The following is a 55705-nucleotide window of genomic DNA, read 5'->3' on the forward strand; positions in this document are numbered from 1 at the left end:
CTCCACGGCGAACTCGACATGCGCACCCCGATCGAGACCGAGACCGAGTACTACGCTGCCCTTGAATCAGCCAACCCGGCCACCGCCGGACAGACAACCGGATAGGAACGAAAACCAGGCCGATTCAGTCGGGATGCTGGGCATCCTCTCCCCGCTGGTCTGGCTGATCGTCATCCCCGTCTCAGTGCTGGTGAACGGGATCGTGTTCATGCTATTCATCACCCGCGTCAAGCATGCGGGCATGGTGACCCTGTTCGGCGTGGTCATCGCGCTGTTCTTCCTCCTGACCGGCAACTCGATCCTCAGCACGATCGGGATCGTCGTGCTCGCGGCGCTCGCCGAGCTCGTCCTCTGGGCCGGTGGCTACCGGTCGCGGTGGGCGGCGATCTGGTCGTACACGATCTTCGCGCTGAGCTTCTTCACCCCCTTCCTGCCCCTCGTGTTCGACCGTGAGAACTACCTCGCCAGTCCGAGCTTCACCGCGATGGGCGAGGAGTACGTCGCCGGCACCGACGCGCTCACGACGCTCCCTGTACTCGGAGTAGTCGCCCTCGCGGTCGCCGTCGCCGGGTTCCTGGGCGGGCTGCTGGGCTCCGCGGTGTTGAGGAAGCACTTTGTCCGCGCCGGCCTTGCCTGACGGGCAGGCTCAGGTCGCAGCCCCCGTCAGCATCGATGTCGCGCGGCGGGGGCTGGACCCGCGCAGCAAGATCCTGCTCGTCCTCATCGTCAGCCTCGCCGTCATGAGCCCTGGCGGGCTCGTGTTCGTCCCGGCCGGGATCGTGCTGGCGACCGGGTTAGCCGTGGCGGACCGGGCCTGGTCCCGGGCCGTGACCATCCCCGTCACCGGGGCCATCATGTACCTGTTCGGCTGGGTATTTCCACTGGTCTGGGCCAACCCGGTGGTCACGGTCGTCGCAATCGGCTGCGGATACCTCATCCGCTTCGTCGCCGCGTTCGGCGTCGGCGCCCACCTCATCGCGACGACCTCGCCGACACAGCTCAGCGCCGCGCTCCGGGCCTGGCACCTCCCGCGCGCGCTCTCGGTCACCCTCGCCGTGATGCTGCGGTTCTTTCCGGTCGTCGCGACCGAGTCTGCCGCGGTGCTCGACGCCATGCGGCTGCGCGGCCTCGCCGGCGCAACCGGCCTGACGCAGCACCCGATCCTCACCATGGAGCGCTTCACCGTCCCGATGATCGCCGCGAGCCTGCGAGCCAGCGAAGACCTGTCCGCCTCGGCGATCCTGCGCGGGCTCGGCTCGCGTCGCACGCCCGTCGCGCTCGACCCGCCCCGCTTCGGGTGGCCCGATCTGCTGCTGGCGCTCGCCCTCATCGTTCTCGCGGCGGCGAGCCTTCTGCTGCCGAGCCCGCTGACGACGGTGATCGCATGATCGAGATCTGCGGAGTGAGCTGGACCTACCCGCATGCCGATAGCCCGGCGCTGCGCGAGCTCGATCTGCGGATCAAGCCCGGCCAGTTCGTCGTGCTCTGCGGTGCGTCCGGCTCCGGCAAGTCGACAGCCCTGCGGCTGCTGAACGGCCTCGTGCCCCACTTCCACGACGACGGCGTCCTCACTGGGACGGTGACCGTCGACGGCCTGGTCACGACCGCGGTCGAGCTCGACGCCCTGGGCCTTGCCACCGGCACAGTGCTGCAGCACCCGCGTCGGCAGTTCTTCACCGACACCGCCCGCGAGGAGACGGCGTTCGCGATGGAGAACTTCGGCTTCCCGCACGAGCGGATCCGCTCGCGCGTCCAGGCGACCATCGCCGACCTCGCCGAGCGGGTGCCGGTCGAGCAGCGGCTGCAGCACCTGTCCGGCGGGCAGCAGCAGCAGGTCGCGATCGCCGCAGCCACCGCGCATGAGCCGCGCATCCTGCTGCTGGACGAGCCCAGCTCCAACCTCTCCGCCGACGCCGTGGACCGGCTCACCGTTACCCTCGCCGAGCTCAAGGCCGCCGGGGTGACGATCGTTGTCGCCGAGCACCGGCTGCGCTACCTGCAGGAGCTGATTGACCGGGTCCTGGTCATGCGCGACGGCGCGATCGACCTCGAATGGACCGCGGAGCAGTTCCGCGCCGTCCCCGACGAGCTGCTCGCCACCGAAGGTCTGCGCGGGGAGATCCGCTCACCCGACGTTCCGGTACTCGCCGCGACCGGAGGCAGCGTCGCCCAGCCGCGCCCGCTCGACACCCCCTTGCCAGGGGCGCTGGAGCTGGAAGACGTCCAGTGCCGACTGGGCGGGCGGACGGTCCTCGACCTCGAGCGCGTCGCCTTCGCCGCGGGCGAGGTCACCGCGATCCGCGGCGTCAACGGCGCCGGCAAGTCCACCCTCGCCCGCATCATCACCGGGCTGCAACGCAGCACCGGAACGGTGCGCCTCGATGGGCGGGTGCTCAGCCGCAGGGCGCGGCAGCGGGCCAGTGCGATCGTGATGCAGGACGTGCAACGGCAGCTGTTCATCGAGAGCGTGCAAGCCGAGATCGACCTTGCCGGCACCGACGCACCGACCGCGCCGGACACCGCGGCCCTGCTCGACACCCTCGATCTCGCGCATCTGGCCGAACGGCACCCACTGTCGCTCTCGGGCGGCCAGCAGCAGCGCCTCGTCGTCGCCGCCGTCCGGGTCGCCGGCCGCCGCATCGTGATCTTCGACGAGCCGAGCTCCGGCGTCGACCGACGGCACCTGCAGTCCATCTCCGACCAGATCCGGCAGGTCGCGGCCGAGGGAGTCGTAGTGCTGCTGATCAGCCACGACGACGACCTCCTCGCCCTCGCCGCCGACCGGCAGCTCACCCTGGCCCCCGTCGACGAGCACTCAGCGGAGGTAGCCACGATGCTCACCCAAGATGAACCACTGAGGGAACCCCGATGAGCCGGCCAGACCCTGTGACGGCTCCCACGGCCGCGTCGCAACCGCAGATTCCGTTGCTGCTCGGCTCGGTGTTCCTCGTCTATCTCGGACAGATGACCTTGAACCCGATCATCGCGCCGCTCTCGCGCGAGGTCGGGCTCGCAGAGTGGCAGATCGGGGTGACCATCAGCACCGCCGCGATCATGTTGGTGCTCACCAGCCAGCTCTGGGGTCGCCGTTCCCAGTCCTGGGGTCGCAAACCGGTCCTGGTCGCCGCCTTCACGCTCGCGACGATCACGATGGCCTTGTTCGCATTGGTGTCACAGCTGGGGATGATGGGAATCTTCACCGGGACAGGACTGTTCGTGCTGCTGCGCGGTGTGGGCTTCGGCTCCGCGATCGCCGCCGTCCCACCCACCGCGCAGGCATACATCGCCGACGCCACCACTGACGAGGCCACCCGCGTCAAAGGCATGGCCGGCATCGGCGCCGTCTCCGGCATCGCGATGATCGCCGGTGCGGTCGTCGGCGGGGTGCTCGCCGCCGGTGGCCTGATCGTGCCCTTGATCGCCGTGCCCGTGCTGCTTGTCGCCGGACTGATCCTGATCGCGCTCCGACTACGCCGCGAACCCCGCCACGAGCTCATCGAGGCTCCCGCCAGGGTCAGTCCGTTCGATTCGCGGGTGTGGCCGTTCCTTCTCGCCGGGTTCGGCATGTTCACCGCGCTGGGCTTCATCCAGGTCATCACCGGATTCATCGTGCAGGACCGCCTCGGTCTGGATGCGCGCATGGCAGGCGTCCTCACCGGTGCCGCGCTCTTCGCCGCGGGAGTCGGCCTCGTGCTCGCCCAGGCCGTCATCGTGCCGCGCAGCGGCTGGTCCGCGCCGACCCTGCTGAAGGTCGGCGCGCCGATTGCCGTCGTGGGCTTCGCCGCCTACACGATCGACGGCGGGCCAGTGCTGCTGTTCGCGGCCCTCCTGGTGATGGGCCTCGGGCTCGGGATCGCCATGCCCGGCTACACCGCCGGCCCCACGCTCCTCGTTCGCAGGGAAGAGCAAGGCGGCCTCGCCGGGGTCACCACCGCCACGACAGGGCTGACCTTCGTCGTCGCACCCACCCTCAGCACCGCGCTCTACGGGGTGTCGGCGCCGCTGCCGATCATCATCGGCGGCGCCATCATGGCGATCGTCGCCACCTTCGTCCTGACCCACCCACGCTTCCGCCGTATGCCCGCGGTTCCCGTGTCGGCAGCAGCATCGACGTCTGATCGCGGCGGTCCCGGCTCGCCCTGACCAGCTGCGCGCGGGATGTGAGCCGGCTCAGGCACTCAGCTCTCAGCTCTGCAGCCCGGCGTGGTCGTGCAGCAGGTCACGGTAGCGGCCGGGAGCCGCAGCCAGCGCGGCGGGAGTACCGCTCTGGACGATGCGGCCTTCCTCGAGGACGAGGATCTGGTCAGCGCGGGCGGCGGTGTCGAGGTCGTGCGCGATGATCAGAACGCTCCCAGTGAGGGCGAGCCGGGTGGCAGCGTCGGCGACCAGGCGGGCATTCTCGGGATCGAGGGCCGAGGTCGCTTCGTCCATGAGGGTCAGCGGCGCGGCCTTCAGCAGAGCACGGGCCACGCACACCCGTTGCCGTTGCCCACCGGACAGCCGACTGCCGCCGGGGCCAACGGGAGTGTCGAGCGCGCCCGGCAGTCCCGCGAGGAAGGCGTCGAGCCCGACCGCGGCCACGGTCTCGGCGACCTGCTTGGCGGTGGAGGTGGGGCGGCCGAGGCGGATGTTGTCGCCGATGGTCCCCTCGAGCAGGTAGTCGTCCTGGAGCACGACGGCGAGTGCGCCGGTGAGCTCGCCAGGGGCGAGCGAGCGGAGGTCTGCACCGTCGAGGATGATTCTGCCTGCGGTGGGATCCCAGAAGCGGGCGAGGAGTCGGGCGAGGGTGGTCTTGCCGGAGCCGGAGGGCCCGACCAGCGCGGTGAGGCCGCGCCGCGGGAGCGTGAAGGAGACGTCATGAAGCACCGGGGTGTCGTCGTAGCCGAACGTGATGTTCTCGACCCGGACGAGCTCCTCGCCCGGCTTCGCCCGTTGCACGGCGGGCAGGTGCGCGAGTGGCGGCGTGTCGAGGGTGGCGGCGAGGCGGTCGAGGATGCCGGCCTGCAGGCGTAACCCGGCGGCGAGCTCGGCGCCGGACTGGGCGACCGCGACGAGCCGAGCCGCGACCACGAGCAAGCCGAGCAGGACCGGGACGGACAGGCTCGCGCCGGCGACCCAGAGGACACCGAGGCCGATCAGGACGGCGAACAGGGCGTTGAGGGTCAGGCTGAACAGGACGAACCCGGGGATCACGGTGCCCGCGGAGCGACGCGCGGCGGCGTGGACGCCGTCGAGCGCGCGATCGAGGGCGTCGCTGTCCTCGGGGCGTTGGTCGGTGCGGATGAGTGGCTGCCGGTTCGCGTACTCGAGGATGCGGCGGGTCGCCTCCGCAGACACCGCATGCCGTCGCGCGTCCACGGTGCGGGCCAGACGGGCACTGAGCCGACTTGCGGTCCATGCGATCGCGGTTATCACCAGTACGGCGACGGTGAAGCGCCAGTCGAGCAGGGCGAGGGTGAGTGCGGCGGCGACGGGGGTGACGATCGCGGTGAGCGCGGGCCGCAGCAGGATCGCGGGGTAGGACATCGCCTGCGGGACGCCGGTGGTGGCGAGGTCGATGATGTGCGCCTGCCGGGTGGAGGTGAACCATCCCAGCGGCAGTTCGGCCAGGTGCTCGCCGAGGCTCAGGTGCAGTGCGCGGGCGGTGCTGCTGCCGACCCGGAATGCGACCATCTGCGCGACCCATTGCACGATCACGAACGCGACGACCGTGCACGCGAGGGCGATCATCCAGAACGCCGGGTCGGCAACTGCGCCGAGGCAGGCGGCGGTCAGGATGCCGGCCACCCCTAGGGCGACGCCGTGCAGGACGGCGGCGGCGGTGAGCCAGACGGTGAGCCCGACGAGGATTCGGGTGTCGGGGGCGGGCAGGAGGCGGTGCAGGGTGCGGAGCATCAGCGGCTTCCTTCCTGTGTAGTCGTGGTCTGCGCCTCCCAGAGGATCCGGTAGGGATCGCAGGCGGTGAGGAGGTTGTGGTGGGTGCCGGAGCCGGCGAGGCGGCCGTGGTCGAGGACGAGGATGCGGTCGGCGTCCCGGACGAGGTGCAGATGGTGGGCGATGAGCAGCACCCCCCGCTCCCGGGCCTGCGCCCGCAGCGTCGCCATGATCCGGGTGCGGATGGTCGGATCCATGGCCGAGAGGGTCTCGTCGAGCACGAGCAGGTCCGGCTCGCGCAACAGTGCCCGGGCGAGAGCGACCCGTTGGCGTTGCCCACCGGACAGTTCCCTGTCCTCTCCGAGGATGGTGTCGTATCCGTGCGGGAGCGCAGTGATGTGGTCGTGGATCGCCGCCTGCCGCGCAGCGTCGACGACTCGCTCCTGCGGGATGCGACGTCCGCCGGTGAGGGCGTCGCGTATGGATGTCTCGCGCAGGGCCGTGTCCTGGAACACAAACGCGATTCGCTCATATAGGTCCGCCTCCCGCAGTGCCGGCAGTTCGACGTTGCCGAGGAGCACCCGGCCCGCGTCGGGGTCGGTAAAGCGCGCCAGCAGCGCGGCGAGCGTGCTCTTGCCGCTGCCGGACGCGCCGACCAGGGCGACGAGCCCGCGGTCGGGCAGCGCGAGCGTGACGTCATCGACCGCGACCTGCTCGCCGAAACGGACGGTGACGTTCTGGAGACGGGCGACGGCTCCGCGCGGCGAGGGGTCCGCGCCGCCCCAGGTCAGGCGGTGCTGGTCGAGGAGATCGCCGATGGAGGAGAGCGCGGATAGACCGGAGCGGATGGCCTGCAGGCGGGGACCGGCGACCGCGACCGGCGCGGAGATGGCGGGGCCGAGCAGGATCCCGGCCACGAGCGCGGCCGGAGTCAGCCAACCGGCGAGGAGACCGGCACCGCCGAGGAGGGCGAGCAGCGCCGCGGTGACGCCTGGCGCGACGACGAGCCAAGAGGCGGTGGTCACGGCCGCGGTCGAGCCGGACCAGGCCCGGAAGAAGTCATGGAACCCGTTCACCGCTGTCGTGTAGCGAGCCTTCGGGCCGTCGGATCCGCCGTAGATCTTTGCGACGGGCAGACCGTGGACGAAGTCGACGACGGCGCCGCCGATGCGTTGCTGTTGGATCGCGTACTCGGTGAAGTTCGCCCCCGATCCGCGCATCGCCCGCACATACCACCTGACCCCCAACAGCAACGGGATGAGGCTCACGACGGCCAGCCGCCAGTCCACGATCGCGAGGACAACGAGCCCGGCGACCGGGGTGATGAGGAGGGTGGTGGCGTCCAGCAGGGTGTGCGCGACGAGGTAGTGCAGTGCGCCGGTGTCGTCCTGGACGACCTTCCGCAGCCGGGCTGCGCCCTGCCCGGTCACAGCCGGCAGAGGGGCATGGCGGATGACGTCGGCGAGGCGGCGCTGCAGCAGCCAGGTCAGCCGGGCATCTGCGCGGTGGGTGATCCAGGTCGCCGCCGCCGCGGCGAGCGTCGCCCCGATCGTGCCGAGCACGGCGGCGATCACGAGCCCGGCTCCGGGGGCGGGCGTCCTGGTGAGCCAGGTGCTGGTGAACGCGATGAGGGTCAGGAGGGGCAGCAGTGCCAGCAGGCCGGCGGCCGCCTGCAGCGCGACGGCGGCGATCAGCGGGGCTCGCACGGGGCGCAGCAGTGTGTTCGGGCTCATCCGAGTCGTCCTTCCTGGAGGGTAAGGATCCGGTCGGCGCGGTCGGCGACGGCGTCCTGGTGGGTGATCAGCAGCACCGGCAGCCCTGTGTCGCGGCGCAGCGTGTCGAGCGTGTCGAGGATCCGCTGGGCGCTCTCCTGGTCGAGCGCGGCCGTGGTCTCGTCGCAGACCAGCACAGCGGGCCCGGCAGCCACAGCGCGTGCGAGCGCGACCCGGTGCCGTTGCCCGCCGGAGAGCTGATCCGCGGTATGATCCAGCAGCTCGGGGCCGAGTCCCACGAGCGCCAGGACGCTCTCCGGTCCTGCTGGCCTCGGGCGCGATCGGCGGCGGGCGGTGTCGAGGGCGCGCTGCAGGGTGCGGGAGATGGTCTCGCGCGGGTTCAGGGCGGCGCGAGCGTCCTGCCCGACGTAAGCGAGGAACGGTGCATCATTTCGGGCACGGCTGGTGGCGGCCCAGGGGATCTCGTTTCCGTGCAGGCGGAGAATGCCGGCGCGGGGTGGGGCGAAGCCGCAGAGAGCACGGGCGAGCGCCGTCTTGCCGACCCCGGAGGGCCCGCGGATAGCAAGGAGCTCCCCGACCCCCAGACACAGCTCGGCATCGTGCAGCAGTTCCCGTCCGCCGCGGCGGATCGTGGCCCCTGTCATCGACAGGGCGGCCCGGCTCGATGCGAGACGGGGCTCGGTGCTGCCTCGTGGCGCCTCCGCCGCACCGACGGGAGCAGCTGGGCACCCTCGCTGCTCCGAGAGGTGCCCGTGTTCGAGCCGGAGGGTGCGGTCGGCGGTGCGGGCGATGAGGTCGCGGTCGTGGCTGATCAACAGCACGGCCGGGTTCCAGGGCAGCCGCGCGAACGCGGCACTGACCCGCAGGGCGGTGTCGGCGTCCAGGCCACTCGTGGGCTCGTCGAGTATGAGCAGCTGCGGCTGGGTGAGGAACGTCCAGGCCAGCAGTGCTCGCTGTGCCTGCCCACCGGATAGCTGTGCCGGCAACCGGGGCAGGAGCATGGCGTCGAGCACAGCAGCTTCGACGGCCGCGTAACGCAGCTCGATCCTTTTCTGCCGTGAGGCCGTTCGGTGGGCGGTGCGTGCGGCGGTGCGCAGCTGGGCGGCGACGGTGCGGGTGGGGTCGAGTGCGCTGGCGGGGTCCTGTGGCAGATACGCCGTGACCCGGCTGCGCAACGCCCGCCGCCCCGCGGGAGTGAGCGGGTCGCGGCCGGCGACGCGCACCGTCCCGGCGGTCAAGTGCAGGCCGGGGGCGAGGTGGCCGAGCAGAACGTGGGCGAGGGTGGTCTTGCCCGACCCTGACTCGCCGATGAGCCCGGTGACCTCCCCGGGGCGTAGCTCCAGGTCGACCTCATGAAGGATCCGTTGCCCCTGCGGGCCGGTGATGTTGAGACCGGTGATCGTGGCGATGCTCATGCCGGCCGCCCGATCCGTTCGAGGCCGCCGACCCGGGTCTCGGCGGCGCGGTCCAGGAGCGCGGTCACACCGACAGCGAGGACGACGAGGAGCACAGCGGGCACGAGCACCGGCAGTGGGTTGGTGGCGAGGCCGGTGCTGTTCTCGCGGACCATGCGACCCCAGTTCGCTGCAGGGGCGCCGGCGCCCAGACCGAGGAACCCGGCGGTGGCGGCGAGCTGGGTCGCGGCGACGAAGCGGATTCCCGCCTCAGTCAGGGCGACTGGGGCTAGGCCCGGCAGGATGTCGAACCGCACCCGTGCCGTCAACGGCTCGCCGCGAGCTTCGGCGTCCCGAGCGTAGTCGGTGGCCGCGAGCGTGCGGGTACGTTCGCGGATGACACGGATCGAGAACGGGATGCTGACCGCGGCGATCGCGACCGCGACGACCAGATCGTCGCCGGGGAGCCCGGCGGCCAGAAGGAGCAGCAGAAACAGCGCGGGCACAGCTGCGATTCCGTCGACGACCCGCAGCACGGCGCGGGCGCTGCGGGCGTGGTGCGTCATGCCCGTCCAGATGCCGACGGACAAGCCGATCACGCTGCCGAGTACCGTCGCCGCGGCGGCTTGCAGGACGAGGGTTCGTCCACCGGCCAGGACGCGGGCGAGCACGTCGCGACCCAGCACGTCCGTCCCCAGTGCGACGCCAGCGTCCGGCGGCTGGAAGGGGCCGCCGACCGGTGCGCTGGCGCTGCCGACGACCAGCCAGGGCCCTGCCAGTGCGAGCAGGAGCACCAGCGCTGCGGGCACTGCGGCGACCCACCGGCGGGCGGTCACGCGTGCTCCTGCCGCCGGGTGCGCTGCTGCAGCACTCGCGCGATGATGTCGCCGACGAGGAGGATCATCAGCACGACCGCGCCGAGCACGAGCGCCAGGCCCTGCACGAGCGGCACGTCCCGGTTCCCGACGGCGCGGGTGAGTTCATAGCCCAGGCCCGGGACGTTGAAGAGGGTCTCCACGACGATCCCGCCGCCGAGGAGCCCGGCGATCATGATCGTGAACGCGTGCACGGCGGGCGGTGCCGCGTTCACGACGACGGTGCGGACGTAGGCGAGGCCGCGGATGCCGTTCAGTCGCGCGAACTCGGCGAACGGGGTCGCGACGGTCTGCGCGACCGAGGCTCGCAGCAGCCGCATCGTCGATCCGAACCCGCCGAGCGCGAGCGCCAGAGAAGGCAGCGCGATCAGCTCGGGGTGCTGCCACAGGCTCTGCCCCGCAGGGACGATCGCGACCGCCGGCAGGATCGGCAGCCACACCGCGAACACGACCAGCAGAGCGGTCGCGATGAGGAAGTCCGGCGTGCCGATCAGCCCGAGCGTGACCCCGGACAAGGCACGATCCACGCGGCCCCCGGCACGCATTCCGGCGATCGTGCCGAACACCCCCGCGAGAATCACGATGCCGGCCGCGGCGGGCACCAGCACAGCCATGCTCGCGCCCAGCCGAGCGACCACGATTCCGACGACCTCGCGACCCGAGACAAGCGACGTGCCCAGGTCACCGTGCGCGAGACCGTCGACCCAGGCGCCGTAGCGTTCCAGCGGCGGCCGGTCCAGACCGAGCGCGAGGCGCACGGCCTCCCGTTCGGCGTCGGTCGCGTCCGGACCGGAGACCACGCCGACGGCGTCGCCGGGCAGCACCTCGGTGGCCCAGAACACGACGAAGGAGAGAATGGTGAGGGTCGCCGCGCAGCTGGCGACCCTCACCGCGATCCAGGAGGCTGTCCGCACCGGGTCAGTCGGTGAGGACGACCTGCGACAGGTCGGGGAACTGCAGCTCCCGCACCCCGGTCACCCCGTCACGCGCCGCGCTGATGTTCGGCACGAACACCGGTGCGAGCTGGTTGCCCTCCTCCCACAGCAGCCGCTGCGCCTCGTGCGAGGCGGTCAGCCGCTCCTCGGCCGTGGCGGCGCTGCGCGCGGTCTGCACGAGCGCGTCTACCTCCGGGAAGGTCCCGGGCGTGTGGTTGGGTTCGAACAGCGCCGGCGGGTTGTAGCCGACCTTGAACGGCAGCGCCAGCCACGCCGGGTAGTCGGCGAACAACTGACCAGCGGGCAGTTCCCGCAGAGTCGCGTCCACTCCGACTGCCTGCAGGTCCTCCACGACCAGCGTCGCCGTCTCCACCATGCCCGGCAGTTCCGGGCCAGCGGTCAGCTCGACGCTCATGCCGGCCGCGCCGGCGTCCTGGAGCAGCTGCCTGGCCTGATCCGGGTCGTACTCGCGCTGCGGGATCGAGGTGTCGTAGCTGGCGAACCCGAGCGCGGGGAGATCGTTGCCGAGCGAGGCGAGCCCGTAGTAGACGTTGTCGATGATCCGCTGCCGGTCGATCGCGAGCTTGAACGCCTCCCGCACCCGCGGGTCATCGAACGGCGCTGTGGCGGTGTTCATCGTGAATGGCATGTACGACACGTAGGGCGGCTCGCTCGACGTCACGCTTAGCCCGTCCACGCCGTTGAGGGCCTGTGCCTGCGCGGGGGTGATGCCGCTGATGTAGTCCACCTGGCCCTGTCGCAGCGCGTTCACCCGCGCCGTGCCGTCCGGGATGGAGACGAGCTCGATCTCATCGAGCGAGGGCGCGGCGCCGTAGTAGTCGGGGTTGCGCTCCAGCAGCGTGGACTGGCCCGGCTCGAACGCGGCGATCGTGAACGGACCCGAAGACGGGGTGTCCGGCGTGAACTCGGTGGTGCCGTCCTGGATCGCCAGCATGCTCTGGCAGATCAGCTCCCGCCCGTCCGCGATCGGCGCGACCGTCGGCAACACGACCGTCGAGGCATTCGGCGTGATTGCAGCGTCCAGGTCGAAGCTGCGGGCCACGAGCATCGTGAACGGCAGCCCTTCGAGCAGCACCGGCGCGCGCAGCGAGTACAGCACGTCCGCCGACGTCAGCGCGGCGCCGTCCGTGAACGAGACGCCGTCGCGCACGTGCAGGGTGTACTCAGATAGATCATCGGACACGTCGACCGATTCGACTACCCCGTAGGAGACCCCCTCAGCCGCACCCGGGTCGAGCTCGCACAGCGGCGCGTGGACCAGTCGGGCACGCACATAGTCCAGTGCCGTGGGGCCCTGGAAGTAGTTCAGCGTCTCGGTCGAACCGCCCGCGAACGCGGCTCGCAGTGTGCCGCCGCTTTCCGGGGAGCTCTCGCCCTGCGGTGCTGCCGTACAGCCCACCACCGTCAGCGCCGCCGCCGCTGCGACGATCGCAGCCAGCCCCCGCGTCCTGCTCGACAACATCAAACACCATCACTTTCCATCGACAGAGAGACACCGACAAACGCCGATGTTTACTATGTATACCACGATGTTGAGAACGATTATCACAAAGAAACGACCGGTAGGATCGCGAGCATGACCGGCCTCTCGCTGAGCCGCGATGGCATCATCGAGGCGGCGCTGGACATCACCCGAACCGATGGACTGCGGGCGGTAACGATGCGCGCCATCGCGTCGCGCTTCGATGTCACGCCGATGGCCCTCTATCGGCATGTCACCGACCGCGAAGAGCTGGTGCGGCTCGTCGCGGACCACATCGGGAGCCTGGTACGCCCAGGGGCTCCGCCAGAGGAGCCCTGGGAGCAGCACGCTCGCGCGTGGGCCGTCGCCCAGCGCAACACACTGCGACAACACCCCGGCCTCGCGGCGTGGCTGATGGACAATGGGCCTGCCGGCGCGGAAGCCTATCGACTGCTCGAACTGCTGGCTTCAGCACTCGTCGCCGGTGGATTCGACGACGCCCGCGTCGCTCGTGGCGCCGCGCAGATCATGAGCTGGACGTTCTCCCGGGTCGCGATCGAGGACAACGCCGACGCCCGCCGACGCACCCAGCGCCGCAATCGCGCACAAGCCTTCGTCACTGGCCTGAGCGACATCGATCCGGCACAATACCCGACTGCGGCGCGCATCGGGCCGGAGTTCTTCACCCTCTCCATGCAGGAGATCTTCGACCTCGGCCTGGACTCGATCATCGCCGGTCTTCGCGCCGGCACGACGTGACGCGACCACGAGCGAGCGCGCGTGTTATCACTCCTGTCACCCCTTGACGTTCCGCCCATTCTTTGCGGCGGAAGCCGGCACGGGCGCAGATCCGCGGGCGTCAGACCGGACAGGCCGCGCAGCGACCGAAGACCTCGAGAATGTGCCGGGTCACGGTGAAGCCGTTGCGGGCGGCCGTGGCCAGGATCCAATCCTCGCTGGGCGGGTCGATCTCCACAGCGGTGCCGCAGTTCTCGCATACCAGGTGGTGATGGTGATCTCCGGGTTCGCAGGCGCGAAATAGCTGGCCGCCGGCCACGGGGACGGTATCGGCGCGGCCGGTCTCGACGAGGGCGTTGAGCTGCCGGTAGACGGTGGCGAGCCCTACCGAAATCCCCTCACTACTTAGGCGCTGGTGCAGCTCAGCGGCGGAAATGAAACCGCACGCCGTCTCCAGCGCGTGCGTCACCGCTTCCTTCTGCGCGGTGTTTCGGCGATCGCGGATCGTGGCGGGCATCACCGCCTCCCTCCCCGGGAATGAGAACCTTTCCCATTAGTATAGTCACATTGCAATCCGTTTATGTGTGTGATGGGATGGATGACATGGACATGGGACCCGGGCTTGCCGCTGCAGCGCAGCTGTTCAAGGTCCTCGGTAGCGAAGCACGGTTGGGGCTGCTGCATGTGATCGGGCAGGAGCCGCGCACCGTCGGCGCCCTGGCCGAGACGACGGGCTTGTCGCAGCCGCTGGTCTCCCAGCACCTGAGGACGCTCCGCCAGGCGGGCCTGGTGACCTCCAGCCGCAACGGCAAGGAGGTCACGTACCAATTGGCCGATCTGCATGTCAGTCATGTGATCGGCGACGCACTCGCCCACGTCCAAGAGCCTGCCGCGGCCCTGTCTGCGGACAAGGACTCATCCGAATCAGAACAGAAGGAGTCATCATGACCATCACCGACGTCCACGCCGAGCACACCACATCGGAACACGAGCACGGCACCGACTGCGGCCACGAGGCCGTCCAGCACGGCGACCACACCGACTATGTGCACGGCACGCACCACCACGCGCTGCACGGCGACCACTACGACGAGCACGAGTCCGTCGCCGAACACACCCCCGACGCTCACGCGCACGGTGCTGACTGCGGCCATGAGCCGGTCCAGCACGACGACCACGTCGACTACCTCCACGACGGGCACAAGCACGCCGTGCACGGGGACCACTACGACGAGCACTGAGTTCGACCGAGACGAGGGGGATGCGCCGCATAGCCGGCGCATCTCCTTCGTCATATTGGGCTCCTAGTTCCTCGCCTCGACCCGCGTGAACAAGCCGTCGGCCGCGCGCAGATTCTCGCCAGACCGGCCTCCACGATGCGAAGGGCTCCCGCCAGCACCGACCCGGCGGCTTGAAAGACACCCGCGCCGCAGTGACTGAACGGCATCGCGATCGCGCCGCGAGCGCCGCATTGAGCAGACCGGCGACGGGTCGGCGCGGCAGGTTCAGGGCGATGCTCGGCGCGAGTACTGCCACAGGCAGGAACAGGGCGAGCGCGAGGGCGGCCGTCGGGGCAAGACGGTTGGAGGTGTCCAGCAGCGCGACGGCGACGGCGAGGGCGTCGCAGCAAGGCTGTCGACGACGCGCGGGCTACGGGCATCGGGGTCACTCGCTGCGGTCGGCCGCCTTCGCCCACGCCGGGAAGGGGCCGGGAAGCATCCCCCACGCTGTGGGCCCGGCTGCGATCTCGGCGTCGGTGAGTGCGGCCTCGTCGAGCGCGGTGACGAGGCCGTCGTGGTCGAGGTCGAGCCCGACGAAGGCGAGGTCTTGTCCGAGCGCCAGTAGTTCCTCCTCGTCCTCGAGCCGGTCGTCGATCGCGAGCGGGTTCAGCGAGATCACCCGGCCGACGTGCTCCCACTGAGCCACGATGCTCGCCCGGGTGGCGAGCCGGCAGAACCCGGCCGAGCGCAGCACGTCCCCGAACTCGCCTGGTTCGATCCGGTCATCCAGGAGCTGCTTGAAGCGGCCGGGGTGCAGCGGACGGACCTGCTCGTAGCGAAACGCGCTGACGCGGGGGTCGGTCATGTGCGGGTCGAAGTCGTCGTTGAGAAAGCACACCCATCCGGGGCGGTCCTGTTCGACCCCGTACGCTTCACCGGGCTCGAGGTGCGCGATGGCGTCGCGGTGCAGTCGCAGCCGCGCGTGCGGGCTCAGGTGGTTCAGCAGCGCCATCACGACCGCAAGATCGGGCGGCGTCAGCGCCTTCCAGTTCACCAGCACGATCGCCGAGGCGTACTCGATCTGCGTGACGGTGAGCTGCGCCCTCGCGGCCAAGGGCGCCGCGACGCCGCTGTCGGCGTCCCGCAACGGCAGGTAGTCGTCCCGGTGTAGATCGTCCAGCATGTGGGCGGCGTCGACCACGCACACCAGTGCGAGCAGCCGGGTGCGGTCATCGAAGTCGCCGAAGGTGCCGATCAGCTCGGTCGCGGGCACCTCGTCGGGCAGCTCCACCACCGCGCCCGCCGCAGGGTTCGTCCATGACGACAGCACAGCAGCCTCCTGAGCCGGGTCCGGTGACCCGGCCAGCCGAGAGGCGGGGAAGAACCCCCGATTCGTCAGCTTCGCCAGCCGCTTCGCGTACCTCAGCCGTTCCGGCCCGCACGCGCCGACGACCGCGATCACGCCTACTGCATCCACCCGTTGTTCCTCGTTCTGCTCGCTACCGCTATCGTTAATGATAACTGTTCTCATCTAGGAGTTGCCATGAAGGTCCGCGCCTCACTCAAGTCGCTGAAGAACCAGCCCGGTGCGCAGGTCGTGCGCCGTCGCGGCAGGGTCTACGTCATCAACAAGCTCAACCCACGATTCAAGGGCCGCCAGAGCTGAACCCCGCTCGCCGCCGCGATCCGAGGAGACCCCCCGATGCCCGACGCCACCCAACTGGCCCGCTTCGAGAGCGGGCAGGGATTCATCGCCGCCTTGGACCAGAGCGGCGGCAGCACACCGAAAGCCCTTGCCCTGTACGGGATCGACGAGTCGCGATACGCGACCGATGCGGAGATGTTCGACCTCATCCACGCTGCCCGCACCCGCGTGATCACCAGCCCGGCGTTCACCAGCGAGCGGATCCTCGGCGCGATCCTGTTCGAGGGCACCCTCGACCGCGAAATCGATGGCCAGGGCGTGGCCGAGTACCTCTGGGGCGTCAAGGGGATCATCCCGTTCCTGAAGATCGACAAGGGCCTGGAGACGGAGCGGGACGGGGTGCAGCCGATGCGCGAGATCCCCGACCTCGACGCCCTTCTGTCCCGCGCGGCCGAGCGCGGGATCTTCGGCACCAAGGAGCGGTCGGTCATCCATGCCGCGCACCCTGCTGGCATCGAGCTGGTCGTCACGCAGCAGTTCCGCATCGCCGAACACGTCCTCGCCGCGGGCCTGGTGCCGGTGCTCGAACCCGAGGTCGACATCCACGCCCCCGACAAGGCCGCGGCCGAGGAATTGCTGAAGGTCGAACTGCTGCGCCAGCTCGACGACCTCCCCGGGTCCGGGAAGGTCGCGGTCAAGGTCACCATCCCCACTGTCGCCGGCTTCTACACCAACCTGATCGCCCACCCTCGTATCGCCCGCGTCGTGGCGCTGTCCGGCGGGTACGACCGGGACGAGGCGAACCAATGGTTGGCGCGCAACCCGGGTCTGATCGCGAGCTTCAGCCGCGCCCTGCTCGACGGGCTTACCGCCCCGCAGAGCGAGGAGGAGTTCGATCGCACCCTGGATACGTCGATCGAGTCCATCTACCGGGCTTCGATCGCCTGAGCGGATGGCCGTGAGCGTCAGCGAGCCGTCCTGGGTCTCCGAGGATCAGTACCGCTCGATCCAGGCCGGGCTGCGCGTGGTGGCCGCCTGGGCGGATGCCGAGCACGAGCCGGAGGCCGCCCTCGACGGAGCGCTGCGGCGGGAGTCCGATCCCGGGGATGTCGTCGTCGGGCTGGCGACGGTATCCCGCCTGCTGGCGATCGAGCTGGCCGCAGCGACCGGGGCGACCGAGGGCGCCATCCTCGCCCGGCTCGGCGCGCGGGTCGATCGCATGCAGCATTCCTGAAGCGCAGACCCCAGCCGCGTCAGGCCGCGCGCGAAGTTCGCGACTACATCCCGAGCTGCCATCGGCGCTCGAACTCGCGCTCACGCTGCCGACACGCCCCGTCTGACCTGCGCCGCCGGTTCTGGGCCTCTCGCTCCTCGGTGCTCAAACCACCTTCGCCAGATGTGGGGAGCGGCCTGCCGGGGCGTCGCCGCCGCAGCGGGAGGACTATGGCTGCCGGCGCGCTGGTGCGGAACCAATAGTGATGGAGTGACACGGTGACTCCTTCGATCAATTTGGGCCACGATTCGCGGCGGTGGGGATTCCCAATCTAGTCTATTGAGAACGCTTCTCAATTAGATTGCTAACTCATGCCGACAAACCCCCAAGATCCTCGATGCCCTCGTCGTCGGTGCCGGCCCCGCCGGTATCGGCACCGCCTTGGCGCTGACAGCCGTGGAGAACCCTCACCTTCGGGGTGCTCGAGCGGGGCCAGATCGGCCAGACGTTCCTGGATTGGCCGACTGAGCAGACGTTTCTCACTCCCTCGTTCACGGGCAACGGGTTCGGCGCGACCGACCTGAACGCAGTGCACCCGGAGACGTCTCCGGCGTTCAGCCTCGGGGTGGACTATCCGACCGGACCGCAGTACGCGAAGTATCTGCGTAGCGTCGTGAAGCACTTCCGGGTCCCGGTGCTGGACGACACGGAGGTAACGGCGGTCAGCCGGCACGAGCTGGGCTTCGAGATCCAGTGCGCCCGCGGACCCGTGGTGACCCGGTCGATGGTGTGGGCCGGCGGCGAGTTTCACCAGCCACTGGATCCGCGCATCTCCGGCAGCGGCCTCACCGATCCCGCCCGCACGCCGGAGGCCTGGGAGCCGCGCGAGGGCCGGGTGCTGGTGATCGGCGGATACGAGTCAGGTATCGACATCGCTGGCCATCACGTCGAACAGGGAGCGCACGTCACGATCGTCGACCGGTCCACGCCCTGGGATGCCCGCACCGGATCCGACCCCTCCTTCCGACTGACACCGCGCTCCAGGACCCGGCTCAAAGCCGCGGAAGCCACCGGCCGGCTGACCCTCGTCGACGCGCATGTCGGCGGCGTCAAGCGCGATGGCGACGAGTGGGTCGCGAGCCTGGACAACGGGACCCGCGTCCGGGTCGACTCGCGACCGATCGCGGCCACAGGATACGGACCCGGCCTCGGCCCCGTCGGACACCTGTTCGAGCGCCGGCCGGACGGGTGGCCCGAACTCGATGAGGACGACCAATCCACGATCGCGCCCGGCTTGTTCCTGTCGGGCCCGGCGATCCGGCACGGCGGGTTGAAGTTCTGCTTCGTCTACAAGTTCCGGCAACGCTTCGCCCATATCGCCCGCGTCATCGGCGAGCGGGCCGGGAAGGACACCGGTGCTCTGGAAGCGTGGCGCGCTGCCGGGATGCTCACCGACGACCTGTCCTGCTGCGGTGTGGAGTGCGCATGCTGACCGCGCCGCTGCGTACCGGCGTCACGACCGTGCTGTTTCTCGCCGCGATCCTCGCCGGCAGCCTGCTCGGCTTTCTCGCCCCGGCGGCGGGGCAGAGCGTCGCGGGGTTCACGGACCCGCTGATCCTGTTGCTGGTGGGGAGCCTGTTCTTCACCCTGCGTCTGGACGGCCTGCCGGCGCTGCGCCGCGCACCACGGACGGTGCTGCTGGCGGTGGGGATGAACTTCCTCGCCATCCCGCTGATCGCGCTCGCGCTCACGATGCTGCTGCCGTCTGACGCCCTGCGCCTGGGTGTCCTCATCTACTGCCTGGCACCCTGCACCGACTGGTTCCTCGGCTTCACCCGCCTGGCTGGCGGGGACACTATCACCGGCGCGGCCCTGATCCCCGTGCAGCTGACTCTCCAGCTGCTCCTGTACCCCGTGTGGCTTGCCCTGTTCGCGCGCGAGCACGTCGACGGGCTCATTACATCCGCAGCCCCGACGCTGCTGATGTGGTTCGTCCTCCCGGCGGTCGCCGGCCTCGGACTGCGACTGCTGCTGCGCCTCGCGCTGCCGGTGGGCGTACGGCGTGGGATCGTCGCCGCGGTTGATGGGGCGGTTCCCGGAGTCATCGCGGCAGTGATCGTCGCCATCTTCGCAGGCAACGTCGGCACGATCCTCGCCGCCCCGGCCTCGTTCACGTGGGTCCTGGTCGTGGTGTTCCTGTTCTTCGCCGTCACCTACGCACTGGGGGAAGGGGTCGCCCGGCTGTTCCGGCTGCGCCATCCCGAGCACGCGCTGCTGACGATGACCACCTCGGCCCGAAACGCCCCGCTGATGCTTGCCGTCACGACCGTCGCACTCCCGGACCGACCCGTCGTGCACGCCGCGATCATTCTTGGCATGCTCATCGAGTTCCCCCATCTCACGGTCATCACAGCCCTGCTGCGCCGCCGACACGGTGACGGTCGGGACAGAACGTCTCCAGCGAGCGTGACGACGAGCGGGGTGAAGCCGCGGCGGCTCCAGAACGGGCAGGACAGTACGTTGTCGTCGACAAAGTGCAGCAGCACATCGTCCAGGCCACGGTCGGCGAACCAGGCGAGAGCAGCGTCGACAAGGCTGGTGCCCACACCGGTGCCGCGGGCCTGCGGTGCGACGCTGGTCAGCCCCACGTAGCCGTTGACGTGCGGGCAAGGAGGCCCGCCCTGGGCTGTCCTCGGGCAGCTCCAGGATCATCGTCCGCAGGCTGCCGACCGGTCGCCCTTCCGGCCCGTCGACCACCAGGGTCTCGCCTCTGCCCTCGGCCTGCTCTCCCCGGGCGCGAGTTCCCGGCGGGTCGGCGCCTCGGCCTGATCCGCGACCGTTCCCCTGCGGGTGTGCCGTGCGTGGTACTCGGGTCTGCACGAGCAGCCGGGTGATGCCGTGCGGCCTCGCGTCTTCGGCGACCGCGCGGACGAGGGCCTACAGATGGGTCGTGACGTGCTGCCAGGTGGTTGCCGTCCACGCCGACAGCGACGTGGACGCGTGGCGAGGATGGATGTAGGTATAGCCGACGTGGTCGTCGACGACCTCCAACGTGGCACCCAATACGGCGACAGCGCGCTCTTGCTCCATTGCCACCCAGCCCGAGGCGAGAGGGTCGCCCTCGAGGTATCGCCGCATCGCCAGCCGAGCCGCCGCAGCCGCATACGGCGGGACGGTCGCACGCCAGGGGTGACGGGCTCTGCCCGGCGATCCCCGCCGCGACCAGCTCGAGAACGGCATCGGGTTGCTCGGTGATGCGACGCACTGTGGCCATGTTCGTGCTGCTTCCTCGTCGGGAGCTTCGTTTGTTCAGCCGCTGAGCCAGCGGTAGCGGTGCAGCCGTCGCAGGCCCGGGACGTCTGGTCGGTCTGCGGGTGCGGCGGCGACCGCCGCCAACGCCTGCTGAGCGATCGCCGGATCCAGGTGCGGGCCGATCGCGACAAGCTCACCCGAGGCCGGTGGCTCCGGCAGAGGAGCGATGTGGATCATCCGCCCCACGACGTTGACCACATACCCGCGCTCCGCCTTCGGGCCGCGGACCCGCGCGCGCCCCTTGACCCGGTAAGCGCCGTCGGGCGGCTCCTCGACCAGATCGATCAACGCAGCCGGCGCCACCGGCGCGCTCAACGGCACCGCGGTCGCCTGGGCGTGCGCGTGTCCCTCATGGCCGAGGTGTTCCTCGCGCATCAGCGCGGCGATGGGCAGCTCGTCCTCGGGCTCGGTCTGGCTCGCCGTGTCGAACACCAGAGCGGGGTCGATCCGCCCGGCCTGGGCTACGACCAACTGCGCGTGCGGGTTACGGGCATGCACCCGCTCACCGATGCGCTTGACCGTGCGTTCGCGTTCGCCTGCGGGCAGCAGATCGCTCTTGCCGATCACGACGACGGTAGCCGCCGCGTAACGCAGCGGCGGGTCCGGCCAGGTGTCCACGGTGCGGAAGTGCTCGATCGAGTCGATCACCTCGACGACTCCACCGGGCCGGACTCGCTCGGCGCCGCTGAAGCGGATCAGCCGGGCCAGAGTCACCGGGTCTGCTGCTCCGCTGGCCTCCACCACGATCGCATCCAGCCGCAGCCGCGGGTGGGAGAGTTTCTCCAGCGCGTCGTCGAGCCCACCGGCATCCGGCAGACAACACAGGCAGCCGCCGGCGATCCCCGCCACTTCGTCGATCTGTCCGGACACCAGTGCGGCGTCCACGTTCAGCGCGCCGAAGTCGTTGACGACCACACCGATCCGAGCACCAGGTGCACGCAGCAGATGGTTGAGCAGGGACGTCTTTCCGGCACCCAGGTACCCGGTGACCGCGACCACCGGCACTCGCTCGGAGACCGCGCGTGGGGGCGCGGCCTGGGCGCTTTGCTGATTCGGCATGAGAATTTTCACCCGCTTCCACCACCGTCGTACCGTGTCACTCAAGAATCTACTGAGAACGATTATCACTTTTGGGAGGGTGTGTGAGCGCCACCGCGACCAGCGTCGTCGACACGCCCTCGCAGCCGCGCGGCCCGCGCCGCTGGGTGTGGGTCGGTGCCGGCCTGCTCGTCCTCGCTGTCGCTGTGGCCGGCGTTCTTGTCGGCCAGGTCACCGTGCCGCTGGACGAGGTCGGTCAGGTCATCGCCGCCCACCTGTTCGGCGCACCACCGTTGGCGGGGCGCATGGCGGAGCAGATCGTGTGGGACGTGCGCCTCCCGCGGGTCCTTGGCGGCATCGTCGTCGGCATCGCCCTGGCCGTGACCGGAGTCGTGATCCAGGCCGTGGTGCGCAACCCCCTCGGCGACGCCTACGTGATCGGCGTGACCCCCGGTGCGAGCCTGGGCGCCGTCGCCGCGATCGTCCTGCTCGGCGTCGGAAGCCTCGGCATCACCGCGGCAGCATTCGCCGGGGCTATCGCCGCATTCCTGGTGATCATCGCCCTCGCCCGCCGCGGCGGCGGCTGGGCGCCGGGCCGGGTGATCCTCTCCGGCGTCGCGATCGGGTACCTGCTGGCCGCGGCCACCTATTTCCTCCAGATCATGGCGACCCCCACCCAGCTGCAGCGCGCCCTGTTCTGGACGCTCGGCTCCGTCGCCGGCGTCGGCTGGGACGACCTGCCCCTGCTCACCGTGATCACCGTCCTCGGGTGCGGGTGGATGCTGCTCCGGGCTCGCTGGCTCGACGCCCTGGCCGCCGGCCCCGAGCTGGCACGCTCGCAGGGCGTTCCGGTGGGACGGTTCCAGCTCGAACTCATGGGGATCGCCGCCCTCATCACCGCCTGCGTCGTGTCCGTCGTGGGAGGGATCGGGTTCGTCGGACTCGTCATCCCGCACGCCGCCCGGTTCCTCGTCGGCGCCGCCCACCGCCGCGTACTGCTCGCGAGCCTGCTGCTCGGTGCCGCGTTCCTTCCCGCCGCCGACATCCTCGCCCGCACCGTACTCGCGCCCACCGAACTGCCGATCGGCATCATCACCGCCGCCGTGGGCGCCCCGCTGTTCATCGCCCAGCTCGCCCGCACCGACTGGGGAGCACCGGCATGAGCGTCGAGGTGGACGCCGTCTCGGTCCGCATCGGCGCCGCGCAGATCCTCGAAACCATCACGGCCACCGTCGTGGACGGCCAGATGGTGGGGCTGCTGGGCCCGAACGGCTCGGGCAAGTCCACCCTGCTGCGGACGATCTGGCACGCCCTCATACCCTCGCGCGGCGCCGTGCTCATCGACGGCACCGACGTCGCCACTCTGCCGACCAGGGAGCTCGCGCGCCGCGTCGGGGTGCTCATGCAGGACGACGGCACCGACGCCCGGTACACGGTCCGCGAGGTCGTGGAGACAGGCCGGTTGCCGCACCGGCGGCTGTTCGGAGCCGACGAGGACCCCCGCGACCGGGTCGGCGAGGCCCTCGCCGCGGCCGGTATCACGAGCCTCGCGGATCGGCGGATCGACACCCTCTCCGGTGGACAGCGGCAGCGGGTGCTCGCCGCCCGCACTCTCGCCCAAGCCACACCAGTCGTCCTGCTGGACGAGCCGACCAACCACCTCGATCTTGCCGCCCAGCACGACATGCTCGGCCTGTTCCGCCGCCTCGGCGTCACCGTCTTCGCCGCACTTCATGACCTGAACCTCGCCGCCGCCTACTGCGACCGGCTACACCTGCTGAACGCAGGTCGGCTCGTCGCCTCCGGCAGTCCCGACGAGGTACTCACCCCCGAGCTCATCGGCGACGTGTTCAGCGTCGCCGCCGCCGTCACCACCAACCCCCTCACCGGAACCCGCGCGATCCATCTCGGACCGCGCCCCATCACAGAAAGCACACCCTCGTGACCACATCCCGCACCCGAGCCACGGCACCCGCCGTGGTGCTGCTCGCCGGCCTCGCGCTCGCCGGCTGCTCCACGACCACGCCCTCAGAGACGTCCAGCGGCCCGTACGACACCGCCGCTTACCCGGTCACCGTGTCCTCCTGCGGGCAGGACTTCGCTTACGACCAGGCGCCGTCCCGGGTGGTGCTCGGCAACTGGCGCACCCTGGAGACCCTCGACGCCCTCGGCGTCGGTGAATCCGTGACCGGCGTCGTCCTCGGACCCGACGACCAGGGTCAAGCACCCGCGGATCTTCCCGAAGGCGTCACCGTTGTCTCCCCAGACGTCATCCCCGCCCGCGAACCGGTGATCGAAGCCGCACCCGACTTGTTCCTGTCCTTCAACGAGGCGCAGCTGGTCGGCCAGGGCACGCTCTCCTATGACGACCTCGCCGGCATCGGTGCCAACGCCTACGTCATGGGCGCCTACTGCGCCGAGCCGTCGGGCAACCAGTCGATCGAGACCGTCTACACAGACATCACCAACCTCGGCGCGATCTACGACATGCCCACCCAGGCCGAGGAGCTCAACCAGGAGCTACAGGACCGGGTCGCCGCCGCAAAGGAGTCTCTGAACGGCAGCACCGCACGAGTCGCGTTCCTGAAGGTCGTCGGCGGCAAGGTCTATGCGATCGGCGGCTACCCGGCCTCCGCGTTCACTGAGGCACTGGGGCTGACCAATGAGTTCTCCGACCTGCCGACCGCGTTCGCGGAGCTCAACACCGAGCAGGCGCTCGCGATGGACCCCGACATCGTGTTCGTGAACTACGTCGGCGACGAGCAGGCCGCGATCGCCGACCTCGCCGCCGCTCTTCCTGGCCTCGCCGCTGTCACGGAGAATCGCGTCTACGGTGCCGACGAGAACCTCGCCCAGGGCAGCGGCGTCGGCATAGTCAACGCGCTCGAGGCCATCGCCGCGGACGTCGAGACGGCCGGACGCTGATCGGCAGGACGGAGACGATCGTGACCAGACCCATGCCGACCGCCCCGGTCTTCTGGGACGGGTTCTACGCCGAGCACACCCGCGCCGAGCAGGGACCGGTGAACCGCATCCTCATCACCGAGACCGAAGGACTCACACCAGGCACCGCGCTCGATCTCGGCTGCGCGGAAGGCGCCGACGCGATCTGGCTCGCCCAGCACGGCTGGGACGTCCTTGGCATCGACGCCTCGCAGATCGCCGTCGAGCGTGCCCAGGCTCACGCCGAAAGGATCGGCCACGGGGAGCGGGTGCGCTTCGCGCAGCACGATCTCGCTACGGACTTCCCGTCAGGGCGGTTCAGCCTCGTGTCGGCGCAGTTCCTGCATTCACCGGTCGCGGTTCCGGGGGAGCGGGAGCGGATTCTCCGCCACGCGGCCGAAGCCGTCGCTCCCGGCGGGCACCTGCTCGTCGTCTCCCACTGGAGCGTGCCCTCCTGGCACCCGGCGATGCCGGACCCCGGTCACCCAGTCAACCTCACCGTGCAGTCGCCCGAGGAGAATCTCGTCGCCCTGCAGCTCGCAGACGAGGAGTGGGAGATTGTGCGCGACGAGCTCGACCGGATTGAGCTCACCAGCCCAGAAGGGCGGCCCGGTGTCCGCGAGGACCATGTGCTCCATCTTCGTAGGTTGGATGCATGACGCGGATGATCGGGTTCTCTCGGTGACCGAGCAGGCGCCCGAGGAAAGTAGGCCCGGCCTCACGCAGGCAGTCTTGCGCGAGGTCGGGCCACGCCTGCGCACCGCGCGGCTGAAACGAGACCTCACACTCGAGGCGCTGTCCGAGACCACCGGAATCTCGGCATCGACCCTGTCCCGCCTCGAGTCCGGCAAACGCGCACCGAACCTGGAGCTGCTGATCCCCGTCACGCGTGCTCTGCGGCTCAGCCTCGACGACTTACTCATGTGGACCGCACCCGACCCGCGCATACGCTCCCGCACCCAGCGGTTCGGGAACCTCACCGTCGAGTACCTCTCACCCGAGTCCGCTCCGATCCAGACGTTCAAGATGACGCTCACTCCAACAAACGAGCCCATCCAGACCCGCTCGCACGACGGCTACGAATGGTGCTACGTCCTCCGGGGGCGTGCCCGCGTCATCTTGGGAGACCGCGAGCTCGTCATCGAAGCAGGCCAGGCCGCCGAATTCGACACACGCCTCCCGCACGGCGTCGCCGCCGTCGGTGGTCAACCCGTCGAGATCCTCGCCATGTTCAACCGCAGCGGAGAACGCATCCACTTGCCCGAATTCGGAGCTATTGATCGTCCGGCGAACCGCGACGGAGGGGCTCGCGAGGCGGAGACACCTGAGATCAACCGGTATATCGATCGATGAGAGTGTGCATGAGACTGCGGCGAAGAAGGCGCTGCTGACGCCGCGACGTACCTTGGCTTGCGTAGCGGTGAGATCAGCTACGTCTATTCAATCGGCTGTACGCGGCATCCCGGTCACGCGTCGGGACCTGGCCGGGACCTGATGCATGCAAACCATGCAATCCATGACATGAAATGAGACTGTCTGAGGGGCTGAGATGCCCGAAAATCAGGGAATCAGGCCGAACCGTCTACCTGGGGGTTTCGGTGGGGTAGTGGGGGAGGTTGGCGCCGCTGATTTACATTTTGTCCTGCTCAGGCGGGGTTTGCTCGCGCGCTGAGCGTTCTCGGATTCTCGTGAACATGGGGTTCCCGGGACCAAACCGGGACCACGGCCGATTTAGCGCACTTGACCGCCGGACAAGTGACGATGTCGTGGTTGAGGCTCACCGAGCTTCAAGATCCTGCTCGATTGTGGCGTAGAAATCGCGGGCCAGTGCGGTGAGCTCCTTCCCGGCTTTCTCTGGTGTCCCGGTTCCGAAGGGCGGTTGGGGAGCGTACTCGGCACCGAGTTCGAGGAAGCGTGCGTAGTCGTCGCCGCGCAGCCTGGCGACCAGTCGAATCGCGAGGTCCATGCCGGCGGTGACTCCTGCTGCGGTCATGACGTTTCCGTCGATGACGACGCGTTCGTCGACGGGTGTTGCGCCGTATCCGGTCAGGAGGTGCCGTACCGACCAGTGGGATGTGGCTCGTCGTCCGCGGAGGAGCCCGGCAGCACCGAGGGCGATGGCTCCGGTGCACACGCTCGTGACGATCGCTGCTTTCTCACCGAGGCGCTGGATGTCGGACATTGCTTGCGGGTCTGTGAGGAGGACGCTGGTGTCGCCGCCGGGCACGAGGAGCACGGTTGGTGCGTCTGGCACGTCTGTGAGCCTGATGGTTGGGGTGAGGGGGAGTCCTCCAGCGCTGGTTACGGGGTGGTCGAGGTCGCCGGTGGTGGCGAGGTGGATGGTCGCGCCGAGCATGGAGCTGAGGAAGTAGTGCGGGCCGATCGCGTCGAGGGTGTCGAACCTGGGGTGCAGGACGATGACGATGGTTTCGTCGCTTTGGAAGGTCACGCCGGGGCGTGCTGCGAGCGCGTGGTGCGCGGCGACGGATCTGTCCCATGCGGCCTGAGCCTGCGGGTCGCGGACGTTGTCGGCGGCGAGCGGCGGCTGATCGTGATGGATGGCGTCCCAGGCGACGCCTGCGCTGTTGCCGTCGTGCGTTTCTGTCACGGTGTGCTCCTGTGGGTGTAGACGAGTTGCGGGCGATTGGTCAGCGGGTTGGTGATGATGGCGGTGGTGACCCCGAAGACGCGGTGCAGCAGGTGCGGAGTGAAGACGTCGCGGGGCGCGCCGGTGGCGACGATCGCCCCGCCGGAGAGGACGACGATGCGATCGCAGTAGGCGGCCGCGAGGTTGAGGTCGTGGAGGGTCACGACGGTGGTGATGTCGAGGTCGCGCACCAGGGCGAGCAGTTCCAGCTGGTGCCGGATGTCGAGGTGGTTCGTGGGCTCGTCGAGCACGAGCACGCGCGGTCTCTGGGCGAGGGCCCGCGCGAGCTGCACACGTTGCCGTTCTCCTCCGGAGAGAGAAGCCACATCCCGATGCGCGAGCTCGACGACGCCGGTCAGGAGCATCGCCTGGTGGACAGCCTCCGCGTCTTCGGGGCGGTCGCCGCCGAGCATTCTCCCGTGGACGACTCGTCCGGTTGCGACGCACTCGGCGACGGTGAGCTCGAGGTCGCTGGGCGCATCCTGCACGACAGCGGCCAGGACACGTGCGGCTTCGCGTGCGCTCGTCGCCCACACGTCATTGCCAGCGGCACGAATATGGCCCGTGGCGGGTCGCAGCATCCGGTACACGGTGCGAAGGATGGTGGATTTGCCGCTGCCGTTCGGCCCGACCAGGCCTACCACTTCACTGTTGGCGCTGAGCGAGATGCCTTCGACGATGCGACGGCCCGCGATGTCGACGGCGACGTCGTCGATCTCGAGCGCGGCAGAGACAGATGCGGTTCTGCCGTCCCTGGTCATGACTGGCCCCGGCTCTGACGGCGCAGCATCCAGAGGAAGAAGGGGGCCCCGATTGCGGCGGTGAGCAGACCCACGGGCAGTTCCGACGGTGCGATGATCAGTCGCGCGGCGATGTCGACGACCACGAGCAGCAATCCGCCCGCGAGTGCCGATACGGGCAGGACCCATCGGTGATCTGAACCGACGACCATGCGCGCCGCGTGCGGTACGACGAGGCCGATGAAACCGATGGCGCCGCTCACCGCGACAACGACACCGACAAGCAGCGAGGTCACGATGAACAAGACCAGACGCATCCGGGCGACATCGATGCCGACGCTGGTTGCCGTCTCGTCGCCGATGAGTAGGGCGTTCAGGACGCGGGCGAGGAGCACCAGCAGGGTGGTCGCGAGAACGAGGACGACAGCCGGGATGCCCAGGTCGCCCCAATCCGCGGCGGCGAGGCTTCCGGAGAGCCAGGAGAGCACCTGCCCGACGTTCGATTGCCCGGGCAGCGTCGCACGCAGCACGAGGTAGCTCGTCACTGCACTCAGCAGATACGACATCGCCACACCGGCGAGCACGAGCCGGCCCGGGGTGACGCGACCACGACGCTGGGCGAGGGCGAAAACGACGAGAGTCGTCGCAAGCGCGCCGAGGAACGCCGCGAGAGGCACCGACACGAACGAGAACGCGCCGGCGGCGAGGGTGAGGACGCACACGGCCGCGGCCGAAGCGCCGGATGAGACGCCGAACACGTAGGGATCGGCGAGGGGATTGCGGACGACCGCTTGCAGGACGGCGCCCGCGACCGCGAGGGCGGCACCGACGACGAACCCGAGCAGGGCGCGCGGCAGACGGAACTCCCAGACGATGCGGGCCTCGACCTCACTCGCGTCCGTGGGCATCGGCCAGGGGGAGACATGGCTGAGGATGACGCTCACGACCCGTCCCGGGCTGATCGTCACCGACCCGACGGCGACCGAGAGCACGAGAGCGGTAAGCACCGCGCCGACCAGGACGATCGCGGTGAGACGCCGGTGACCTGCCGGCACCTCAGCCGAGATCGAGGTCACGACGCAGGCACCGGCAGGTCGAGTCCGTGGATGGCGTTGGCGATCTCGGTGAGGCCGCGCATGACGGAGATCGACGCGTCCGTGTCGGCAACCGGCAGCTCATACACGCGCCCGTCCCGCACGGCGGGAAGATCGGGGAAGGTCTGCTCGAGGTAGGCCAGGCGGGAGGCGAAGTCCTGCCCTTCGAAGGTGGCGACGAGGAGCACTTCCGCACCGGAGGCGGCGAAGTCCTCTCGGCTCACGTCGGCCTCGGTGGGGAACGCACTGGTTCCACCCGCTGTCTCGATCGCCGAGGTGTAGATGCCACCCGCGAGCACGTGGATCGGCCCCTCGCCGCCCTGATAGTAGACGACACTCGGCGCGTCGAGCCCGGAGACGGCATCGACGACCGCCTGCTTCTGTGCGGCAAGCTCGGCGATGAGGGCTTCGGCCTCGTCTTCGACGCCGAAGATCCTGCCGAGGTCGGCGAGCGTCTCCGACGAGGTGTCGACCGTCATCGAGAGCGAATCCTCCGGCACGCACATGTTCGCGCCGTAGAGGTCGATCCCCGCATCCTCGAGCTCCTCGGCGGTGGCATAACCGTACGATGCGTCGAAGGCGAAGCCCTCCAGCGACTGGCCGATCACCAGATCGGGATCCTGACTGAGCACGACCTCCTTCGAGGGCCAGCCCATGGCGGAACCGATCGAGTTCAGCGCCGCCGCATCGTCGGCGATGCTCTCCGGGTAGGCGGCGTAGTCGCCCGCGGTCGCCACGATCCGGTCACCGAGACCAAGTGCGAGGAGCATCTCGGTCGCCGACTGCCACAGGCTTACGACGCGGTCGGGCGCGGCATCGAACGTCGTCTCACGGTCGCAGTTGTCGATCGTGACCGGGTAGCCGGCGTGCGAGGGACTCGCTCCGGGGGAGTGGTTGGTCGTGTCGGTAGTGCTCGCACACCCCGCAAGGGTGAGCGAAACGATGATCGCGCCAGCGGCGGCGATACGGCGAGTGGGCAGGGGCATGCGATGGTCTTTCCGGGGCTAGAATCTTGTATCTACATGTTGTAGAGATAACAATTCTCCCCGCCACGCGACGCTAGAAACAGTGGCATGAACGACGCAGAAGGATAGATCTCCGCCATGACCACCCCGCTGGCCTCCACCGCGACCGCCGCGCATCGCATCGCGGTCCTCGTCCTCGACCACGCTCTGCCGCTGGAGATCAGCATGCCCTTCGTCGTTTTCGGCGCACCCCAGCTCCCATACGACGTTCTGCTGTGCGCGCGCGAGCCCGGCCCCGTCGCCACCGACCATGGCTGGCCGATCGTCATCGAGCATGGACTCAATGCCCTGTCGACAGCCGATACGGTAATCATCCCCGCCTACCGCGACTTCCTCGAACCCGTCCCCGACACTGTCACCGACGCGCTCCGCGCTGCCCACGCCCGCGGCGCCCGCATCGCCTCCATCTGCACCGGGGCATTCGCGCTCGCTGCGGCAGGCCTCCTCGACGGCAAACGGGCGACGACCCACTGGCATCATGCAGACGAACTCGCTCGACGTTGCCCGACCGCGCAGATCGACCCCGACGTGCTCTACGTCGACTCCGACGACATCCTCACCTCCGCCGGCGTCGTCAGCGGCATCGACCTCTGCCTTCACCTCCTTCGCGCAGATCACGGCGCGGCCGTCGCCAACGACATCGCTCGCGGGATCGTCGCAGCGCCCTATCGGGATGGGGGTCAGGCGCAGTTCATCCGCCTGCCGTCACGACCGCTCACGTCGGCCGACCTCGGCGCGACCCAAGAATGGGCCCTGCGCCACCTCGCGGACCCGTTGACGGTTGCTGAGCTCGCCTCCCACGCTCGTCTTCCCCTGCGCACCTTCGAACGCCGCTTCACCGCCGAGACCGGGACCACTCCGATGAAGTGGCTCAACGCGGCACGCGTGGACCACGCTCGCGAGCTCCTCGAGACCACGGACGCGGCCATCGATCACATCGGCCACCAGTGCGGGCTCGGTACCGCGGCGAACTTCCGACACCACTTCCGCAACATCACCGGCACCACCCCACGCGAGTACCGCCGCCGCTTTGCCAGTAGGTGAGAAACCCGGCTCCCCACCCTCCGTCATGACTACTACATGATGTAGAGTAAATGGTGGATAACAGAATACGCGGCGGGCCGGTCGTCACGCGGGCCCGCCGCATCTGTTTCGGCCCGCGACGCCTGCGTCGTGTTCAGAGCGTGAAGATGAGTTGCGGAATCCCGTCGCGGTCGATGCGATCGGCGGAGATCCCGTAGACGTCTTCGACGATGCGCGGCGTCAGCACCTCGGTGGGGTGGCCTTCGACGGCTACCGTGCCGGCGTCGAGCAGGACGAGCCGGTCGCAGTAGCGGGCAGCGAGGTTGAGGTCGTGGAGGACGACGATCGTCGCGATGCCGAGGTCGCGGACGAGCGTGAGGATCTCGTGCTGGTAGCGGATGTCGAGGTGGTTGGTCGGCTCGTCCAGGAGCAGGTGCGCGGCGTTCTGGGCGATGGCCCGGCCGATCAGTACGCGCTGTTTCTCCCCGCCCGACAGCTCCGAGAAGGTCCGGTCGGCGAGGTGGGATGCGCCGACCTTGTGCAGGGCGTGCGCCACGATGTCGTGATCGGTTCGGGTGTGCCGTTCGAAGGACCGCAGGTGCGGTGTGCGTCCCAGGAGCACGAGATCACGGACGGTGAAAGGGAGTTGTTCTCCGCCGGGTTCCTGGACGACGACGGCGATCTTCTTCGCTACCTCGCGGGCGTGCATGTCCGTGAGGGGAGTGTCGTCGATCAGGACGGCTCCCGATTGGACGGTGAGGGCCCCGTAGAGGGTGCGCAGCAGGGTGGATTTGCCGCTGCCGTTGGGGCCGATGAGCCCTACGACCTCGCCGGGGGCCGCGGTGATCTCGATGTCGTTGAGGACCGCGGCCCGCTGGTAGGCGAAACGGATGCCGTGTGCGGTGATCACTCCTGGAATCGCTCCACGATCTGCGTCAGCCCGTCGATCGTGATCGGTGATGCGGGGGAGGTGAACCCGAACAGCAGGGGGAAGAGTGCATCATTCTTGACGGCGTTGAGCTCGCCCGCGCCGGGCAGCGAGGTGAGCGACTCCTCGACCTCCTCGTCCGTCGTCCCGCTGTGCAGCAGGATGATGACCTCAGGATCGCGGGCGAGGAGTTCTTCCGCGGTCACTTCTGCGTTTCGGTCGGGGGGATCGGCGAAGACATTGGTGAAGCCGGCCAGTTCGAGCAGGGTGTGGTTCATGCTCCCAGACCCGTACGCGTATGTGGCGCCGCCTCCGATCGTGGGATAGAGCATCGCGGCGGTCCGGTTCTCGCCGTCGGGGATCTGTGCGATCGCCGCGTCGATCCGCTGGTCGATGTCGACCAGAGCCGCATCTGCTTCATCGTGACGGTCGAAGACATCGGCGTAGAGAGTGAAGAGCGTGTCGATGTCGTCCAGCGTCGACGTGGCCTGACTGCCGGCGCAGGATTCTTCGTTCTCGAGCACGTTGATGCCCTGAGCCAGCAGGCCATCGCGGGTGATGGTCTCCGAGGTGCCGATGACGAGGTCCGGCTCTTGTGCGATGACATCCTCCAGGGAGATCTCCCCGCCGCCGACCTGGGAGATCTCGTCGCTGAGAACCGGGATCTCCGACATCGTCGTCTGTGTCTGCTGGTCGAAGTAGGCGTCGTGGAAACGGCCGACAAGGCCCACCGTGCGGTCGAGAACCCCCAGAGAGGACAGCACGGGGATGACTTCGTTGCGCAGCACGACGATGCGCTCTGGCGACTGGTCGAAAGTGATCTCGTTGCTGCAGTTGGTCACCGTCACCGGATACGCGTCGCCGGACGCGTGATCGCCGTGCTCGGTTTCCGGGCTGCTGGCGCATCCGCTCAGCGCGGCAACGAGAGCGACGGCGGCGATGGTTGTCAGGATGGGGCGTGGTGAGGATGGCATGGTGTCTCCGGGTTGGGGTCGGTGGCGGTCAGGTGGTGGACGCGTGGAAGCGCCGCACGAGGAGGATGAGGAAGGGGGCGCCGACCAGGGCGGTGACAATCCCAATCGGGAGCTCGCGCGGCGACCAGACGGTGCGGGCGATGACATCGGCGGCAACGAGGAAGGTCGCGCCGAGGAGCCCGGTGAGCGGCAGCATTCGCCGGTGCACGGCACCGGCGAAGCGGCGGGCCAGATGGGGGATGACGAGTCCGACGAAACCGATGGAGCCGGATGCGGCGACGATGGTGCCGATGCAGAGGCTGACGACGATCAGCAGCTGAACCCGAAGCCGCCCGGGTGCGATTCCGAGGGTGAGTGCCGTGTCGTCGCCGATGGAGAGGGCATCGAGCTTGCGTCCCCACAGGAACAGGATGCCGGCGCTGAGCAGGACGACGAGGATGACCACGACGACGGTCGCGTTCCACTGTGCGAGGGCCAGCGAGCCCAGCAGCCAGAACATCACCGAACGGGAGCCTTCGGGAGAGTCTGAAGAGAACACCAGGATGCTGGTCGTGGCCGAGAGTACGTAGCCGATCGCCACCCCCGCCATCACCAGCCGGATGGACGTCATCCGCCCACCCGATCGGGCCAGTGCGTACACTCCCGCGGCGGCGACCAGCGCGCCCGCGAATGCACTCAACGGCAGTGCATAGGCGCCGAGCCCGCCGGCGACGCCGAACAGGATCGCCGCTGCCGCGCCCGTCGATGCTCCCGAGCTGATGCCGAGCAGATAAGGATCAGCCAGAACGTTGCGGACCATCGCCTGCAACGTCGCCCCGCACATGGCCAGGCCTGCTCCGGCCGCGGCACCCAGAATCACCCTGGGGAGGCGCACGTTCCACACGATCGACTCCTCGGCACCACTCCACGATCCGTCACCGGGAACGCCCATCAGGTGGTGCCCGAAGATCGACAGCACCGTGCCGGGTGGAACGGACACCGACCCGAAAGAGACCCCGCCGATCACCGCCAGCACGAGCGCAACGGCCACTCCCGCATACCACGGCCAGACCACCCGAGGGCGCTGCCGGGTGCCTTCGACAACGCTCGCCTCCGAGGGAGGGGAGATCCGTTGCGGTACGGGCTCAGACACTGCCGAAGAACTTCTTCATCCGCGGCAGGCGACGGATCAACAGCTGGTCCAGGGCGAAGATGACGATCAGGGACAGTCCGAACAGCGGCAGGAAGATCCCCAGGCCGAGCATGACGACCACGAGCAGCCAATTTCCCCAGACCGGCAGCTTCGCGCGGGGTGCGGCCATGCCGGATGCGGTGCCGCGCCTGGTCCACCACATGATCGGCGCGGAGACGCACATGAACATCACGGCCAGGCAGAACAGGGTCGACAGGATCGTGTTCACCACGCCGAGGCGGCGTCCCTCGTGGACGGCGATGCCCTGTGAGACGACCTGCGCGGCGATGCTGTAGTCGTCGTACCCGTACGTCCCGACGATGTCGCCGCTGTACTGGTCGACGTGGATGGTGCGTTCGAGGCTCACCTCGGACTCGGCGGGGTTGCCGTTGTCGTTCCACTGGCTCGACATGACGCTGAACACACCGGTGTCCCCGTCGGGGTAGATGATCGAATACGGTTCGGGCGCCCCCTCGGCGCGCGCCGCGGCGACGGCGTCATCGATCGAGATCCGAACCGTGCCGGTGCTCTCGCTCGTGCCGGTCGGGCCGTTACCGATCGCCCAACCGGCTTCCGCGTTGGTGCCGCTGGTGCTCTCGATGAGGTCATCGATCGTGGATTCCGCACCCGGGTCCTGCCCCCATAGCGAAGAGCCGTTGCCGGCCGCGACCTGCTGCGCCACGGAGCCCCAGACGCCCGTCCAGGGAAGGCCGGAGACGACGAGCATGAGAATGCCCAGGCCGACGGGCAGGCCCACGATCGCGTGCCATCCGCGCAGGCGTGCCCCCTTGACGCCCTTCGCCTGTGCCGCCTTGCGGGGCCGGCGCCCGAGGAAGAAGATGATGAACCCGGTGATAGTGAGCACGATCGCCCAGCTGCCGCCGAGCTCGACGATGCGGTCTCCGATGCCCTCTTCGCCGATCAGCAGGTCGCCGTGGATGCGTTCGGCCCAGTCCGAGATCAGCTGATCCGCGGTCAGCTCCCCGGTCACCGTTGCCGTGTACGGGTCGACGTAGACGTTCGCGTTGACGCCATCCTCACGGCCGGTCACGAACACCGTCGCCCGGTCCCCGGTCTGGTCCACCACGGACAGGATGGGGCGGTCGGGGAACGCCTCGCGGACAGCCTCCTCCTGCACGGACAGCTCCTGCCGCTCCGCTCCCTCGGGTGCGGTGACGGTGAGGACTCCCGGATGGGTGAAAGCGTCGACCTCCGCGCGGAACATGTAGGTCATCCCTGTCACCGCCAGCACGAACAGCACCGGGATGACGATCAGAGAACCATAGAAGTGCCAGCGCCAGAACGCCCCGAACCAGTTCGTCTTTCGTCGTTTCGGCGACGGGGCCGCGACGGGGGGAGTGTCAGCGGTCTCTGTCTGGACAGCGGTCATCAGCGGGCCTCTCAAAAGCGGGTACGGCGAGCAGAAACGAAATAACTCTACATATTGTAGTAGTAAGCTGGTGTGGTGATCGCATCGCCCTGGGACATCATCCTCACCGTCGTCTTCCTCGCCACCGGTCTCATCTGCATCGGAGACCTCATCGCACGCCGCGCCCGACGTACGCCAGGCGTCGAGGGGCTCGCCGATGAGGAGCTGATCGACATCAACCACGCGGTGATGAGCGCCGCGATGATCTTGATGACCTGGGTTGCCGTGCTGGATGCGGTGACGTGGGCGCAGATCGCCCTGTTCGCGATCTTCGCCCTCGCCCTCATCCCCGGCTTCCGCCGCGCCCACGGACTCCCGCACCGCGTGGACCTCGCCGGGCACATCGCCCTCAACGCCGCGATGATCTGGATGCTCGCAGCCATGCCGCTGCTCATGGCAGGAATGGACATGGCCGGCGACGAAGGGTCAGCGCATGCCGGCCACCACGGCGGTGGTGAGGAAATGGGGCTGATGGCGACCCCCGCCTGGGCCGATGCCGTCAACGCGACCTTCGTCATCGTCTGCGCCGTAGGCGCGGCGTGGTGGCTGTACCGAGCCGTCGTGACCAAGGGTCACCGCCTGCACGCCTTCTGCCACGCGCTGATGGCGGCAGGCATGGGGGCCATGCTCTGGCTCATGAACCTCTGACCCACGCGCGCGTCCCGTTGACGTTCAGATGTCCAGCTCGAGCACCGGGGTGAGGGACCGGGAGCAGCACACGTTGATGTGCGAGTTCGTCGAATGCTCCTCGGCGCTTTGCGTATCGTCCCGATGGTCCGGCACGCCCGAGATGACCCTGGTCACGCACGAGCCGCAGTAGCCCTGACCGCATGAGCGGTAGGTGTCGTAGCCGTGCCGCTCCAGAACATCCGCGATCGACTCGTCGGGTGTCACCGCCATCCTCTCGCCCGTCGATGCGGCGATCGCGGTGAACGGCGAGGAGTCGCCTGATGGGGTCGGGCTTGCGGGTGTGAACCGTTCACTGCGGAACTGCTCCGGGCGCCACCCCGCTTCGAGCGCACGGTCCCGGGCCAGAGTGACGAAACCCTCCGGACCGCAGGCATACACCGCACCGCCCTCCTCGGGCTGGGTGAGGCCCGTCGGCGCGAAGGAGCGGAACGAGTCGCCGAGGCTGCTGTCGTGGACGACCAGCTGATCCCGATAGGGCGCGGACTCCAGGTGACGACGCAGTGGGAGCGCGGGTGCGGAGCGCGCATACGCATGAAACTCGAAGTCCGCGCCGGAACGATGAAGATGCGCCGCCATCGACACCAGCGGGGTGACCCCCACCCCTGCCGCCAGCAGAACGACGCGCCCGGCCGGCTCAACCATGCCGAACGTGTCCCTCGGGAGAGAGATCTGCACGGTATCGCCCTCCCGGATGCTGTCGTGCACCGCGATCGAGCCTCCGCGACCGGCCGGCTCGCGCTGCACGCAGATCACGTAGGAGCCCGCACTCCGCTCCACGTCGACTAGCGAGTACTGCCGGACAACGCCCGGGCCGATGTGCAGGTCGACGTGCGCGCCCGGCGTGAACGGCCCCAGAAGCGCGTCATCGGCGGCGAGCAGCTCCAGCAGCACGGCGCGATCGGACACGGCCTCTTTCCGCGCCACGCGCACGAGCCTCTGCCCTGTAGCTGGCCCAGCCGGTCTCGGGGCGGGAGCTTTCGCGGTGGAGCGTCGAGAGCGGAAGAGGGAGGGAGCCACGGGCGGAGATCCTCGCGATGGGAGCGGGCAGAACGCCCAAAAGTCTACGACATCATGTAGATTTGATAGCGACTAGACTGAGTGCCGGAGGTGCCAGATGGCGGGAGAGCGTACGCGCGAACGAGGCGAACTCGAGGGCGAGGTCATGCGCATCCTCTGGGACGCCTCGGAGCCCTTGAGTGCGCGCGACATTCAGGCGGTGTTCACCGGTCACGTCCCGGCCTACACGACGTTGATGACCGCGCTGGAACGCTTGCAGAAGAAGGGCGACGTCGTTCGCTCCGGTGACTCCCCGCGAAAGGTCCGCTTCCATGCCGCTCGATCCGGCGACGAACACGTCGGACGGTCGATGATGACCGCCCTCGACGGAGCCGGCGACCGGCAGGCCGCACTGCTGCAGTTCGCGGGAAACCTCGCCGACGAGGACCTGGATCTGCTCCGCAGCGCGATCACCGGCAAGACGTCCCGCAAGCGCAGGTGAGCAGGTGATCGTCACCGGCTCCTTCCTCGCCGCCGCCGCGCTGGTCCTGCTGCTCGCGCCTCTCGTGCTGACCGCCGGGCGATGGCAGGTGCGCCATCCGCGTACCGCACTGACCCTCTGGTTCCTCGCGTTCTTCGCCGGCATCGGGCTTGCGGGAGCCTCCGCGACCACGGCCCTGCTGTGCTGCGTCGAGGTCGGAGAGGTACACGCGCCGGCCGAGGGCATGCTCTTGACGGTCGTGGGCTGGCTGAGCCTCGGCGTGCTCGCGGCGGTGATCGCCTTCGTCTCCGCCTCCGCGGAACCTCTTGCTGACTCCTGGCGCGAGGCCGTCGGTCGCTTCGCACCGGTCGCCGTCTCCCGCGAGAAGTCGGACGGGGTGACCCTCGTGTGGTTCGACTCGGATGAGCCGACCGCATGCGCCGTGCCCTCTAAGGACCCGGAGATCTTCCTGTCGACGGCCCTCACAAAGCTGTTGAGCAAGCCGCAGCTGCGCGCGGTGATCGAGCACGAGCGTGCCCATCTGCGTCAGCATCATGGGTGGGCGGTCCGAATCGCGGAGATCAACGCCCTCTGTGTCCCCCGCCGATTCCCCGCCGGACGGGCGCTCAAACGCGCCACGCTTCTGCTGATCGAGCTCATCGCGGACGACGCCGCGGCCCGGCGGGCCGGCGCCGTCCACCTCGCCAACGCCCTGGCGACCATGGGGCGTGTGACAGCCGACCCAGGACTGGAGCTTCGCGCTGACCGGCTCACCCTCCGCCGGTGGAAGACACCGAAAAAGAGGCGCGCCACCGCCCTCGCACACGCCTGACCTCGCTCGCACCGACGACCCCGTCTACGACACGATGTAGAGTTAAGGAGAGTTGTTCGGCGTCAAGAGGAGTGGTCATGGCCGAGTTCGAGTTCTGGGTGAACGGGATGACCTGCGAGCACTGCGAACGTGCGGTCACCGCCGAGCTGTCCGCCGTGTCGGGCATCGTCGATGTCCAGGTCGACGCCGCCTCTGGCCGTGTCCAGGTGACCCACGAGACGCCGCTCGAACAGGCAGCGGTGGAGTCGGCCGTCCAGGACGCCGGCTATACCGTGCGGGCGTGGCCCGCCGCGACGAATGTCTGACACCGGCGCACCCCACGCTTCCGCCGCAACTCTCGTACCTGCCACCGACCCTCGCGTCCGTAAGCCATTGGCCGCGGTGGCCGCGGTCCTTGTCACGGTAACCGTCGCGGTTCTCGTGATCTTCCCGGTTGTCGTTGCCGTCGTACTCGGCGACGAACCCTACGAACGTTTGCATGTCGGTTACCCGGGCGTCGATGTCGCCGTTGCCACCACCGCGCTGTTGTCGGGTGCTCATCTCGCCACGCTGGTGACCAGCGGTGCCCTGGTTCACTTGCTGTTCTTGCGCGATGCGCCTGCCCGTCGGGCACGGTATCTCTCGGACGGATTCGAGATCTCCGTGCTCCGTATCGCCTCCGGGGCGTGGGGATTGTTTGCCGGAGCTCTAGTGGTCTTCGAGGCACTCGACTCCAACGGCACCCCGCTAGAGCGACTGGCGACTCCCGGCGCTCTGCCGTACCTCTGGGAAGCGAGCTACGCACCCAAAGCGTGGACCATCAGCTTCCTGGCGGCGTTGATCGTCTTCTTCGTCTCGTTCTTCGCGGAACGCTGGACGGGACTGCTGATCCCGCTGTGGGCGACCGCGATCGCCGTGCTCGCCCCCGTCGTCTCCGGTCAGGTGCTCGTGGGGCCCGATCACGACTTCGGCAGCGACGCGGCGATCTTCCAGACCATCGCCGTGAACGCCTTCCTTGGCGCGATCGCCGTCGCGGCCCTGCGCGTGCTCTCCGGGAGACTCGTCTCGCCCGTGACGCTGCGGCGACTGTTTCGGATTGGCGCCGTCGGGCTCCCTGTCATCGTGATCACCGATGTCATCATCGCCGTGTTCAAACTCGCCGGTGGCGACATCACCTCCTCGTTGACCGGGTGGCTCATCCTCGCCGGGTTCGTCTTCTTGGCGATCCTCGCCGGGGCGTTCGTGACCGCCGTGATGCTCGCGCGGCGCGGGGTGCTGCGGGCGGGGAACCTCACCGGGCTACTCTCGCTCTCTGCGGTGGCGGTGGTGGGATGGACCGGGGTGGGTGTCGCGATGACCCGGCAGCCGCCGCCGCAGTACTTCGTGCCGACCAGCATCGAGCAGGTCTTCATGGGCTTTGAAGTGCCCGATGCCCCGACGCTCACGGTGCTGTTCGGGCAGTGGCGTCCCAATCTCCTCTTCCTCGGCATCGCCGCAGCGGCGGTCACGGTCTACCTGATCGCGGTGCGCACGCTACGGCGTCGGGGAGACCGGTGGCCGCTCGGTCGGACGGCTGCGTGGATCTGCGGGTGGACGGTCGTGGTCGTCGCCACCAGTTCCGGGTTTGGGAAGTACTCCGCCCCGGACTTCGGGGTGCACATGATCGTGCACATGTCGCTGAACATGCTCGCCCCCGGCCTCCTCGTCCTCGGCGGCGTCGTCACGCTGCTGCTGCGCGCGAGCCGCTCCGACCGGAACAAGCCCGCAGGCCTGCACGATTGGATCACCTGGGTGCTGCACTGGCGGGTGCTGCAGTTCCTCTACAACCCGCTGACCGTCTTCATCATCTTCATCGGCTCGTACTACGGCCTGTACCTCACCGGCCTCTTCGGCGACTACATGCGGTTCCACTGGGCGCACCAGCTCATGAACGTACACTTCCTCATCGTCGGGTACCTGTACTACAGCCTGATTATCGGCGTCGACCGGCCCCCGCGGCCCCTGCCGCACATCGGCAAGCTGGGGTACGTGCTGGCGGCGATGCCGTTCCACGCGTTCTTCGGGGTGATCCTGATGACCAGCCCGGTCATCATCGCCGAGACTTTCTACCGCTACCTCGACCTGCCGTGGGCCGACCTGCAGGCCCAGCAGTACCTCGGCGGGGGAGTGGCCTGGGCGGGCGGGGAGATCCCGCTGATGATCGTCATCGTCGCACTCGCCATCCAGTGGAGCAGGCAGGACGCCACAGATGCCCGCCGCAAGGACCGGCACATCGACACCGGCCGCGACGACGAATACGACGCCTACAACCAGATGCTCCAGCGCCTCGCCGACCGGGACGCCGCCCGCCCCGGCCCCCGGCCAGCCGTCCGAGAGGAAACACGACCATGACGACGACGGACACTGCCCCAGCGGTGCTCGCACCCGTGGAGCTCGACATCTCCGGGATGACCTGCGCCGCGTGCGCCGGACGCGTCGAGCGCGCACTGGGCAAGCTCGACGGCGTGACAGCGAGCGTCAACTATGCCACCGAACGCGCCATCGTCACAGGTCTTCCGGACAGCGAGGTGGACACGGCGATCCGTCAGGTCGAGAACGCCGGATACGGTGCGCACCTGCGCGACGGCAGCGACGACGCCTGGTCTGCGCGCGCCACCGAGGTGCGGATCTCCTCTCTGCGCCGCCGGTTGGCGGTCTCGGCTCTGCTGACGGTCCCTCTCATGGACATCACCATCGTCCTCGCCCTCGTCCCCGGGTGGCGGTTCCCCGGCTGGGAATGGGTGTGCGTGCTGATGGCGCTGCCGATCGTCACCTGGGCGGCGTGGCCGTTTCACCGGGCCACGCTCCGCAACCTCCGTCACGGCGCGGTCAGCATGGACACCCTTGTCTCCCTCGGCATCGCCGCCTCGTTCGGGTGGGCGATACTCACCCTGCTGCTGGGGTTCGGCACCACGGAAGCCGCCGGCTACTGGCTCGGGTTCGGCGTCACCCCCGCAGGTGCGGACTCGATCTATCTCGACGTCGCCGCCGGCATGACGACGTTCCAGCTCGCCGGCCGCTACTTCGAGACCCGCTCCCGTCGTAAAGCCGGCGACGTGCTTGGGGCGCTGAACGCTCTCGCCGCCACCCACGTCCGGGTCGTCCGCGACGGCGTTGAGACGATCGAGCCTGCAACGGCGCTGCGGATCGGCGACATTTTCGTCGTCCTCCCGGGGGAGACCATCCCCGCTGACGGCACTGTCCGTGCGGGCACAGCCGCGGTCGATGCGAGCATGATGACCGGCGAGCCCGTCCCCGTCCCGGTCGGCCCCGGTGCATCGGTGACCGGCGGCACGATCAGCACCGACGGCCGGCTCGAAGTGACCACCACCTCGGTCGGCGCGAACACGCAACTGGCGCAGATGGCGGCCCTCACCGAACTGGCACAAGCACGCAAAGCGCGCGTGCAGAACCTCGTCGACCGCATCGTCACCTGGTTCGTGCCCGCCGTCATCACCCTCGCCGTGATCGTCACTGTCGCCTGGACGCTCACCGGAACCCCGTTCGCGCAGGCATTCGGCATCGGGATCAGCGTCCTCATCATCGCCTGCCCCTGCGCCTTGGGCCTGGCAACCCCTACCGCGCTCATGGTCGGCATCGGGAGGGCTGCGACCCTCGGTATCCTCATCAAGGGCCATGACGCCCTTGAAGCCTCCGGCACCATCACCACCGTGGTCCTCGACAAGACCGGCACCCTCACTACCGGACGCATGACCGTCGAGACCGCGACCGCCTTCGACATCCCCGAGCACGAGCTCTGGCGCCTCGCTGCCTCCGTCGAGCGGGGCTCCGAGCATGCGATCGCCCGCGCGATTCAGGACGCTGCCCGCAGTCACATCACCGACCTCCATCCGCTCAAGGAGTTCACCGCGCTCCCCGGCCTCGGCGCCACCGCCCGCATCGCCGGCAGCACCCTCCTCGTCGGCAACACCGACCTGATCCGCGAGCACGGCATCGACCTCACCCCCGCCACCACCGCACTCGCAGACGCCCACGAACAGGGGCACACGGTCGCGCTCGTCGCCCGCGACGGGCACCTGATCGGCCTGCTCGCCCTCGCCGACACCATCAAACCCGGCGCCGCCGACGCCATCAGCGCGCTCCACGCCCAGAACCTCACCACCGTGCTCCTCACCGGGGACAGCCTCGCTGCCGGCGCCCGCATCGCCGCCGAGCTCGGCATAGAACGCGTCCACGCCGGCGTTGCCCCCGCGCAGAAAGCCGACGTCGTCCGCGAGCTCCAAGCAGCAGGGGAGAAGGTCGCGATGGTTGGCGACGGCATCAACGACGCCGTCGCCCTCGCCACTGCCGACCTCGGGCTCGCGCTCGTCTCCGGCACCGACATCGCCCTCAAAGCCGCCGACATCATCCTCGTCCGCGACGACCTCCACGTCATCCCCGACGCGATCACGATCTCCCGCAAGACCCTCCGCACGATCCGCACCAACCTCGGCTGGGCCTTCGGATACAACATCGCCGCGATCCCCATCGCCGCAGCCGGCCTACTCAACCCCCTCATCGCCGCGGCCGCGATGTCCCTGTCCTCCGTCCTCGTCGTCTACAACAGCCTCCGCATCCAACGCGTGCGCAGCACCCGGTAAAGCGGTCGAAGTCGAGAGGTGGATGTGCGTGGAACTCTTCCTGCCCCTCTCCTTCGCGGCGCTGCTCTACGTCCTCATCCTCTGGATCGCATTCACCACGCCACCGAGGCCGCCCCAGCTGCCTGACCCCACGCTTCGCGAAGAATGGGACTCTGCCGTCTTCCGTATCCGCAACAGCGTCGAGCGCATCCGCCGAAAATGGCGACGCCGCCGCTGACGTACTCGAGGCGAGAGCGCGACGCGCGGAACCCCTGAGGCAAGAGGTGAGCCGGGCGTATTGACGCGAGCTCCTTCGCTCTACTACTGTGACTACTACATGTTGTAGAGATAAGGTGTGTGGCATGCTGTCTGACCCGGTGCTCCAATGGGTGCTGACGCTCACCTTCTCCGCGACCGCCGCGTATTCAGCGCTCCGGCTTGTCAACGACCGTAAGCCGTTCCTGATCATCGGTGACGGCCTACACCTCGTGATGAGCCTCGCGATGATCGCCATGTGCTGGCCCTGGTGGGCCGTGATCCCGGCCCTCCCGCAGCTGCTCGTGTTCATCGCCGGCACGATGTGGTTCGCCCTGGTGGCCGTGCTCCAGTCGCAGCGTCGCATCCGCAGAGCATCCGTCGGCGGGCACAGTCCCTGGCACCAGGTGGCCCACGCGATCATGATGCTCGCGATGGTCTGGATGATCCTCGCCATGCCGTCCGGTACGGACTCCGCCGCGCACACGCACCACCACGGTGGCCTTGACCTGTGGGCGGCGCTGACCGGCGTCGCCATCACCGCAGCAATGGCAACGGCCGGCGTCATCTTCCTCGTCGAGCTCATCCGCTGCGTGCGCGGTCGCACCACCTGGCTCGGACACACCGGAGACGTCGCGTCCGGGACGCTCATGAGCTTCGGCATGGCCGCGATGTGCTGGCCCATGATCACCGGCTGAACACACCTGCACCACCCTCATCACCTGCCGTCTCGACGCGGCCCGACAAGAAAGAGAAATCACCATGAGCACACGACGCAGCAAGAAGCGGCCCCTTCTGATTGGAACCGGAGCCTTCGCCGGGGCCGTCGCACTGGTCCTGGGCGGTGCGGTCGCCGCCAGCGCACACGTCAGCATCGCAGAAGGCCCGGTCGAGGCGGGTTCGTACTCGATCCTCACCTTCGGAGTCCCGCACGGGTGCGACGGGTCGGCCACCACCGAGGTCGCGATCCAGATCCCCGAAGGGATCAACGCCGTCACCCCGACCCGCAACAGCCTGTACACGGTCGAGAAGGTGATGGAGGATCTTGACACCCCGATCACCGACAGTCACGGCAACGAGGTCACCGAGCGGGTCGCGCAGGTCGTCTACACCGCCACGACGCCGCTCCCCGACGGTCAGCGGGACGCGTTCGAACTTTCCCTACAGATCCCCGAGGACGCCGCCGACACCACTCTGTACTTCCCGACCGTGCAGACGTGCGAGCAGGGCGAGACCGCCTGGGTGCAGATCCCCGAAGAAGGCCAGGACGGCCACGACCTGGACGCACCCGCCCCCAGCGTCGACGTGGTCGCCGCCAGCGACACCGCATCCCACGGCCACGATGATGCCACCGAAGCGACCGCCGACGGGCACGACGAGGACACAACCTCAGCAGCGGCACCGGCGGATCAGACACCGCTCGTGATCACCTCCCTCGCCATCGGCGGCATCGGCCTGATCGTCGCCGTGATCGCCCTGCTGAGGGGACGAAAGAAGGCGTGAGCATCCTCACCGCCGGGAAACACAGGTCGCGGAACCGCCTCCTCGGACCACTCCGCGTGCTCGCCGCGCTTCTGTTGGGAGGGGCGTTCGTGCTCACAGGAGCGCAGGCCGCGTCCGCGCACGCGGAACTGCTGTCGACGACGCCCGAAGACGGCGCCGCGCTCGACCAGGCACCTGCCGAGGCGGTGCTGACGTTCAATGAGCCCGTGCAGCTCATCGATGGCAGCATCCGCCTGTTTCCCGGCGATGAAGAACCGCTCACCCTCGACGCGCACGTCAGCAACACCAGCGTCATCGCCCCACTGCCCGCGACGCTCGACGATGGCGCATACGCCCTGAGCTATCGCGTCGTCTCCGCCGACGGGCACCCGATCTCGGGCGCGATCACCTTCACGATCGGCGACGCCGCGGGAAGCCCAACCAACGCACCGCTGGTGGAAACAACGACACCGCAGGGCACCGCGTTCGCCGTCAGTGCTCTGACGGCACTGCAGTACCTCTCGCTCCTCGTCTTCGCCGGTCTGCTCCTTTTCGAACGCCTCGTGCTGCGCAACGTCTCACCGCCGGAGCACCGGACGCTCGCCATCATGAGAGTCACCGGCATCGCAGCGGCTGCGGCGTCGTTGCTGCTCATCCCCGCGTCGGCGCTCAACGTGACCGGAGAACGCCTCGTCGCCGTCATTGACCCGGCAGCATGGTGGACAGGCGTGTTCTGGGCGCCGGTGGCTGCGGCAGTCGTCGTCTGCGCCGGGGTCGTCGGAGCCACACTGCTGGCGAGGCGCAGCAGGCAGCATCGAGGAACCCGCCTGCTCGCCGTGCTGATGACGCTCCTTGCCCTGGCCGCGCCGGTCCTGGTCGGGCACACCCAGCTGATGGAACCGCGCGCCCTGATCATCGGGGCCGACCTCGGACACCTTCTCGCCGGGAGCTTCTGGATCGGAGGAGTCCTCGGCCTCCTTCTGTTCCTCGCTTCCGCACGGGCGACCGGCAACGCTACCGCGCCGACGCTTGCGGTGAAGGTCGTGCAGAGGTTCTCCCGTCTCGCGGTCTGGAGCGTCGCCCTCCTCGCGATCAGCGGCACGATCATGGGCATCATGATCGTCGGAAGCCTCGACACGCTCGTCACGACGAGCTACGGACTCACCCTGCTGCTCAAGATCGGGATCGTGATCCCGGTCATCGCGATCGCCGCCTACAACAGGCTCCGTCTCCTCCCCAGGATCTCCGCACGACCGACCGCTCGCATGCAGTGGCACACACTGCATCGAACGCTCGCCTACGAGGCCGCGCTGCTCGTGGCTGTTCTGCTCCTCACCGGGTTCCTCACCAACCTCAGCCCCGCGCATGAACATCACGACACGACAACGGGAAGCTCAGCCGGTACCGCACAGACCGTCACCCTCGACGCGGACGCCCAAGGTCTATCTCTCGAAGGTGAGCTCGAGCCGGCGCTGACCGGTGAGAACCGCATCACCTTCACACTCGAGTACGACGGTGAGCCCGTCACCCCCGACGAAGTGACGATCCGCACTCGACTACCCGAACACGACCTTGGGCCGTTCGAAGCCACCGCAGAACTCGACCCCACCACCGGCGGCTACTCGGCGCAACTGGAAATGCCCGTCGCGGGAGAGTGGCAAGTGCAGGTGATCGCGCGAGTATCGACCTTTGCTGAGCCGATCGTGACCATCCCTATTGCCGTGCGTTGACACATGCCCGCAGCAAGGTTGGTGGCTTGCAAGAGCTACAGCCTTCAAGGTCCCTGCGCGATGCTGATACCTACCTTGCTGTGGACAGACGTGGATCACATGCCTGCCGTAAACCCCACATAAACGTGTGTTGGGGTCATCGATGGTTACCGAGAGCCGGGACCTGTCCGGGACCTGATGCATGCAAACCATGCAATCCATGACGTGAAATCGGGCTTTCTGAGGGACAGAGATGCCCGGAAAATCAAGGAATCTGGGGGAACCGTCTACCTGGGGGTCAAGGGGTCGCAGGTTACTGATCGCCGTGACGACCCTGCACGTGTCCTCCGTCGAGCTCGGGCTGCTCGGCGCGATGCAGTGGCTGCCCTTCCTGCTGCTGTCCCTCCCGCTCGGCGTGATGATCGATCGTCATCGACGCCGACGGCTGCTCGTGGCGTCCGAGATCGGCAGGACCCTCTTGACGCTGTGCCTGGTGGGCGTGACCGCGGTCGGGATGCTGGGCTTTCCGCTGCTGGCGGTGGTGCTGGTGCTGCTCGGCGCGTGCACGGTGGTCTACGAGATCGGCTATCAGTCGATGATCCCGTCGCTGGTGCCGCGCGAGCGCCTCAGCGGCGCCAACTCGCGCTTCCAGGGGACCGCTGCGGCGGGGGAGATCGGCGGCCCCGGACTGGGCGGGGCGCTGCTGCAGCTGACGGGCGCCGCCGTGACCCTCGGCGTCAACGCCGGACTGCACCTGATCTCCGCGATCGCGCTCACGGGGATCCGATCCGCCGAGACGGTGCCCGCCGCCGGCCGGCGCGACTTCCTCCGCGAACTGCGCGACGGCTCCGGGCACGTGCTGAAGGACCCGTACCTGCGCGCGAACGTCGGGTTCTCGGCGCTGTACAACCCGTTCGCGCAGTGGGTGACGCTGCTTCTCGTGCTGTACGCCGCACGCGATCTCCACCTGGAGGAGGGGCACGTCGGCCTCGTCTTCGCCGTGGGCGTCGCAGGTGCGCTGGTCGGAGCGGCGCTCGCATCGCCGCTCTCGCGACGCCCGAGGGTCGGCCTGGTGCTGATCGCGTGCGCGAGCGTGGAGTGCGCCGCGCTGCTCTTCCTGCCGCTCGTCGACGGCTCCCTGGGAGTCGGGGTCACCGTCGGGCTGATCGCTGCCGCCATGGCGCTGAACGGTCTCGGCGTGGCGGCCTCGAGCGTGCTGCTCATCACCATCCGTCAGCTCCGCACCCCCGACCGCCTGCTCGGCCGCGTGAACGCGACGATGCGGACCATCACCTACGGCACCATCCCGATCGGCGCCCTGGCCGGCGGGATCGCCGGGGAATGGCTGGGCGCACGCACCGGTCTGCTGATCGGCGCCGTCCTCTGCCTGTCGACGGTGGTCTGGGTCGCCGTGTCGCCGCTGCGGCGCGTGTCGCGCCTGACGGACCTCGCCGTGTCAGAGGGGGCCATAGGCGAGGTCGACCCGGCGGGTCGGGGATCGTCGTGACGGCCGGGCCCGCTGGACGGCGCATGCTGCGCCGGTGCGGTGCTCAGCGCGCGTCGGGGTGCCTGCGCACCGCCTTGACCGTGCCGTCCGGGTTGTAGGCGACCCACTCGCCGGTCTTGCGGCCGCGGTCGTAGTCGCCGGCGTCGAGCGGGCGGCCCTGGGCGTCCCAGCGCTCCCACCGGCCGTGCTTGACATCGCCGTCGAGGCGACCGCGCTGCAGAAGGGCGCCGTTCGCGCGATACCAGGTCCATGTGCCGCGCAGGGCGCCGTGCTCGTACGGTCCCTCCGAGCGGAGGCGGCCGTCGTTCGAGAAGTGCCGCCAGACGCCGTGCCGAGCGCCGTCCAGGTAGTCGCCGACCATCACACCGCCGTGCGGGTCGGGCTCGGTCCACCGGCCGGTCGGGCGCCCCTGATCGTCGCGCGCGTTCGGCGACTCCGGCACGGCGCTCACGCGGGGCTCGCCAGCTGGACGAGGTTGCCGCACGTGTCGTCGAGGACGGCGGTGACCACGGGCCCCATCGGGGTCGGCGGCTGCGTGAAGCGGACGCCCGCCGCCGAGAGCTCGGCGTGCAGCCGCACGACGTCGTCCACCGCGAACGACGCCGCCGGGATGCCGTCGGCCACCAGCGCCGCCGCGTAGGCCTTCGCCGCCGGGTGCTGGTCGGGCTCGAGCAACAGCTCGGTGCCGTCGGGCTCGCCGGGCCCCACGACGGTGAGCCAGCGGAAGTCGCCCATCGGCACGTCGGCCTTGGGCAGGAAGCCGAGGCGCGTCGTGTAGAAGTCGAGCGCCTTGGCCTGGTCGTCGACGAAGACGCTCGTCAGGTTGATGCGGATGCTCATGTCTCAGTCCTTCGTGTCGACGGGCCAGCGCTCGAGGATGGCGCGCAGCGGCTCGGTGTGCAGGTGGTGGAGCTTCGTCCGTCCCGAGCGGCGCGAGCTGACGAGCCCCGCGTCCTCCAGGACGGAGAGATGCTGGGAGATCGCCTGCCTGCTCGACGTGATGCCGTGCCGCATGGCCAGTCGCCCGCACAGCTCGAACAGGCTCTGCCCGTCCCGCTCCGTCAGCTCGTCGAGCACCCGCCGACGGGTCGGGTCGGCGAGCGCCTGGTAGAGGTCTCCCACGTCGCGAACATAGGCAAGTGGTCACTTGCATGTCAAGGGGGCTCGATGTCGATGAAGGCGCTTGCGGGGTCGGGCGCGAGTCAGCGGGACCGCCTGATCGTCGTCGCAGAGTGCCAGGATGGTGCGGTGAACGAACCCGCATCCGCGTTGCAGAACCACCCCGGCGATGTCGAGTTCCCGGTGCGGGCGCGGCGCAAGTACGCACGCCTGCTCGAGACGCGGCGCAGAGCCGACCCGAAGGAGATGCGCCGACGGGCTCTGCCCGTCACGCTCATGGCGGCTCCGTTCGGCATCGCGGCGTTCGTCCTGTCGTTCGTGTGGGATGTCGACGAGTTCGGGCTCAACCTGTTCGCGTTCCTCGTCGGCATGTGCTTCGGGCTGCTGATCGCCTCGATCGTCCTCGCCGTGAGCGATGCAGGGGCGCCGCTCCGCGCGCAGCGGCAGTACATCTTCCGATCCGGCCGCACGGCCCTGTCACTGCATCAGCAGCAGATCCTCGCGCTCGACGCGGCCAGTGACTTCGCCGGCCGCGGCTGGAACTCGTCGCTCGCCTTCACCCCCACCTTCGCCGAGCTGCCGCAGGACCTCCGCGCCCGGCACCGTGATGGCGAAGACGGCATGCCGTGGTTCGCCCTGCCGATGTCGTCCGTCCGCCAGCTTCGTGCGGCCCTGGACGACCAGTTCAAGATCGTCTCGCGGTCGGACGCCGAGATGCTCGTCGCCGACACGCTCGCCCTCGGCGACAACTCGCAGCGTTTCGCCGAGGTCGCCGGTGGCGAGAACGCCGAGCACATGATGTCGCGCATCGCCGCTCTCACCGGCGTGCCCGTCTTCGACATCCACGACCTCGCACACGGCACAGACACCGCACCTGCCCGGCTGCTGCTCGCCGCCGACATCGAGCGGGCGATCGGCGGCGTCCGCTACTCGTACGTCGCCGGATATCTCACGCTCGAGGACACGTGGGGGCTGCTTGAGCCGGTCGCGGCGAAGGCCTTCGAGACGTACGACGGCTGGGACGAGTACTGGCGTGATGTGGTCATCGCGACGGCGTTCCGCACCAACTCGCTCGAAGCCGTGCAGAGCCAGCGCGACGCGCTCACCGGGCTTCGAGACTCGAACTGGCCGGCGGCATCCGTGCCTTGGCCGATGACCGGGCACGGCCGCGAAGCGCTGTCTCGGCTGCCTGAGCGTCAGCCGCGCGAGGAGCAGTCGTAGCAGCAGCTCACGACCCCGGGCCGTCGATGCGCGGTCGTCGGATCCATCGCGCGGTCGTCGGATCGGCGAGGCGCGTGGGACTCGTCGTGCACGCCCGCGTCTCGTCCGCCCCAGCCTTCCGACGACTGAGCCGTGCGTCCGCCGACCGAGCCGATCTGCGTCCCGGGCGACGGGTGGACGGGACGGGCTCGAGGCCTGGCCCCGGGACCGCCACGCCCGGTGTTGACTGTGTGCAGGGGACACGGTCTTGACTGTCGGCAGCAGGCCGGTCGCACCGTTCAGAAGGAGTCACACGATGACGAATCTCGAGAGGCGCCCCGGCGTGGAGGTCCTGGAGACCGGACGGCCGGGCGGCGACGTGCAGGTGCTCGAGCCACGTCTCGTCCCCCTGGGCGGACCGCGCGCGATGACCGTCCACCGCACCCTGCCGCAGCGCGAGCGATCCCTCGTCGGCGCCTGGTGCTTCCTCGACCACTACGGTCCGGACGACGTCGCGGCGACCGGCGGCATGCGCGTACCGCGGCATCCTCACACCGGCCTGGCGACGGTGTCGTGGCTCTTCAGCGGGCGCATCGAGCACCTCGACTCCGGCGGCAACGCGGCCGCGGTCGTGCCGGGAGAGCTCAACCTGATGATCGCCGGGCGCGGGATCACCCATCAAGAGCTCGGCGATCCGCAGACGCGCGTGCTGCACGGGGTGCAGCTCTGGTACGCCCTGCCCGATGAGACGCGCTTCGGCCGGCACGAGTTCGCCCGCCACGTGCCGCCCCCTGTCGCGGTGCCCGGGATGACCGCCCGTGTGTTCATCGGGGAGCTGCTCGGCTCGGCCTCGCCGGTCGACACGCGAACGCCCGACCTGCTGGGCGCCGAGCTCGTGCTCGAGCCCGGGGCGTCGGTGACGCTGGACGTCCGACCGGACTTCGAGCACGCGGTGCTCGCGGAGAACGGCCGGGTCTTCGTCGACGCGGCCGCGGTCGAGCACCGGTCTCTCGCCTACGTCCCGCCCGGAGCGGACACCCTCACCGTCTCGGCGGGGGACGCAGGGGTGCGTGTCCTGCTGCTCGGAGGCGTGCCGCTGGGGGAGCAGATCGTGATGTGGTGGAACTTCGTCGGCCGCGATCACGACGAGATCGCCGACTTCCGCCGCCGCTACCAGGCCGAGCTCGGCTTCGAGCCGGACGACTCGATCGATCCGAGTGATCCCGGCCTGTTCGGGCCGTTTCCCGAGGGACAGCCGCGTCCGCTGCCCGCTCCGCCCCTGCCCAACGTCCGGCTGCGCCCGCGGCAGTGACCGAACTCCACGCTCGCCGCGGCTCGAGGGATGACTCCGGCGCACGCGCGCCGGGACCGTGTCACGCGTCCCGGGCGACGAAGGTCGCGACGGCGGTGATCGCCGCCGCGGCGATCCAGCCGAGCAGGACCAGTGCGCCGGCGCCGGCGGTGAGCACGGGGTCGCCGTCCTCCAGGTAGAGGAGGGCGCCCGCGCGGTCGGGCAGCCAGCGCGCGTGCTCCGTGCTGGCGCCGACGAGCGGCGAGACGATGAGCACGAGCGCGAGCATGGCGACGAGCGGAGGGATGAGCGAGCGCAGCAGGACGGCCAGGGACAGCGCGAGCAGTCCGATCATCACCGGATAGACGACCGCCCCCGCAACATGCCATCCGTCGGAGCGCCCGTCCGAGGCGTGGTCGCGAACGGCCAGGACGACCGCCGCCGTCGCGAGCCCGCCGCCGACCGCCGCGGCGCTGGCGATCGTCGCCGTCACGAGATACGCCGTCGCCTTCGCCGCCAGCAGCCGGACCCGGGCGGGCGCGGCGGTCAGCGTGGTGCGGAACTGGCCGCCCTGATACTCGGTCGCGACGGCGAGGACGCCGAGGAGGATGGGGCCGATCTGGAGGAACGGCACGATCGCGACGACGGTCTGCTCCGGCGACAGAGGGGCGCGGGTGCTTCCGGCGATGCCGGCGGCGAGGGCGATCGCGACGGCGACCGTGCCGAGCACCGTCGCCACCGCCGCGGGCAGGCTGCGGAGCTTGACGAGCTCGGCGGCGGCCGTGTCGCGCATCCGCATCTCAGGCATCCCTGCGGGTGAAGGCGGCCCCGGCGACCGCGAGCAGGCCGACGGTCCAGGCGGCCATCACCAGCGCCCCCGGAAGGGTGTCGAGCCCGCCGTCGATGGTGTCGACCCCTCCGAAGAGACGGCGTCCGGCCATGTCCGGCAGCCAGTGGGCCAGCGGCGTGATGTTCGTCAGCAGCAGCGAGACGGACACCAGCGAGCTGTTCACGATCAGCACGATGAGCGGCACGACGCCGCTGCGCGTCAGGACGGCGATCGCGAACGCCAGCAGGCCGGTCAGCGTCCAGTAGAGGCAGGCTCCGAGCCAGCGCCAGAGCGCCTCCTGCGCGGACACGGTCTCGTGCCCCGCGTCGCCGATGACGGCCCGAGCGAGGACGAGGCAGGCGGGGAGGGCCACCAGCGCCGCCACGGCGACGACCGCGACGACGGCGACCGCCTTGGCCGTCAGCACGGTCAGCCGCCGAGGAATGACGGTGAGGGTCGTGGTCAGCTGTCTGCCGCCGCCGGCGTCCGGGCTGTTGGCGGTGTACTCGCTGCTGATCAGGACGACGCCGATGACGACGGCGCCCACGGTGCCGAGCGGGGCGGCGGCGTAGCCGGTCTCGAAGGCCGAGGTGCTGGCGAGCAGCTCGTCGGCTCGGCCCGCCGCGATGGCGCTGCGGGCCGTCACGGCGTTGAGCAGCGTGATGCCGAGCGAGCCGAGGATCGCCACGGCAGCGCCGGCCCACACGGCGGGCAGGGTGGCGGCCTTGCGGAGCTCGGCGGAGACCGCGTGGAACAGCGTCATCGCCGGTTCCCCTGATCGCCGGTGAGGCCGAAGAACGCGTCCTCGAGGGTGGCGTACCCCGCGGTGGCCTCGGCCAGCGGGCCGGCGTTGACGACACGTCCGCCGGCGATGACGACGAGGTCGTCGGCGATCTCGGCGACCTCGCTCATCAGGTGGCTGGACAGCAGCACGGTGCCGCCCGCATCGGCGTGGCCGCGCAGCAGGCGACGGATCCAGCGGATGCCCTCCGGGTCGAGCCCGTTCACCGGCTCGTCGAGGACGAGCGCGTCCGGCTCGCCGAGGAGCGCGGCGGCGATGCCGAGCCGCTGACCCATGCCGAGCGAGAGCCGGCCGACACGCGTGCGCGCTGCGTCCTCGAGGCCCACCTCCTCGAGCACCTCGGCCACGCGACGCTTCGCGATGCCGTTACTGCGCGCCACCCACGCGAGATGGTCGCGCGCGGTGCGCGAGCGATGCGCGCCGGAGCCGTCGAGCATGGACCCGACCGTCCGCAGCGGCGCGCGCAGGCTCCGATAGGGGCGGCCGTCGATGAGCGAGGTCCCCGCGGAGGCGCGATCCAGGCCGAGCAGGATGCGCAGGGTGGAGGACTTGCCGGCGCCGTTCGGGCCGAGGAAGCCGGTCACCCGCCCAGGGAGCGCCTGGAAGGAGACATCGGTGAGCACGGCGCGGGAGCCGTGACGTTTCGCGAGACCGTCGATCGTCAGCATTTCCCCATCCCACCCCGGCCGCGCCCCGGCCGTCATCGGACCGGAGCCCGGTGTTCCCGGCGCCGGCTGCGACCCCGGTCCGTCAGACCCAGGTCCGATGACGCGGCGAGGAGCGATACCTAGACTCGGCGGGTGGACACCGACAGGCCGACGTGGCGCTCGCGCGCATGGCTCGTCGCCGCGTCGGTCCTGCTCGCGCTCGTGCTCGTGCTCTCCACGGTCGGCGTCGACTCGCCTCAGACCACGCTGGCGATGACGCTCGTCGCCATCGGGGTCGCCGCCGCCATGGTGGTCTGGGCGCTGCTGCGCACGCGGTCGCACCGGAGGCTGTACGAGGCGGAGCTGGCCGCCTGGGCCGCCGAGCGGGCGGCGCAGGGCGAGCGCCTGCGGATCGCGCGCGACCTGCACGACCTCGTCTCGCACGGCCTCGGCATCATCACCGTCCGTGCCGCCGTCGCCCGTGCGATTCCCGATCCGGACGAGGACGACCGCGCGAACGCGCTCGCCGACATCGAGCGCGTCGGCCGCGAGACGACGACCGAGCTGCGGCGCATGCTCACCGTGCTGCGGACGCCCGGCCCGGCGCCCCTCCGCCCCGCCGACACCCTCGACGACCTGCCCGCGATCGTCGACGCCGCGAGCTCGACCGGCGTCGAGGCCACGCTCGCCGTCGCCGACCTCGGAGAGGTCTCGGCCGGCGTGCAGCTCACCGTCTGCGCGGTCGTGCGCGAGGCGCTCAGCAACGCCATCCGGCACGCCGGACCGACGCGGGCGCGCATCGACGTGCGGCGCGAGGGAGACGCGCTCGCCGTCGACGTCCAGGACGCGGGGCCGAGCGAGGGGTGGAGGCCGCAGCCCGGGGCGGGTCACGGCCTCGACGCCCTGCGCGAGCGTGTCGCCGTCCTCGGCGGCACCCTCGACGCCGAGCCCGCCGGCCCCGGCTTCCGCCTCACCGCGCGGATCCCCGACCGGGGGCCCGCGTGATCGCCGCATCGTCCGTCGTCCGCGTCGTGATCGCGGACGACCAGGCACTCCTCCGCCACAGCCTCGCCGCCCTCGTCTCGGCAGCCGAGGACGTGACGGTCGTGGGCGAGGCGGGGACCGGGCAGGAGGCCGTGCGTCTCGCCGGCGAGCTCGTGCCCGACGTGATCCTCATGGACATCCGCATGCCGGACGGCGACGGCATCGAGGCGACCCGCGCCATCACCGCCGACCCCGCGCTGTCCCGCTGCCGGGTGCTCGTGCTCAGCATGTTCGAGCTCGACGACTACGTCTACGGAGCGCTGCGCGCGGGCGCCAGCGGCTTCCTGCTCAAGGACTCCCGTCCCGAAGAACTCGTCGACGCGATCCGGCGAACTCATGCGGGCGAGTCTCTTTTCGCGCCGGCCGTCCTCACCCGGCTCGTGGAGCACTATGTGCGCCGGCCCGCCGCATCGCCGGGACGGCTGGACGTCCTCACCGACCGCGAGCGCGAGGTGCTCGTGCTGGTTGCCCGCGGGCTCTCCAACGACGAGATCGCCGCGTCCCTCACCATCTCGATCAAGACCGTCAAGACGCACATCGGCAGCCTGCTCGCCAAGCTGGCAGCCCGCGACCGCGCCCAGCTCGTCATCGCCGCCTACGAACGCGGGCTGGTCGCGGTGTCCTGACCGTACCCGGCAGATCGGTGAGCGACGAGAGCCGGTTCCGTTGTGCTCGCACCCCCGTCCGCTCCACGGCAGCCGTGCGTGCGTCACCGTTCGGCGTCGAACGACCGAAGGACGACGTCGAGGCCGGCGATCGACGCGTCGACGACGAACCGGTAGTAGGCCC

At 69.4% G+C, this 55705-nt stretch carries 58 protein-coding genes and 1 pseudogene (1 of these 59 cut by a window edge); 33 read left to right on the forward strand and 26 right to left on the reverse strand.

Annotation, left to right across the window (positions count from 1 at the left end; genetic code table 11):
- The first annotated feature begins 133 nt into the window (after window positions 1-133).
- The 4 genes from K5S26_RS03420 to K5S26_RS03435 are packed head-to-tail and all read left to right on the forward strand — an operon-like array spanning window position 134 to window position 4143.
- Entirely contained in the window at window positions 134-637 is a 504-nt protein-coding gene (locus tag K5S26_RS03420; RefSeq protein ID WP_221856054.1) for an MptD family putative ECF transporter S component, read from the forward strand.
- Window positions 630-1388 carry an energy-coupling factor transporter transmembrane component T gene (locus K5S26_RS03425; protein ID WP_221856056.1) on the forward strand — a complete coding sequence of 253 codons (759 nt, stop codon included), beginning with the start codon at window positions 630-632 and terminating at the stop codon, window positions 1386-1388. The genes K5S26_RS03420 and K5S26_RS03425 overlap by 8 nt, the downstream gene beginning before the upstream one ends.
- Window positions 1385-2872 carry an ABC transporter ATP-binding protein gene (locus K5S26_RS03430; RefSeq protein WP_221856058.1) on the forward strand — a complete coding sequence of 496 codons (1488 nt, stop codon included), beginning with the start codon at window positions 1385-1387 and terminating at the stop codon, window positions 2870-2872. Before K5S26_RS03425 ends, K5S26_RS03430 begins: the two co-directional genes overlap by 4 nt.
- On the forward strand, window positions 2869-4143 hold the full coding sequence (locus tag K5S26_RS03435) for an MFS transporter (RefSeq protein WP_221856060.1): 1275 nt from the start codon (window positions 2869-2871) through the stop codon (window positions 4141-4143). Before K5S26_RS03430 ends, K5S26_RS03435 begins: the two co-directional genes overlap by 4 nt.
- 42 nt (window positions 4144-4185) lie before the next feature.
- Here the strand turns inward: K5S26_RS03435 and K5S26_RS03440 are convergent, their stop codons facing one another.
- From K5S26_RS03440 to K5S26_RS03465, 6 genes are read right to left on the reverse strand one after another with little or no spacing between them, the layout of a single operon-like run.
- Entirely contained in the window at window positions 4186-5895 is a 1710-nt protein-coding gene (locus K5S26_RS03440) for an ABC transporter ATP-binding protein (protein ID WP_221856061.1), read from the reverse strand.
- A complete protein-coding gene (locus K5S26_RS03445) occupies window positions 5895-7607 on the reverse strand; it encodes an ABC transporter ATP-binding protein (protein ID WP_221856063.1) in 1713 nt (570 codons plus the stop codon). The genes K5S26_RS03440 and K5S26_RS03445 overlap by 1 nt, the downstream gene beginning before the upstream one ends.
- Entirely contained in the window at window positions 7604-9022 is a 1419-nt protein-coding gene (locus K5S26_RS03450; protein ID WP_221856065.1) for an ABC transporter ATP-binding protein, read from the reverse strand. The genes K5S26_RS03445 and K5S26_RS03450 overlap by 4 nt, the downstream gene beginning before the upstream one ends.
- A complete protein-coding gene (locus tag K5S26_RS03455; protein WP_221856067.1) occupies window positions 9019-9837 on the reverse strand; it encodes an ABC transporter permease subunit in 819 nt (272 codons plus the stop codon). Before K5S26_RS03455 ends, K5S26_RS03450 begins: the two co-directional genes overlap by 4 nt.
- Entirely contained in the window at window positions 9834-10790 is a 957-nt protein-coding gene (locus K5S26_RS18585) for an ABC transporter permease (protein ID WP_221856069.1), read from the reverse strand. Before K5S26_RS18585 ends, K5S26_RS03455 begins: the two co-directional genes overlap by 4 nt.
- A 4-nt stretch (window positions 10791-10794) precedes the next feature.
- On the reverse strand, window positions 10795-12294 hold the full coding sequence (locus K5S26_RS03465) for an ABC transporter substrate-binding protein (protein ID WP_221856071.1): 1500 nt from the start codon (window positions 12292-12294) through the stop codon (window positions 10795-10797).
- A 114-nt stretch (window positions 12295-12408) separates the two neighbouring features.
- Here K5S26_RS03465 and K5S26_RS03470 point away from each other — a divergent pair, with 114 nt between their 5' ends.
- The gene (locus K5S26_RS03470; protein ID WP_221856073.1) at window positions 12409-13053 is read left to right on the forward strand and encodes a TetR/AcrR family transcriptional regulator; all 645 of its coding nucleotides are present in this window, start codon (window positions 12409-12411) and stop codon (window positions 13051-13053) included.
- Window positions 13054-13153: 100 nt separating this feature from the next.
- Here the strand turns inward: K5S26_RS03470 and K5S26_RS03475 are convergent, their stop codons facing one another.
- The gene (locus K5S26_RS03475) at window positions 13154-13549 is read right to left on the reverse strand and encodes a Fur family transcriptional regulator (protein ID WP_221856076.1); all 396 of its coding nucleotides are present in this window, start codon (window positions 13547-13549) and stop codon (window positions 13154-13156) included.
- An 86-nt stretch (window positions 13550-13635) separates the two neighbouring features.
- Here K5S26_RS03475 and K5S26_RS03480 point away from each other — a divergent pair, with 86 nt between their 5' ends.
- Both K5S26_RS03480 and K5S26_RS18595 read left to right on the forward strand, forming a co-directional pair.
- Entirely contained in the window at window positions 13636-13980 is a 345-nt protein-coding gene (locus K5S26_RS03480) for an ArsR/SmtB family transcription factor (protein ID WP_221856078.1), read from the forward strand.
- Complete coding sequence (locus tag K5S26_RS18595; RefSeq protein ID WP_246603570.1) at window positions 13977-14273, forward strand: hypothetical protein; 297 nt, start codon at window positions 13977-13979, stop codon at window positions 14271-14273. The genes K5S26_RS03480 and K5S26_RS18595 overlap by 4 nt, the downstream gene beginning before the upstream one ends.
- Window positions 14274-14697: 424 nt before the next feature.
- On the opposite strand, the gene K5S26_RS03490 is transcribed toward K5S26_RS18595, so the two are convergent.
- The gene (locus tag K5S26_RS03490; protein WP_308122740.1) at window positions 14698-15729 is read right to left on the reverse strand and encodes a GTP-binding protein; all 1032 of its coding nucleotides are present in this window, start codon (window positions 15727-15729) and stop codon (window positions 14698-14700) included.
- Between the two features lie 66 nt (window positions 15730-15795).
- Here K5S26_RS03490 and ykgO point away from each other — a divergent pair, with 66 nt between their 5' ends.
- From ykgO to K5S26_RS18600, 5 genes and pseudogenes are all read left to right on the forward strand, one after another.
- Window positions 15796-15918, forward strand: coding sequence for a type B 50S ribosomal protein L36 (ykgO, locus tag K5S26_RS03495; protein WP_221856082.1), 123 nt, complete (start codon window positions 15796-15798; stop codon window positions 15916-15918).
- 36 nt (window positions 15919-15954) lie between these two features.
- Window positions 15955-16845: a fructose bisphosphate aldolase gene (locus tag K5S26_RS03500; RefSeq protein WP_221856084.1), complete on the forward strand. Its 891-nt coding sequence runs from the start codon at window positions 15955-15957 to the stop codon at window positions 16843-16845.
- Window positions 16846-16855: 10 nt separating this feature from the next.
- Entirely contained in the window at window positions 16856-17131 is a 276-nt protein-coding gene (locus tag K5S26_RS03505) for a hypothetical protein (protein WP_221856086.1), read from the forward strand.
- Between the two features lie 457 nt (window positions 17132-17588).
- On the forward strand, window positions 17589-18602 hold the full coding sequence (locus tag K5S26_RS03510; protein ID WP_308122741.1) for an NAD(P)/FAD-dependent oxidoreductase: 1014 nt from the start codon (window positions 17589-17591) through the stop codon (window positions 18600-18602).
- Window positions 18596-19252: pseudogene (locus K5S26_RS18600) on the forward strand (arsenic resistance protein); the annotation flags it as partial. The gene K5S26_RS03510 and the pseudogene K5S26_RS18600, both read left to right, overlap by 7 nt.
- A 71-nt stretch (window positions 19253-19323) precedes the next feature.
- Here the strand turns inward: K5S26_RS18600 and K5S26_RS03515 are convergent.
- Together K5S26_RS03515 and K5S26_RS03520 are read right to left on the reverse strand one after the other, a co-directional pair.
- The gene (locus K5S26_RS03515) at window positions 19324-19758 is read right to left on the reverse strand and encodes a GNAT family N-acetyltransferase (RefSeq protein WP_221856758.1); all 435 of its coding nucleotides are present in this window, start codon (window positions 19756-19758) and stop codon (window positions 19324-19326) included.
- Between the two features lie 661 nt (window positions 19759-20419).
- The gene (locus K5S26_RS03520) at window positions 20420-21481 is read right to left on the reverse strand and encodes a CobW family GTP-binding protein (protein ID WP_221856087.1); all 1062 of its coding nucleotides are present in this window, start codon (window positions 21479-21481) and stop codon (window positions 20420-20422) included.
- An 83-nt stretch (window positions 21482-21564) separates the two neighbouring features.
- Here K5S26_RS03520 and K5S26_RS03525 point away from each other — a divergent pair, with 83 nt between their 5' ends.
- From K5S26_RS03525 to K5S26_RS03545, 5 genes are read left to right on the forward strand one after another with little or no spacing between them, the layout of a single operon-like run.
- Window positions 21565-22623: a FecCD family ABC transporter permease gene (locus K5S26_RS03525; RefSeq protein WP_221856090.1), complete on the forward strand. Its 1059-nt coding sequence runs from the start codon at window positions 21565-21567 to the stop codon at window positions 22621-22623.
- Window positions 22620-23405 carry an ABC transporter ATP-binding protein gene (locus tag K5S26_RS03530; protein WP_221856092.1) on the forward strand — a complete coding sequence of 262 codons (786 nt, stop codon included), beginning with the start codon at window positions 22620-22622 and terminating at the stop codon, window positions 23403-23405. The genes K5S26_RS03525 and K5S26_RS03530 overlap by 4 nt, the downstream gene beginning before the upstream one ends.
- Window positions 23402-24385 (forward strand): ABC transporter substrate-binding protein, encoded by a 984-nt coding sequence (locus tag K5S26_RS03535; protein WP_221856094.1) that lies wholly within the window; start codon window positions 23402-23404, stop codon window positions 24383-24385. The genes K5S26_RS03530 and K5S26_RS03535 overlap by 4 nt, the downstream gene beginning before the upstream one ends.
- A 32-nt stretch (window positions 24386-24417) precedes the next feature.
- Window positions 24418-25062: a class I SAM-dependent methyltransferase gene (locus K5S26_RS03540; RefSeq protein ID WP_221856096.1), complete on the forward strand. Its 645-nt coding sequence runs from the start codon at window positions 24418-24420 to the stop codon at window positions 25060-25062.
- Window positions 25063-25084: 22 nt separating this feature from the next.
- On the forward strand, window positions 25085-25756 hold the full coding sequence (locus K5S26_RS03545; RefSeq protein WP_308122742.1) for a helix-turn-helix domain-containing protein: 672 nt from the start codon (window positions 25085-25087) through the stop codon (window positions 25754-25756).
- A 424-nt stretch (window positions 25757-26180) separates the two neighbouring features.
- Here the strand turns inward: K5S26_RS03545 and K5S26_RS03550 are convergent, their stop codons facing one another.
- Genes K5S26_RS03550 through K5S26_RS03565 form a run of 4 tightly spaced genes read right to left on the reverse strand, consistent with a single transcriptional unit; the run spans window position 26181 to window position 29870 of the window.
- Window positions 26181-27011, reverse strand: a complete 831-nt coding sequence (locus K5S26_RS03550) for a DJ-1/PfpI family protein (RefSeq protein WP_221856100.1) — start codon at window positions 27009-27011, stop codon at window positions 26181-26183.
- Window positions 27008-27811 carry an ABC transporter ATP-binding protein gene (locus K5S26_RS03555; RefSeq protein ID WP_221856102.1) on the reverse strand — a complete coding sequence of 268 codons (804 nt, stop codon included), beginning with the start codon at window positions 27809-27811 and terminating at the stop codon, window positions 27008-27010. Before K5S26_RS03555 ends, K5S26_RS03550 begins: the two co-directional genes overlap by 4 nt.
- A complete protein-coding gene (locus tag K5S26_RS03560; RefSeq protein ID WP_221856104.1) occupies window positions 27808-28866 on the reverse strand; it encodes a FecCD family ABC transporter permease in 1059 nt (352 codons plus the stop codon). Before K5S26_RS03560 ends, K5S26_RS03555 begins: the two co-directional genes overlap by 4 nt.
- Window positions 28863-29870, reverse strand: a complete 1008-nt coding sequence (locus K5S26_RS03565; RefSeq protein WP_221856106.1) for an ABC transporter substrate-binding protein — start codon at window positions 29868-29870, stop codon at window positions 28863-28865. Before K5S26_RS03565 ends, K5S26_RS03560 begins: the two co-directional genes overlap by 4 nt.
- 117 nt (window positions 29871-29987) lie before the next feature.
- On the opposite strand from K5S26_RS03565, the gene K5S26_RS03570 reads away from it, so the two are divergent.
- Window positions 29988-30953: a GlxA family transcriptional regulator gene (locus K5S26_RS03570; RefSeq protein WP_221856108.1), complete on the forward strand. Its 966-nt coding sequence runs from the start codon at window positions 29988-29990 to the stop codon at window positions 30951-30953.
- Between the two features lie 133 nt (window positions 30954-31086).
- Here the strand turns inward: K5S26_RS03570 and K5S26_RS03575 are convergent, their stop codons facing one another.
- The 4 genes from K5S26_RS03575 to K5S26_RS03590 form a co-directional block, all read right to left on the reverse strand.
- The gene (locus tag K5S26_RS03575) at window positions 31087-31842 is read right to left on the reverse strand and encodes an ABC transporter ATP-binding protein (RefSeq protein ID WP_221856110.1); all 756 of its coding nucleotides are present in this window, start codon (window positions 31840-31842) and stop codon (window positions 31087-31089) included.
- Complete coding sequence (locus K5S26_RS03580) at window positions 31839-32834, reverse strand: ABC transporter substrate-binding protein (RefSeq protein WP_221856112.1); 996 nt, start codon at window positions 32832-32834, stop codon at window positions 31839-31841. Before K5S26_RS03580 ends, K5S26_RS03575 begins: the two co-directional genes overlap by 4 nt.
- 28 nt (window positions 32835-32862) lie before the next feature.
- Window positions 32863-33864 (reverse strand): FecCD family ABC transporter permease, encoded by a 1002-nt coding sequence (locus K5S26_RS03585; RefSeq protein WP_308122743.1) that lies wholly within the window; start codon window positions 33862-33864, stop codon window positions 32863-32865.
- Window positions 33865-33958: 94 nt separating this feature from the next.
- Complete coding sequence (locus K5S26_RS03590) at window positions 33959-35395, reverse strand: PepSY-associated TM helix domain-containing protein (protein WP_221856114.1); 1437 nt, start codon at window positions 35393-35395, stop codon at window positions 33959-33961.
- Window positions 35396-35470: 75 nt separating this feature from the next.
- Between K5S26_RS03590 and K5S26_RS03595 the strand changes: the two genes are divergently transcribed.
- Entirely contained in the window at window positions 35471-36082 is a 612-nt protein-coding gene (locus tag K5S26_RS03595; protein WP_221856116.1) for a DUF5134 domain-containing protein, read from the forward strand.
- Between the two features lie 24 nt (window positions 36083-36106).
- On the opposite strand, the gene K5S26_RS19115 is transcribed toward K5S26_RS03595, so the two are convergent.
- Window positions 36107-37048 carry a PDR/VanB family oxidoreductase gene (locus tag K5S26_RS19115; protein WP_221856118.1) on the reverse strand — a complete coding sequence of 314 codons (942 nt, stop codon included), beginning with the start codon at window positions 37046-37048 and terminating at the stop codon, window positions 36107-36109.
- 190 nt (window positions 37049-37238) lie between these two features.
- Here K5S26_RS19115 and K5S26_RS03605 point away from each other — a divergent pair, with 190 nt between their 5' ends.
- The 10 genes from K5S26_RS03605 to K5S26_RS03650 all read left to right on the forward strand — a co-directional run bounded on the left by K5S26_RS03605 (window position 37239) and on the right by K5S26_RS03650 (window position 47984).
- A complete protein-coding gene (locus K5S26_RS03605) occupies window positions 37239-37622 on the forward strand; it encodes a BlaI/MecI/CopY family transcriptional regulator (RefSeq protein ID WP_221856120.1) in 384 nt (127 codons plus the stop codon).
- Between the two features lie 4 nt (window positions 37623-37626).
- Window positions 37627-38433 carry a M56 family metallopeptidase gene (locus tag K5S26_RS03610; protein ID WP_221856122.1) on the forward strand — a complete coding sequence of 269 codons (807 nt, stop codon included), beginning with the start codon at window positions 37627-37629 and terminating at the stop codon, window positions 38431-38433.
- 77 nt (window positions 38434-38510) lie between these two features.
- Entirely contained in the window at window positions 38511-38738 is a 228-nt protein-coding gene (locus tag K5S26_RS03615; RefSeq protein WP_221856123.1) for a heavy-metal-associated domain-containing protein, read from the forward strand.
- 76 nt (window positions 38739-38814) lie between these two features.
- Window positions 38815-40803 carry a cytochrome c oxidase assembly protein gene (locus K5S26_RS03620; RefSeq protein WP_308122781.1) on the forward strand — a complete coding sequence of 663 codons (1989 nt, stop codon included), beginning with the start codon at window positions 38815-38817 and terminating at the stop codon, window positions 40801-40803.
- Window positions 40800-43052, forward strand: a complete 2253-nt coding sequence (locus K5S26_RS03625) for a heavy metal translocating P-type ATPase (RefSeq protein WP_221856127.1) — start codon at window positions 40800-40802, stop codon at window positions 43050-43052. Before K5S26_RS03620 ends, K5S26_RS03625 begins: the two co-directional genes overlap by 4 nt.
- Before the next feature lie 28 nt (window positions 43053-43080).
- Window positions 43081-43269 (forward strand): hypothetical protein, encoded by a 189-nt coding sequence (locus K5S26_RS03630; protein WP_221856129.1) that lies wholly within the window; start codon window positions 43081-43083, stop codon window positions 43267-43269.
- 124 nt (window positions 43270-43393) lie between these two features.
- Window positions 43394-43984, forward strand: coding sequence for a DUF5134 domain-containing protein (locus K5S26_RS03635; protein ID WP_221856131.1), 591 nt, complete (start codon window positions 43394-43396; stop codon window positions 43982-43984).
- 64 nt (window positions 43985-44048) lie between these two features.
- Window positions 44049-44789, forward strand: a complete 741-nt coding sequence (locus K5S26_RS03640; RefSeq protein ID WP_221856133.1) for a YcnI family copper-binding membrane protein — start codon at window positions 44049-44051, stop codon at window positions 44787-44789.
- Window positions 44786-46498 carry a copper resistance CopC/CopD family protein gene (locus K5S26_RS03645; RefSeq protein ID WP_221856135.1) on the forward strand — a complete coding sequence of 571 codons (1713 nt, stop codon included), beginning with the start codon at window positions 44786-44788 and terminating at the stop codon, window positions 46496-46498. Before K5S26_RS03640 ends, K5S26_RS03645 begins: the two co-directional genes overlap by 4 nt.
- A gap of 304 nt (window positions 46499-46802) precedes the next feature.
- A complete protein-coding gene (locus tag K5S26_RS03650) occupies window positions 46803-47984 on the forward strand; it encodes an MFS transporter (protein WP_221856137.1) in 1182 nt (393 codons plus the stop codon).
- Between the two features lie 43 nt (window positions 47985-48027).
- Here K5S26_RS03650 and K5S26_RS03655 read toward each other — a convergent pair whose 3' ends face one another.
- The 3 genes from K5S26_RS03655 to K5S26_RS03665 are packed head-to-tail and all read right to left on the reverse strand — an operon-like array spanning window position 48028 to window position 49106.
- Entirely contained in the window at window positions 48028-48435 is a 408-nt protein-coding gene (locus K5S26_RS03655) for a toxin-antitoxin system YwqK family antitoxin (protein WP_221856138.1), read from the reverse strand.
- Window positions 48432-48824, reverse strand: coding sequence for a VOC family protein (locus tag K5S26_RS03660; RefSeq protein WP_246603573.1), 393 nt, complete (start codon window positions 48822-48824; stop codon window positions 48432-48434). The genes K5S26_RS03655 and K5S26_RS03660 overlap by 4 nt, the downstream gene beginning before the upstream one ends.
- A 3-nt stretch (window positions 48825-48827) precedes the next feature.
- Window positions 48828-49106 (reverse strand): ArsR/SmtB family transcription factor, encoded by a 279-nt coding sequence (locus K5S26_RS03665; protein WP_221856140.1) that lies wholly within the window; start codon window positions 49104-49106, stop codon window positions 48828-48830.
- 126 nt (window positions 49107-49232) lie between these two features.
- Between K5S26_RS03665 and K5S26_RS03670 the strand changes: the two genes are divergently transcribed.
- Entirely contained in the window at window positions 49233-50324 is a 1092-nt protein-coding gene (locus tag K5S26_RS03670; RefSeq protein ID WP_308122744.1) for a DUF1266 domain-containing protein, read from the forward strand.
- A 295-nt stretch (window positions 50325-50619) separates the two neighbouring features.
- On the forward strand, window positions 50620-51615 hold the full coding sequence (locus K5S26_RS03675; RefSeq protein ID WP_221856142.1) for a pirin family protein: 996 nt from the start codon (window positions 50620-50622) through the stop codon (window positions 51613-51615).
- Between the two features lie 61 nt (window positions 51616-51676).
- Here the strand turns inward: K5S26_RS03675 and K5S26_RS03680 are convergent, their stop codons facing one another.
- From K5S26_RS03680 to K5S26_RS03690, 3 genes are read right to left on the reverse strand one after another with little or no spacing between them, the layout of a single operon-like run.
- Window positions 51677-52393: a hypothetical protein gene (locus tag K5S26_RS03680; RefSeq protein WP_221856144.1), complete on the reverse strand. Its 717-nt coding sequence runs from the start codon at window positions 52391-52393 to the stop codon at window positions 51677-51679.
- A gap of 1 nt (window position 52394) precedes the next feature.
- Window positions 52395-53186 carry an ABC transporter permease gene (locus K5S26_RS03685; RefSeq protein WP_221856146.1) on the reverse strand — a complete coding sequence of 264 codons (792 nt, stop codon included), beginning with the start codon at window positions 53184-53186 and terminating at the stop codon, window positions 52395-52397.
- Complete coding sequence (locus tag K5S26_RS03690; protein WP_221856148.1) at window positions 53183-53893, reverse strand: ABC transporter ATP-binding protein; 711 nt, start codon at window positions 53891-53893, stop codon at window positions 53183-53185. Before K5S26_RS03690 ends, K5S26_RS03685 begins: the two co-directional genes overlap by 4 nt.
- A gap of 132 nt (window positions 53894-54025) precedes the next feature.
- On the opposite strand from K5S26_RS03690, the gene K5S26_RS03695 reads away from it, so the two are divergent.
- Both K5S26_RS03695 and K5S26_RS03700 read left to right on the forward strand, forming a co-directional pair.
- A complete protein-coding gene (locus K5S26_RS03695) occupies window positions 54026-54877 on the forward strand; it encodes a sensor histidine kinase (protein ID WP_221856149.1) in 852 nt (283 codons plus the stop codon).
- Window positions 54874-55542, forward strand: a complete 669-nt coding sequence (locus K5S26_RS03700; protein WP_308122745.1) for a response regulator — start codon at window positions 54874-54876, stop codon at window positions 55540-55542. The genes K5S26_RS03695 and K5S26_RS03700 overlap by 4 nt, the downstream gene beginning before the upstream one ends.
- Window positions 55543-55625: 83 nt before the next feature.
- Here the strand turns inward: K5S26_RS03700 and K5S26_RS03705 are convergent, their stop codons facing one another.
- Window positions 55626-55705, reverse strand: partial view of a TetR/AcrR family transcriptional regulator gene (locus K5S26_RS03705; protein WP_221856150.1) — the final stretch only. 616 nt of this gene lie beyond the right edge of the window; the window shows 80 of its 696 coding nt (coding positions 617-696); its start codon lies off the right edge, out of view; its stop codon occupies window positions 55626-55628.

Source organism: Microbacterium marinilacus (genome assembly GCF_019753765.1).
Taxonomy (GTDB): Bacteria; Actinomycetota; Actinomycetes; order Actinomycetales; family Microbacteriaceae; genus Microbacterium; species Microbacterium marinilacus.

Excerpts from the sequence above, each read along its gene's own strand:
- K5S26_RS03440 (WP_221856061.1), bottom strand. The coding sequence starts at position 5,895 with ATGCTCCGCACCCTGCACCGCCTCCTGCCCGCCCCCGACACCCGAATC.
- K5S26_RS03690 (WP_221856148.1), bottom strand. The coding sequence starts at position 53,893 with ATGCTGACGATCGACGGTCTCGCGAAACGTCACGGCTCCCGCGCCGTG.
- K5S26_RS03570 (WP_221856108.1), top strand. The coding sequence starts at position 29,988 with ATGACCACCCCGCTGGCCTCCACCGCGACCGCCGCGCATCGCATCGCG.
- K5S26_RS03605 (WP_221856120.1), top strand. The coding sequence starts at position 37,239 with ATGGCGGGAGAGCGTACGCGCGAACGAGGCGAACTCGAGGGCGAGGTC.
- K5S26_RS03500 (WP_221856084.1), top strand. The coding sequence starts at position 15,955 with ATGCCCGACGCCACCCAACTGGCCCGCTTCGAGAGCGGGCAGGGATTC.
- K5S26_RS03465 (WP_221856071.1), bottom strand. The coding sequence starts at position 12,294 with ATGTTGTCGAGCAGGACGCGGGGGCTGGCTGCGATCGTCGCAGCGGCG.
- K5S26_RS03590 (WP_221856114.1), bottom strand. The coding sequence starts at position 35,395 with ATGACCGCTGTCCAGACAGAGACCGCTGACACTCCCCCCGTCGCGGCC.
- K5S26_RS03625 (WP_221856127.1), top strand. The coding sequence starts at position 40,800 with ATGACGACGACGGACACTGCCCCAGCGGTGCTCGCACCCGTGGAGCTC.
- K5S26_RS03640 (WP_221856133.1), top strand. The coding sequence starts at position 44,049 with ATGAGCACACGACGCAGCAAGAAGCGGCCCCTTCTGATTGGAACCGGA.
- K5S26_RS03555 (WP_221856102.1), bottom strand. The coding sequence starts at position 27,811 with ATGACCAGGGACGGCAGAACCGCATCTGTCTCTGCCGCGCTCGAGATC.
- K5S26_RS03450 (WP_221856065.1), bottom strand. The coding sequence starts at position 9,022 with ATGAGCATCGCCACGATCACCGGTCTCAACATCACCGGCCCGCAGGGG.
- K5S26_RS03635 (WP_221856131.1), top strand. The coding sequence starts at position 43,394 with ATGCTGTCTGACCCGGTGCTCCAATGGGTGCTGACGCTCACCTTCTCC.
- K5S26_RS03435 (WP_221856060.1), top strand. The coding sequence starts at position 2,869 with ATGAGCCGGCCAGACCCTGTGACGGCTCCCACGGCCGCGTCGCAACCG.
- K5S26_RS03430 (WP_221856058.1), top strand. The coding sequence starts at position 1,385 with ATGATCGAGATCTGCGGAGTGAGCTGGACCTACCCGCATGCCGATAGC.
- K5S26_RS03470 (WP_221856073.1), top strand. The coding sequence starts at position 12,409 with ATGACCGGCCTCTCGCTGAGCCGCGATGGCATCATCGAGGCGGCGCTG.
- K5S26_RS18595 (WP_246603570.1), top strand. The coding sequence starts at position 13,977 with ATGACCATCACCGACGTCCACGCCGAGCACACCACATCGGAACACGAG.
- ykgO (WP_221856082.1), top strand. The coding sequence starts at position 15,796 with ATGAAGGTCCGCGCCTCACTCAAGTCGCTGAAGAACCAGCCCGGTGCG.
- K5S26_RS03480 (WP_221856078.1), top strand. The coding sequence starts at position 13,636 with ATGGACATGGGACCCGGGCTTGCCGCTGCAGCGCAGCTGTTCAAGGTC.
- K5S26_RS03685 (WP_221856146.1), bottom strand. The coding sequence starts at position 53,186 with ATGACGCTGTTCCACGCGGTCTCCGCCGAGCTCCGCAAGGCCGCCACC.
- K5S26_RS03660 (WP_246603573.1), bottom strand. The coding sequence starts at position 48,824 with ATGAGCATCCGCATCAACCTGACGAGCGTCTTCGTCGACGACCAGGCC.
- K5S26_RS03580 (WP_221856112.1), bottom strand. The coding sequence starts at position 32,834 with ATGCCATCCTCACCACGCCCCATCCTGACAACCATCGCCGCCGTCGCT.
- K5S26_RS03530 (WP_221856092.1), top strand. The coding sequence starts at position 22,620 with ATGAGCGTCGAGGTGGACGCCGTCTCGGTCCGCATCGGCGCCGCGCAG.
- K5S26_RS03680 (WP_221856144.1), bottom strand. The coding sequence starts at position 52,393 with ATGCGGATGCGCGACACGGCCGCCGCCGAGCTCGTCAAGCTCCGCAGC.
- K5S26_RS03445 (WP_221856063.1), bottom strand. The coding sequence starts at position 7,607 with ATGAGCCCGAACACACTGCTGCGCCCCGTGCGAGCCCCGCTGATCGCC.
- K5S26_RS03420 (WP_221856054.1), top strand. The coding sequence starts at position 134 with ATGCTGGGCATCCTCTCCCCGCTGGTCTGGCTGATCGTCATCCCCGTC.
- K5S26_RS03675 (WP_221856142.1), top strand. The coding sequence starts at position 50,620 with ATGACGAATCTCGAGAGGCGCCCCGGCGTGGAGGTCCTGGAGACCGGA.
- K5S26_RS03565 (WP_221856106.1), bottom strand. The coding sequence starts at position 29,870 with ATGCCCCTGCCCACTCGCCGTATCGCCGCCGCTGGCGCGATCATCGTT.
- K5S26_RS03475 (WP_221856076.1), bottom strand. The coding sequence starts at position 13,549 with ATGCCCGCCACGATCCGCGATCGCCGAAACACCGCGCAGAAGGAAGCG.
- K5S26_RS03520 (WP_221856087.1), bottom strand. The coding sequence starts at position 21,481 with ATGCCGAATCAGCAAAGCGCCCAGGCCGCGCCCCCACGCGCGGTCTCC.
- K5S26_RS03540 (WP_221856096.1), top strand. The coding sequence starts at position 24,418 with ATGCCGACCGCCCCGGTCTTCTGGGACGGGTTCTACGCCGAGCACACC.
- K5S26_RS03615 (WP_221856123.1), top strand. The coding sequence starts at position 38,511 with ATGGCCGAGTTCGAGTTCTGGGTGAACGGGATGACCTGCGAGCACTGC.